Raw genomic sequence first — 57,671 nt, 5'->3', positions numbered from 1 at the left:
ACATTGTTTTTCTTGTGTTTTGCCAATATCAGCTACAACAGCTGAAAACTTATTTGTTAAATCAATGGAAACAAGTTCATCGAGGTTATTAATACATAGTACATCACAATCAAGATATAAAACACGAGAAGTCACTTTATTCAAGATCTGTGGAACAACAAATCTAAGACACGTCGAGGCAGAAACATGTAAAACTAGTGTATCAGGATTTATTGAAAATTCATTGCTAATTTCATAACAAAGTATTGAAGTATTTTCTTTATTTAATTGATTAAATCGCAAGATTTTTTCATTTGATACATTATTGGCAAACAAATGAAAAACCAGATTTTTATTTGGATTATTTAATATCACTGAGGACATTGCGATACCTGCAGGCATTGCATAATTATCATCAAAACAAAGTGCAACGTGTAAGGTATCTAAAGAGGTCAGAGAATTATTAAATAATGTTGTAGTCTTACTGATAAAGAGATTTTCTGCTAACATGTTAAAGTCATACCGAGAATTTAGAATTTGATTTATTGTAGCATAACCAATTATTATGAAAAAATTAACTATCAATTTTATATTTGTATAACTATTTTGTAATACATAAATAGCTATGCTATATTTGAAATATTGTATTAATGAGTATTTGAAATGAATAATAGTTTTATTAATATTGTATATTGTACTGATTCAAACTATCTTGAACATGTTGGGGTATCTATAACCTCAATACTACTTAATAATAAGCGCCATAATATTCATTTTCATGTTTTTTTGTATGATGTTTCAGAAGAAGAGAAAAACAAATTACAGGAAATCAGCAGTTCGATTACTCTTTATTCAGTTTCTATTGATGAGTTAAATAAATACTTCGATGTACAAAACGATAAAATAAAACATATCAATCGTTCAATGTATATTCGTTTATCCGTACCAAGATTATTGCCTAAGTATGTTGATAAATTTATTTATTTAGACGCAGATATTTTATGCTTTGGTGATATTTCTTCAATTTTGAATGTTAATATTGATTCCGTGGTATGTGCTGTAACAGCCGACTCTTTAGATGCTGATAATATGTTACAAAATAAAAAACGTTTAAATCTAGCATCTGAGAAATATTTTAATTCCGGTTTTTTATACATAAATATCCAGAATTGGAAAAAATTTGATACCGAAAATAAAGCGAATCAAATATTACTATCACCTCAAAATTATCACTTATTATATCCTGATCAGGATGCGTTAAACATTGTTTTACAAAATCAAGTTTCTTATATTGATGTGAAATGGAATTATTTATTTACTTGGATAAATAATCAAGAAAAAGAAACTTTTTTTGATAATAAGAAAAGATTACCTTGTTTTATTCACTTTACTGGTGCAAGAAAGATTTGGTATCAAGAGCATAAAGGTCTAGCGCAAAATCTTTACTGCTTTTATAGGCATTTTACACCTTGGAGTAACTGTAGGTTAAAAAGTTATAAATCGAAAATGCGAGTCAATGATTATCGGATTTATGCAAAATCTCATCTTAAAGATAAAAATTTGATGAGTAGCTTAAAGTATTATTTGCTTTATTTTCTCTACAAATTGAAAGGTAAATAGTTTTTTTCTAGATACATTTTTTTATCGATTCTACTAATTTTTCTGTTTCAATTGATTTAATGCTATTAGCAATAAAAACGATCTGCTTACCATTTACATCATTTGGAGCCCATAAATCCTTATTAATTTGCGCATCAAGGTTAGGCTTGTTTTTCTTTATATATTTTCCATCAAGGAATAAATCTTGTATTCGATATTTATAATTACTGAATTGTCTGCTATAGATAGCTTTCAAATTATTTGTATTTGGAGCTAAAGGTTCCATATATATAGAAATACACTTTGTTGAAAATGCAGAAGCTATATGAACAACTGACGTATCAACACTAATCACTAATTCTGCAGTTTTAATTAAAGGAATCACATCCATAATTGTTGTAGAATTGAATTTAATTGTATTGGGCAATAACAATTTTTCAAAGTTGTTACCCTTTCCGATAAGCACTATCTTATAATCAAGATAATTACTTTTAAATAAATCACATATTCCTTGCAGTTGAGAATTTGATAAACAACGATATTCGGAACCACCATAAGGATTAATGACAATTAATTTGCTGGAACCAATATAACGATTTAAAAAATCACTAATGTATTGACTTTTAGAAGGATTGATATAAATTTCATAATCAAATAAATGGTATTTAATATTAAGACTGTCTAAATAATATTTTAATTGATTTGTTACATGATCATTGATTTTATAATAAGGTAACGAGATATTGAACGATTTGATATTACTTTTATTATAACCCAATAATATATCTGTTTTAATTAAACAGCAAAAAAATAAGTGCTTTAAGTCTAATCTTCGGTGAAACCTTGCATCTATCGCTAAATCAAATTTTTGTTTTCTTATCATTCTAATTGATTTTATCAAATCAATTAGCTTTTTATCATAATATAAAAAACAACCAGCAATATTGGGATTTCCATCAAGAATATCTAAGCTACTTTTTCTAGAAGAAACATAAACTTCATATCCAGCGTTGGACAAATAACGAATAAATGGTGTAGTAACAATCATATCACCAATACCATCATTTCTTATAACAAGAACTCTTTTTATTGTATTGTCATTGATTATTTTTTTTCGTTTTTTCAAAAACAAGACAATAACTGAAATAAATTTTATATAAATCAGATATTTGATTTTTTTAGTCACCAGATTACGTTTCCAATTCAAATTTTGTATTTTTCTTTTCATTTTTATGAAATAAATTCCTTTTTTCAGTGAGTATTCTTATTATTTGTTAAGCTCTTTATTCAATTTTTTTAAAATAATATTAACATCAAGGTTTGATATTAAATCGCCAAGCCCTGTTTTTACGTTTTCATTTGTAAAAATTTGAATTGCATTAGCATAATTTGGTCCCCACACCATATTATTTATAAACTTGCTATCAATAATTCTATTATTGTATATACAAATCATTTTTTTATCATACGTTGATGCTACATGGACAATTGAGGTATCAACGGTAATAACAAAGTCTGAATATTTAACCAATGCCACCGTATTAAAAAAACAAGACATTTGGTTGATAATAATATTTTGAGGAACTTTTATTCGAGAAATTTTATCTGATTCACCCACTACAATTGTTATATAGTTCTCTAATTGTGCTAAAAAAGATAAAATTATTTCAATTTGGGAATTCGAAAAACTTCTTGCAGTATTGGATCCAAAAGGGTTAAAAATAATGATTTTCTTCCCTAATGTGAAAAGTGGGTTTAAATAATCTTTTACTTCTTGTTCAATATTGGCTGGAATATTAAGATGGTATTTAATGCTATCGGTTTTAATATTTATCAATTCAAGCACTTTCTGACTCCGCATGGTTATGTGCGAAGTATATTCATGATAATCGATAGAAGAATCGTACAATTTATATTTCTCTTGATTAAACCCTATTGTATGTAATGGATTGATGAGTTTGATTATTTGAGAACGCCTAACGCTATTTGGACCCTTATCTACAAGATCAACAACAACATCAATTTTAATATTATCGAGCTGTTCTTTTATCTTTGTGATGTTCTTATTCCTATCATAAAATAGGATACCATCAACAGTTATGAATTCATCAAATAAAAATGCAATTCTTTTCTCTACTACAACATAAACTTTAAAACTATTTTTTCTCAGAGACTCAATTAAATAAGATGTAACGATTGCATCACCAATACCTTGATCATTCATAAGAATAGCAACGCTAGAGTAATGCTCAAGTGTTAATAAAGATCGTTCTTTTTTTTTTCGGTTCAATAAGTATAGTTTAATTGCTGACTTTAATGGTTTTATCTTTAAATTTCTTTGTCTATTTAAATATTTAATACAACCCATTAACTTATTTATCATATTTCCTTTAATATCCTATAGTGCATAAATATTATTCATAAATAAAATATTATATATTAATCTGCTAAGTTACTTTTATATAATTTTGAATATAAGCCATTTTGGGATAATAATTCATGATGATTTCCTTGTTCAATAATTTCACCACTATCTATAACAAGAATTTTATCAGCTTTTTCAATAGTCGATAGTCGATGTGCTATAACAATTGAAGTTCGTCCTTTTTGCAATTCATTCAACGCTTCTTGAATTGCATTTTCAGACTCTGAATCTAATGCGGACGTAGCTTCATCCAAAATTAAAATTGGGTTATCACGCAATAAAGCTCTGGCTATGGCAATACGTTGACGTTGTCCTCCAGATAATAATACTCCATTTTCTCCAACAATTGTGTCAAATCCCTTTTCCAGTGCTTGTATAAAATCGTAGGCATAAGCTTTTTTAGCTGCTTCTTCAATCTGACTTTGTGAATACTCACCTATTCGCCCATAAGCAATATTATTGGCTATGGTATCATTGAATAAATGAACATTTTGAGAAACCAAACCAATTTGGTCTCGTAAACTGTATAAAGTTAAATCTTGTATATTATGGTTATCAATTAAGATCTCACCTTCACTTATATCATAAAAACGAGTAAGTAAACTTGCTATAGTGGTTTTTCCTGAACCTGAACGACCGACAAAGGCAATGGTTTTACCATGTTTTATTGTAAAATTGATATCTTTTAAAGCAGGTTTTTGTCGTGTTTCATAAGTAAAAGAAACATGTTTAAATTCTATATTACCTTTTGAACGTTCGATATTTATTTTGCCGCTATCTTTCTCAATAGGCTGGTCAAATATCGCAAATAAAGTCTGGCAAGCAGCCATCCCTTTTTGAAAGTCAGCATTGACACTTGTTAAACTTTTGATTGGTTGCATTAAAGCCACCAGAGAAGAAAACACAACGGTAAATTGTCCTGGGGTAATATTTAACTCTGGATTACTCGCCATTAATAACACAAAAGCAATGGCAAATGATATAATTAATTGAACAATTGGCGTAGATAAAGCAGAAATGGAAACTAATCGCATAGTATCCCTTCTAAATTTATTACTTACTTTTTCAAAATTAGTCGATTCTTCATCTTGAGCACCAAAAAGAATGATTTCTCTATGACCTTTTAGCATTTGTTCAACAGACATAGTGACATTACCCATTGAGTTCTGCATGTTTTTAGCCATTTTACGAAACTTTATTGATACAAATGTGATGAGTCCAATAACCACAGGCGTAATAAAAATTAATGATAGAGATAATTGCCAACTATTACTAAACATTGTATAGAATAATCCACAAATAAATGCAAATTCACGCACTATAGTAATCAAAGCATCAGAAGATGAAGAGGCAACTTGATCGGTATCATACGTTATACGCGATAATAACCGCCCAGCAGAATTTTTATCATAAAAACTCACTGGAGAATCAACAAAATGATTGAAAAGGCGTTGACGAATTTTAAGTACAATTTTGGATGATATTAAGGATAAAAAATAGGCATAACCGTAATTGGCTGCACCTCGAAGAAAAACTAGACCAAAAATATAAAATGGTGCCATAAATAAAAAGGTTTGATCATTTTCGACAAAACCTTTATCAAGTAAAGGTTGCAATATTGCAATAAGTGAAGTATCTGCAAATGCACTTAAAATTAATAATATTATTGAAAAAAAGAGCAAAATTTTATGCTTGGCAATATAGGGCCATAGCTTAGAAAACGTATGTAATGTTGAAAAATCTCGATCAATATCATTATTCATCGTTGAGCTATTGTATTTCATAATATAATTTTAATTAAGAGTTAAATTGTAGTTGATACATTGAAGCATAAATGCCATCTTGGGATAACAACGTTTGATGAGTACCTTCTTCTACAAGTTTTCCCCCATCAATAACTAAAATGCGATCAGCTTGTTCGATTGTCGATAGTCTATGTGCAATAATAATAGAAGTTCTATTTTTTCTTAAATGTTCAATTGCTTGTTGCACTAACCTTTCAGACTCATTATCTAAAGCAGATGTAGCTTCATCAAAGATAAGAATTGGATTATTACGCAAAAGAACTCTTGCAATAGCAATGCGTTGACGCTGACCTCCAGATAATAAAACACCATTATCGCCAATTTCAGTATGTATTCCATCTTCTAATTTATCAATAAATTCCATTGCATTTGCCTGCTTAGCTGCCTCAATAATATCTTGTATGCTATACTCTTTTTTGGCACCGTACGTTATATTTTCTGCAATGGTTCCATTAAATAAATGCACCTGCTGAGATACATATCCAATTTGGTCACGCAATGATCTTAGCGTATATTGTTTGATATTAATAGAATCAATTAATATCTCACCTTTAACAATATCATAAAATCTTGGTAATAAACTTGCTATTGTCGATTTTCCTGCTCCAGATCGACCCACTAATGCAACGGTTTCACCTTTCTTAATTGTAAAACTGATATTTTTTAATGCAGGGAAACTATTTGTTGGATAAGTGTATGTCACATGACGAAAAACAATATTACCTTTTACCCCTTTTAATTCAATTGTTCCATTATCTTCTTCTAAAGGAGTGGCTAAAAGAGCAAATAGCGATTCACAAGCAACAGAACCTTTTTGTAATTCAAGGTGAACACTGGTTAATTCTCTTAATGGTCTCATCATAGCCACCATTGCGGAAAAAACAACAGTAAATGAGCCGGGTGTGATATCTAAAGTTTGACTTGCAACAAGAAACAATATTAAACCTAAAGCGGCAGTAGCAACTAATTGGATAATAGGTGAGGACAATCCAGAAACTAAAACGATTTTTAATAGACCTCGCCTAAAAATTTTGTTAATAGTATAAAAGTTTTCTTTTTCATATTTTTGGGCATTATAAACCAGAATTTCTTTATGCCCTTTAATCATCTCATCAGCTGCAGTTGTTATGGTGCCAATGCCTTTTTGCATTGAAATTAGAGCTTTACGAAATTTCTTTGCAATAAATTGAGCAATAAAAATAACTACAGGTACAACAACAATTAATACAGAAGCTAATTTCCAATTGCCATAAAACATGACTACACATAAACCAATAGCATACGCGATTTCTCTGACGAGTATAATTAAAGCATCCGATGACGCCTTTGATAATAATTGCGTATTATAAGTGATTAGAGTAACGAGATCCCCAATTGAACTTTTATGGAGAAAACTTGTTGGGCTTTTGACTAGATGATTAAAAATTAATTGGCGAAATTTAGTTACCACTTTTCCTGATAACCAAGAGAGACAATAAGTAGAAAAATAATTTGATAACCCACGTAAAGCAATCAAGCCAATAATACCAATTGAAAAAAGAACCAAAAGTTCATAATTTTTATCCATTAATCCATTATCTAACAATGGTTTAGTTAGTGAAATTAATGTTGCGTCAGTTGCAGCATTTAATAAAAGTGCAATAACAGCAACTATTAAAGCTTTTTTATATGGAGAAATAAATGGCCACAATTGTTTAATTGTGTTTAATGAGCTATATTTATTTTTCATAAAAGAGAACAATTCATCAAAACATTAATTATACTACATAAACAGTATTGTTTGATATTTTATTTCAATTCTTTTTCAACTAGAAATAATTTGTATTATCTATATAATAACTAATGAATTAAATTTCATGTATAATTTAATTTATTTCATGTGATGTTTAATCAGTATGTTAAATGTTTACACCAACCGTACGCTTATTTTAATAGAATGCGTTTATTTGTAGATTATTACAAATAGGAAATCAGCAATGTATCTCGATGCTAATCATATTATTAAAAAAAAAATAACTTTTGATAGTAATAATAGTAGCAATACTAATCAGCTTGATATAGCTTATGGAATAGATGAGAATTTTTTCTTAGGTTGTGCTGTTTCGATTTCTTCCATTTTAATCTTTAACCCTAATCTCAATTTTTCTTTTCATATATTTACAAATCATTTAACGAATGAGTTTGAAAAAAATCTAAATTTGCTGACTGAACAATATAAAACAAATATCACTTTATATTTAGTTGATGATGTAAGCTTGTCGAAACTTCCAACCACAAAAAACTGGACCATAGCAACTTATTTTAGATTTATAGTAGCCGATTATTTTTATCAAAAAATTGATAAAATTCTTTATATTGATGCAGATATAATATGCAAAGGATCAATAGAAGAATTATTCACGTTACCCTTTGAAGAAAATATCGCTTATGTTGTTACAGACAAAGATGCTATCTGGTGGAATAAATGTGCAACTCGGCTTGATGAAGATAAATTGACAAAAAGTTATTTTAATGCCGGTTTTTTACTTATGAATTTAGATAAGTGGCATGAATTCAATATAAATGGTAAAGCATTAGAACTACTTTCTGATACCAATAAATCAAAAAAGTTTACCCATCTCGATCAGGATGTTTTGAATTTGTTGCTTCTGGATAAAGTGAAATATCTTGATAAAAAGTACAATCAACAAGTAAGCATTAATTATGAATTGAAATATAAAAATAGCACCTATTCACCTCATTTAGATCAAGCTATATTAATACATTATATTGGACCAACTAAACCTTGGCATGTATGGGCTAACTATTACAAATGTGCACAATACTTTATAAAAGCAAAACAACTATCACCATTGAGATCTTTACCACTACTACCTGCTAGTACTGCTACTCAAATGAGATATTGTTCGAAACATAAAATGCATCAGAAAAAATATTTTTCTGGAATAATTTGCAATATTATTTATTGCCTTAAAAAACTAATTAAACATTAATAAAATCAAACATACCGGATTAAATCATTTTTAATAGTCGTTAACATTGCATCAGCGCTATACTGATACAAAATATTCAATGAAACAGGTGTAAACCTTGTATGTAAAAAATTTATGATGTCTTGATCATTCTGATCATCAAGAATAAAAATCTGATTAGCATTATAAAAATCATATTTTTTAATTGATTTATTTGTAGTGATTAATTTTTTATTAAACAAAATCGCTTCGATGGCCCTTAAGGTTACCCCTGTTTGACCAATTTGTACTATTTCTAAAATAATATCACTTTGTTTTACCTTTTCTATATTGTCAAAATAACTTATTTTTTTTCCTAAAGTGTAATATTTTGATTGCTCAATAGTTGCATTCGCTTTATTAAGTGCTTCATAATTGATTAAATTAAAATCAGTTTCATAATTGTTAAGTTGCAATATAGGCGCAAGTTTATTAATCACCTCGACTCGATTTTTCCAATATTCACCAATAAAAAAACATTTTTTTACTGTGTTATTATCAAATGTATTTTCTCGAATTTTTTTCATCTCAGAGAGACTAAAAGGTAAAAACTGATTCAAATAGATAAAATGATATTTTTTACAATCGTCAAAATCAAAACTGTATATTTTATCAAAGTGAGGCGTAATTTTAGAGATAAAATCTTCATCCTGACGTAGCCATTTTTTTTTGTTTTTCATACTATTGTTTAATACATCAATAGTATCTCTTAAAACCAACACTCGATGGCAATTCACATCTTTAACTAAATCTATAAATCCTGATATGCCAAAACCACTGCATAATAAAATATCTTCAGGCTTTAACTTTCTTAACTTTATTAATTGATTTAATTTGATAAACCATTTTCGAGGAAAATTTTTTCTTTCTAATGAAAAATTGATAGTTCTAAAATGCTTCATTAATTTATTAAAAAGTACTACATCATACTCATGTTTGAGAGAGTTGATCATATACTTTTCATAATCCGCATTCCATTCTGCAAAATAAATAGTCATGAGATCATTGAATTTAATTATCAAAATGAATTTTAGAAATACTGTCAATTAACCCTTTATTCCAATCTGAGGCTGATAATCCGTGCTTACCTAATTTCTCAACACTCATTACCGAATATTTTGGTCTTGTGGCTTTTGTAGGAAAAGCTTCAGTTTTGATCGGGATGATTTCTGGAGATTGGGTTATTATTTTTTGGTTTAAAGCAATTTCAAAGATTCTTTTGGCAAACAAAAACCAAGATGTTGAACTATCACCACAAAAATGATAAATGCCTCCATCTATTTTTTTATGAAGCAATTGAAGAATTAGTTGAGCCAAATCGCCTGCGTAAGTTGGATTACCGAGTTGATCATCAATTATGGATAATTGTTTTTTTTCAGTAGCTAATCTCAACATCGTTTTAACAAAATTATTACCATAAGGGCTAAATACCCATGAAGTTCGAATAACAATAGCTGTTGGGTCATTATCTAAAACTGCTATTTCCCCCTTACGTTTTGTTTCACCATAGATATTAATAGGATTAGTAATATCTTCTTCAATATAAGGAATATTGTTAGTTCCATCAAAAACATAATCAGTAGAAACATGAAAAAATTTTGCATTATATTTTCTTGATGATATAGACAAGTTTTTAGGACCTATAACATTGACGTTATATGCCAGTTGAGGTTCATCTTCTGCTTTATCAACAGCGGTATATGCCGCAGCATTGATAATTGCATCAGGCTTATATTTAGCGATAAAACAATCGACCGCATATTCATCAGTAATATCAAGTTGTTCAGCATCAGTTTTAATTAGTTCCCATTTAGATGGGAAAATATCTACAAAACAATTACCTAATTGACCATTAGCTCCAGTTAACAAAACTTTCATATGATTTATTATAGCTCCTGTAATGTTTTACCTAATTTGTCTTTTTCAGATAAAATTGGCGTTGATATTGGCCAAGTAATATTTACTGTTGGATCATTCCAAAGTAGACATCCTTCGGAGTTAGGATCATAATAGTTGGTGCATTTATACTCAAAATCTGCGATATCAGACAAGACTAAAAAACCATGAGCAAGGCCAGGAGGAATCCACAATTGACTCTTATTCTCTTCAGAAAGAAGAACACCGACCCATTTACCATAAGTTGATGAATCTTTTCTGATATCTACAGCCACATCAAATACTTCACCTCTAACAACTCTAACAAGCTTGCCTTGTGGATTTTGTTTTTGAAAATGTAAACCTCTTAAAACATTTTTTTGTGACCGAGAATGATTATCTTGAACAAAAGTTAAATTGATTTTTAACTTTTCTTGATAACGCTTTTGTTCAAAAGTTTCTAAAAAAAAACCGCGTTGATCCCCAAAAACTTTAGGATTAATTATTTTCACATCAGGAATTTTTGTTTCAATTATTTGCATTTATTTACCTATTCTTTAATTAATTGAGATAAATATTGTCCATACAATGTTTTACCTAAATTAGCTGCTTCTTGTTTTACTTGCTCTAAAGTTAACCAACCATTACGATAGGCAATCTCTTCAAGACACGCTATTTTCAATCCTTGACGTTTTTCAATGATCTGAACAAAAGATGAAGCTTCAATTAAACTATCATGGGTTCCTGTATCGAGCCAAGAAAATCCTCTACCAAGTATTTCAACATTTAATAATCCTGCTTCTAAATACATTTGATTAAGTGTTGTTATTTCCAATTCTCCTCTATACGAAGGCTTAATCTCTTTGGCCATCTCAACAACATTTTCATCATAAAAATAAAGTCCTGTGACAGCCCAATTTGATTTTGGTTTTATTGGCTTTTCCTCTATTGATAATGCTTTAAAATTTTCATCGAAATCAACGACACCAAAACGTTCTGGATCTACAACTTGATATCCAAAAATGGTTGCTCCTTCAGTTTGTGTCATCACTTTTTGTAGTTTCTTACCAAAACTTTCACCAAAAAATAAATTATCTCCTAAAATCAAACTGCATTTTTGACCTTTAATAAACTCTTCACCAATCAAAAAAGCTTGAGCCAAGCCTTCTGGTCTTGGTTGTTCGGCAAAACTGAGCTTAATTCCAAATCGTGAACCATCACCTAATAGTCGTTTGAACATCGGTAAATCATCTGGAGTTGAAATAATTAATATGTCAGTAATACCAGCAATCATAAGAACAGATATTGGATAATAAATCATAGGCTTATCATATATGGGAAGTAATTGTTTTGAAATACCTCGTGTTATAGGATATAGCCGAGTTCCCGAACCGCCTGCAAGCACAATTCCTTTCATAAATTAACCTAACCTTTTAATTTAAAATGCCTTGTCTAGATCTGGCGTAAGAACCATCTTTTATATGGTCACACCAAGCTCGATTATGCAAATACCATTCAACTGTTTTACGCATACCGCTTTCAAATGTTTCTTGTGGCTTCCAACCTAAATCATGATGGATTTTTGAAGCATCAATCGCATACCTTTGATCATGACCTGGTCTATCAGTAACATTAGTAATGAGATCTTTATAATGTTTAATATTATAAGGCTTAGTTGGCACTAATTCTTCAAGTAATTCGCAGATAATATTGACCACATCAATATTTTTCTGCTCATTATGTCCACCTATGTTATAAGTTTCTCCATTTTTTGCCTGAGTGGCAACAAGATAAAGTGCTCTAGCATGATCCTCAACATATAACCAATCTCTAATTTGTTGTCCATTACCATAAACAGGCAAAGATTTACCTTCTAAAGCATTTAAAATCATCAGAGGAATTAATTTTTCGGGAAAATGATAAGGACCATAGTTATTTGAACAATTGGTTATAACTGTAGGTAAATTAAATGTTCTATGCCAAGCACGAACTAAATGATCACTCGATGCTTTAGATGCGGAATACGGACTACTTGGAGAATAAGGCGTTTTTTCAGTAAAAAGATTGTTTGTACCATGTAAATCACCATATACTTCATCGGTAGAAATATGATGAAAACGAAAATGTTTTTGCCTATCTGAATCTAATTTTTTCCAATAAGCTAATGCTTCTTCCAAAAGCGAAAAAGTACCAATTACATTGGTTTCTATAAAGGTAGACGGATTATCAATTGATCGATCAACATGACTTTCAGCAGCTAAATGCATAATAATATTAGGCTGAAATTCATTAATTGCTTTCGATAAAGAGTTTCTATCACAAATATCAATCTGTTTAAAATGAAATCGATTACTATTAAATACTTTATCTAAAGACTCTAAATTCCCTGCATAAGTTAATTTATCAATAACTAACACTTCATCGTCGGTTTGCTCTATGAGATAGCGAACAACTGCAGAACCAATAAAACCAGCACCGCCAGTAATTATTATTTTCATAATTTGAATCCGAAATAATTAGTTTAACTTAATATAATTAATGGATTAGTTTATCATGCTTTAGCATGAATTTAAATGAATTAATATTCATATGGTTAATTGAACTTAAATAAATAATATTACATGTTTAATTGAATCAAAAATAGCGTTATAATTTTAGAAATATGAATTATAAATGGTGAGGAAATAGATGTTAAAAAGAACTAAGTCAAAATCCGCAGTGAAAATAAAATGTTTAGGAATCACTATTTATAAAAGAAAACTTGACTCAAATGAGCAATTTTTTTTAAAAAAAATCTTAGTGATAAAACGCGAGAATGGCTTTAAAAAAATAAATTTTCTTGGTTTTAATATTTTATCAAAAAAGTTACCAGTTAAAAGTAATGTCTTAAATCCAGATAGTAGTAATTTGTTTAACCAATGCGAAATAAAATCTGAACTACAAAAAAAATTATGGTTTACACCATTTTCTCCTGAGGATCATTTATGGGATGAATTGCAACCTGCTAAATATTCTTCTAAAACACGATGTGTCGTCATCTTACCTATTTATAAAGGTTTAGATGAATCCTTATGTTCAATTTATCATGCACTAAAAAGTAGAACTACTGATGAGTATAGTTTATTAGTCATCAATGATGCAGGCCCTGATAAAGAATTAAATCTAAAACTTGAAGAGCTTTCTCAAAAAGGGCTATTTGATTATCATCTCAATAAAGAAAATCTTGGATTTGTTAAAACTATTAATTTTGCCATAAGCAATTTATCTCATAATCTGGATGTAATCTTATTAAATTCTGATGCCTTTGTATTTGAAGGTTGGTTTGAAAGAATGATTGCATATGCTGATAATGATAAATCGATAGCCACCATTACACCTATGTCTAATAATGCCACTATTTGTAGTTATCCATTTACCTGTCAAGATAATAATAAGGTTCTTGAAGTCACTCCTGCTGAATTGGATCAATTAGCCGCTAAGATAAACAAAGGGAGCTATGTTGAAACGCCAACTGGCGTAGGTTTTTGTTTTTATATGAGAAGAGAAGTTATTGATAAAATTGGTTTGTTAGATGATCATGCTTTCAAAGTTGGATACGGTGAAGAAAATGATTTTTGCATGAGGGCACTTCACGCCGGTTTCAAGAATATTATTATCGGAGATGTCTTTGTATTTCATGTTGGTTCTGTGTCTTTTTCTGCTATAAAAGCCGAAAATATGAAAAAAGGGGAAAATGCCTTAAAACTGAAGCATCCAAATTATTTAAACATGGTGCATCATTTTATCAATGTTGATCCGGTTTTAGTCCTTAGACGTAATTTAGATATTGCCAGATTAAAATTAAAACTTGAAAATCGAAAAACTGTTGTGATTGTCTCTCATGCATGGGATGGTGGTATCAATACTTATCTAAAACAAATAGTAAAACAGTTTAGAAATCAAAATATTGATTGCATTCTATTAAAAGTTCATGATAAAAAATGTTATTCAATTGAAATTCCAGAAAATTATCACTTAGAAATACCTAATTTAAAGAATTTATCTTTAAGTTGTGATTTTGCATTTTTAAACTTCTTTTTAAAAACTATTCAACCAACTTTAATACATATCAATAGTTTTGCTGGTCTTGATTGGCATCATCATGAAAAACTTCTGTACTATTTTGCATCATCAGATTGGATTTATAAGTTTATCGTCCATGACTACGCATGCATGTCGTATGATTATAAACTGTTGAGTCCAGAACATATTTATAAAGGTATACCAACTATTGCTCAAAGAAATATTTGGAACAACGGAAAATCGTTACCTGCTGATTATGAGATGAATATTTCCGATGCTATTGCAAAGCATAAGGCTTACAACCTGTTTTTTAATAAATGTTCTAAGATCGAAGCGCCATCTAATCGAGCTCGTGACATAATATTATTTGATTTTCCTGAAATAAATATTGATGTTATTCCACATGAAAATGTGTTCAATAATATTATTCCGGCACAACGAAATAAAAATAAAGATATAATAAAAATTGCATCTATAGGCGCATTAAGCATTGAAAAAGGATCACAATTATTAGCTACATTGGCCATCGATGCAAAAAACCGAGACTTGAAATTATCTTATTTTTTAGTTGGTTACAGTAATTCTGATGATCAACATGTAATGCAAACAAATAATGTCCAAGTGACTGGTAAATATCAAAATGATGAAGAATGTATTAACTTGCTCAGAGAGATTTCCCCTGATTTGATATTGTTACCTAGTATATGGGAAGAGACTTTCTCTTATACATTATCAATCGCTTTAGCTTTAAAAATACCGACATTGGTGTTTGATATTGGAGCGCAAGGAGAGAGAAGCAAAGACCACAGTTGGGTTGTAAAGTTAGATCCATTGTTGATGCATAATCCAAGAGGCATTTCGGATTTAATATTAAATTTAAACTTAGATAAACTATGGAAAGAAGCTTCAAAAATGTAACATGGTTAATTTTTGACGACTAATCAATGTAAAACAATCTTTTTATTATGTTTTTTATCACTGAATAACATATAAAAGATTGTTTTTCTTATAATAAACTTAATCAACATTTTTGTTATAAAGTCTTTTAATTTTTCGTGCTAATCTTTTAAAAAATGTATTTTTATATTTATAATATCGAGTTTCTAATTTATTGTATGAATTAAGTAATAGGTTATAGTTATCTAAAATGAGCTGATTTTTCGATAATTGATTATTATAGTCTTCAAGTAATTGGCTCAGTTTGTTTGAAATAGATTCTTTTTGCTCTATTAATACCTTATTAGTATCAGATATTTTTTGATGTTTTATTGAAAGTTCTTCATAATTATTTGAAAGATCGTGAATTTTTGTTGAAAATTCTTGATATTTCGACAAAAGCTCTTGATGCGTTGCTAAAAGTTCTTCGTATTTCGTTAAAAGTTCTTGATGTTTTAAATTTTGATCATCGACCTTTGAACACATCACACTTTTTTGAGATTGTAATTCAGCATTTTTAATGATTAATTCATTGTTATTATACAACAGTTGTTTATGCTCTAATAATAAACTATTGTATGCATTATAATATTGCTTAATAGATTTTACGATTTCTGATTCCAATCTTATCTTTTGACGTTCCCCCAAATTTAAAGTTTTTCTTAAAATATTTTCTTTAGAGTTAATGATTATAGTTCTAATATATTTATCTAAGCTGTATTTATCTAAAGTTTCACTCTTGATTTTTGATACATCACATTTAGCTTTTGGAAAATAAGTTATTATTTCCTCAACAATTTCACTCGAAGATATTCGCCTTAAACAACATCTTCCAGAATAATTAAACTGTTCTGCGATTTTATAATTTTCGAGCAATATCCACCCTACTCCACCAAAATGGTCATAGCAGTAAACAGGAGTGTTACTAACAATGGCATATTGTACTGTTTTTCCTATTGTAATAATAGCATCAGCTTCTTCAACCATTTTCGATGTCAATCTTACTACATTTCCTCTTACACCAATATTTATTATGTTTAATCCATGTTCATTTTTTAAAATTTCTAGTGCATCTAACATCTCTTGTGGTGGATGATTACTAACTAAAAGTATATTCTTTAATTGTTCATTATTAGAATCTTTTTCACAAAAAAACTCTGAGGGAGCGGCGTTATAAAAAACTTCACAAAGATTAGTAGGAATCCCAAATTTACTAAAATGATTATAAGTTTCTTCACTATTAAATAAAATTTTGTTAGCTAATAACCTTTCAGTATATAAACCAAAACTCTCTAAATGTTCATAAGGGGATAAATGCGCAAAAACAAAGAAAGTTTTACTATTAAAACTTTCAATATAATGATTTACAAGAATTGGTAATACCTGATGTTGAGACCAAACAATATCGTAATTAAAGGGATTTGGTAATTCATCGGTTGTGAATAAATTGATATCAGAATTTTTAGCGATCTCAATTATAGGAGAACCTATGTAATTCGCCACAATATCTACCAAATAGTTGTTTTTCTTGAAGGATTCTGCAACTTCTAATGCAACTATTTCAGAACCACCAATGCTTGCCATATGATTAGTACATATCAATACTTTTAACATAAACACTTAACCCTACTATTCAATTAATAAATTAACTTTTGACGTTAAAGCTAGTTTATTTTCAGTATGAGAAATAAAACAATGAGGGATAAAAATAATATTAATTATTAGAATCCAATTAATTATTGCTCATTACGTCATAAATGGCTTTGAAATATGCATAAGAATGATAGACCCTATTATTTTTTAATTTAGCGTGATTGATGTCATCCTTGAAGTAATTGGGTAAAATCTCTACCTTATAAAGTACAATAAAATAACCACTATTATCATAACAACTTTAAATAGCTTATTTGCTATTTTGTATATTTAATCATGGAGGCAACATAAGTAGTAAGTCCTATATTAATATAATCGGTTACTTTAAATGAATCTTGTAGGACTAGTTTTTCTTCTTTTCTGTTTCTCTTTAACATTGGTGAAGTCATTTTTGTTTCGATAATCAAATAGACAGAAGCCAATAATAATAAAGGCTAGATAAAACTCCTATAATTACCTTACTCATGATACAGTTTTTTTAATTTTTATATCATTTTAACATACTTTTTTTAAAAAACTTCAAGCACAGATAATAAATAGATTGATTTAATTGAAATAATTCAATTTGAATCAATCGCTAAGTGTATTTATCTACCTATTCCATAATCCCTAAGCTTATTAGCAATAGCAGTATGTGAAACCCCCAATCTTTTTGCAAGTTTTCTGGAACTTGGGTATTCAATATACAAGCTTTTTAAGATTTCTTTTTCAAACTGTTTCGTCATTTCATCAAGAGTTTTATTTTCCATATTATTAACCCATGATAATTGGGCACGATTTTCTGTTGGTAACACAATATCTTTGGCTGTTAATGTTGACGATTTCAGTTGTGCCAAAGCTGAATAGAGGACATTTTTAAGTTGTCTTACATTGCCAGGCCAAGGATAGCGTTTAAAACAATCAATCACACTAGCATCAATAGTAGGTGAAATAATGCCTTGTTTATGAGCAAATTCATCCACAAAAATTTGTGTAAGCGAGGCAATATCATCTTTACGTTCTTGCAATGACGGTAGATTAAGAGGTAAAACATTTATACGATAATAAAGATCTTTTCTAAATTTACCTTGTTCAACTAAACCAGCTAAATCACCTTTAGTTGCACAAATAATACGTACATCTACATAAACTTCATCATCATCACCAACACGTCGAAAATAGCCATCATTAATAAAACGTAGTAATTTAGTTTGCATTTGAAATGACATTTCATCAATACCATCTAGTAAAACTGAACCGCCGTTCGCTTGCTCAAAAAAACCTTTTTTGCTCTCAACAGCACCAAGATAAGCTCCCGCAGCATGACCGTATAACTCGCTTTCAACCACGTCATCTGGCATAGCGGCACAATTTAATGCTAAAAAGATTTGATCGCCACGTGAACTGTATTGATGACAAGCATGGGCAAGCAAGTCTTTGCCGGTTCCTGTTTCACCCGATATTAATAATGGTTCACGCTGCATTGAAAATGCTTTTGCCTGTGCAATAAGTTTTTGCATAATAGCGCTTTGTGTAGCAAAAATATCAAAAGCCTGTTGATCAACGACATTAATTTTCGATAACCGTTTTTTTAAGTACTCAATTGATTGTATGATAAATATTGTTCTTAACGATTCCACTACTTTTTGTAATAAATAGTATTGACTATTTATTACAATAATCGTGTCATCCTGCGTGTCCAAATTAACCGTGTTATCGAGAGAAAATACATTTTGATAATTAAAAGGTTGATTTAAATTTAACATATCAGACGAAATCAGTTGACCAGCTTGTTGATTATAGGTAACTAATTGTTGGTTATTATTGATTTCAATGATTGCTGCTTGCATAATCTGCCCATTTTTCATTTAATTTGGTTAATTTATCACGACGATGCCGCCACTCAAGGCTTTTAGTTAATTCATCAAAGGTTATTTTAGTCTCGGATAATAAAAGTTTTGCTTTATTTGTTGCTAGAGGCTGAATTTTATTTAAAAACATCAACTGATTCAAAATCGCTAATGAACCTTGTCGATTATTACAAGCTAAAAGCAGATCGCACCCTGCGGCTAATGCAGCCTGTGCTCGTTGAGCATGATTTCCCATTACTGATGCACCTTCCATTGATAAATCATCAGAAAAAATCACACCCTTAAAATGTAACTGTTTTCGAAGCACTGTTTTGAGCCAGTATGACGACCCACTGGCTGGTTTATCATCAAATGCAGGATAAATCACATGTGCGGGCATAATTGCATCAAGTTGATTATCCATAATAAGTTTTGAGAAAATTTGCATATCTTGTTCAATCAATAACTTTTTACGATCATCAATAGGTGTTTCTTTGTGTGAATCGGCAATAACATGACCATGACCAGGAAAATGTTTTCCTGTAGTTTTCATCCCTGCCACATGCATACCATCAATCATAGCTGAAGCAATTTGATAAGCAATATTAATATCAGAATGAAAGGATCGACTCCCTATCGCTAAACAGTCATGACCCAAATCTAACACCGGTGCGAAACTGAGATCAATATCAAAAGCAATCAGCTCCATAGCTAATACCCAACCCGCATCAAATGCTAATGATTTAGCATGTTCAATATCGTTAAGTGCAGCAAAAGCTTGTGCTGGTGGAATAAGAGTAAATCCCTGTTTAAAGCGTTGAACGCGCCCGCCTTCATGATCGACTGAAATTAATAATCGCTCACTAGATGCCGCACGGATCTGCTTTATCAATTCGCTCAACTGTTTTGGTTCTTGATAATTACGGCTAAATAGAATCACACCAGCAACCAATGGATTTTGAAGTAATCTTTTATCATCATCGGTAAGCGATATGCCATCAAGATCGATCAGTAATGGCCCCATTACTTACTTGCCTCACTAAAATGATTATCTATGGTACGTTGCTTAGGAAAATCTTTAGATGTTACCCGATTTAAGATTTCACCTGTTCGGGTTGAAATTAATTCCATAGAAAGATTAGCGTCGTCATTCTCAGTCGGTATTTTGTAAATAGTGGTAAAAAGAACATAACTAGCATTCATTGATTTGGCTAATCCAATCATTTTACCCCGAGAAACCAACTTATCATCAGGCGAAATGCCCAACGCTTGTTTAGCTTGATTGATAGATTGTCGACTGGCGACAGTAAATTTATTTTGTTTATTCATTAACTGATGTAACACTTCATCAATTTGGTTATTTACCAGATAATCACCACTTCGATTTTGAATATCACTAATTAACAAAATTTTGTTTTCATCATTTAAAGAAGATAAATCATTCATCAATTTATTTGTAAATGGTGATAAAATTGTATACCAATCCGTTTTCATAGTGATTAAAGGTGGGGTTTCAATCACATCTCCATCAGAAGGTTTTACAATAACTGGAGGCGTTACTGTTCCGCTCATATTATCTAAAAGATGACAACCCGTTAAAACAAAAGCTATTGCCGAAGTAACAACTATGCGTTTTATCTGTTTCATATATTAACCTATTAATCGACCTAATTTTTTTCCACCCAACAAATGCATGTGAATATGAAAGACTTCTTGTCCCGCATCTTTATTACAGTTCATAATTAAACGGTAACCACTTTCATCAATACCTTCCTTTTTGGCTATTTTTGCGGCAACAAGCACCATATGCCCAAGTACAATCTCATCTTCTTCTTGAATATCGTTAACGGTAGGAATAAGTTTATTTGGAATAATTAAAATATGTGTCGGAGCTTGAGGCGATATATCACGAAAAGCGGTCACTTTATCGTCTTGAAAAACAATATCAGAAGGAATTTCTTTCCGAATAATTTTACTAAAAATAGTTTCCCGAGCCATCACGTTTCTCCTTTTTATCGTATGTCTATAAGTAAAAAATTGTATTGGCTCAAGCATAACATATTTTGATATCAATAATGTATAGATATCGTTACATTTTAGCGTGTAGCCTTTTATTTAAATATAAAAAATATCAGAACCAGCCTACTAGCCATTTTATTAAATAGCTTATGTTTAATCAAAAGGCAACAAGATTTTTGTCAAGAATGATTTACAAAAACAAATTTAAAATCAAAAAAACGGACTTTTGTAAAAATTATTCAGGAGTCTATACCGATTCATTAGTATTATACCCAGACTTAAATTTCTAAATATAAATTTAAGTCTACGTGAAGACAATCTTAATATATTCATTTGTCAATTAAAATAAGTTGATATATAATGCCCCGTCGATTTCAACCGTTTATTTTCATGTTCCTTGCTTTCAATGGGTTACGGTTGCCCCGACAGAAAGCTGATTAATCCGTAGGGAGCGATAATGCGTCATTACGAAATAGTATTTATGGTTCACCCAGATCAAAGTGAACAAGTACCGGGTATGATTGAACGTTATACTGGTACATTAACCACTGATGGTGGTAAAATTCATCGCTTAGAAGATTGGGGTCGTCGTCAATTAGCCTATCCTATCGAAAAGCTGCACAAAGCACATTATGTGTTAATGAATGTTGAAGCAACTCAAGAAGCTGTTAATGAACTTGAAGATAACTTCCGTTTTAATGATGCAGTAATTCGCAGTTTAATTATGCGTACCAAAAATTCTGTAACTGAAACTTCACCTATGTTAAAAGCTAAAGATGAGCGTCGTAACTCTGAAGAAGATTTTAGCGAAGTAAACATGGACGATGATTCTGACGAATAATCGTTTAGTGTTATCGGGTATTGTAAAAAAAACACCGATGCGAAAAGTGAGTCCAAGTGGGATCTCGCATTGTCAGTTTTATTTAGAACATGTCTCTAAACAAATTGAAGCAGAACTTACCCGACAAGCATGGTGCATAGTACCTGTAATTGTCAGTGGACAACAAGAGTTAAGTTACATAAAAAAAGGCAGCAAAGTTTTAGTGAGTGGTTTTATAAGTACTCACACAAAACGTAATAAAACAAGCCAACTTGTTTTACATGCTGACCAAGTTAAACTATTAGGAGAATAGCCAAATGGCACGTTATTTCCGTCGTCGCAAATTCTGCCGTTTTACAGCAGAAGGCGTTAAAGAAATTGATTATAAAGATGTTTCTTTATTAAAAAGCTATATCACAGAAAGTGGTAAAATTGTACCAAGCCGTATTACTGGTACTAGCGCAAAATATCAACGTCAATTAGCTCGCGCTATTAAACGCGCTCGTTACTTGGCATTATTACCATATACTGACAACCATCAGTAATTAGCAACAGAGGGAACATATAATGCAAATTATTCTACTCGATAAAGTTGCTAATTTAGGCAGCTTAGGCGACCAAGTTAATGTTAAAGCGGGTTACGCACGTAACTTTTTAATTCCACAAGGTAAAGCAGTACCAGCTACTAAAAAGAATATTGAATTCTTTGAAGCGCGTCGTGCTGATTTAGAAGCAAAACTTGCTGAAACATTAAAAGCCGCTGAACAACGTGTAAACGAAATTAACGCACTTGAAAAAGTAACCATTGCTTCTAAAGCTGGTGACGAAGGTCGTTTATTTGGTTCTATCGGTACTCGTGATATCGCTGATGCAGTTAAAGCTCGTGGTGTTCAAGTATCAAAAAGCGAAGTTCGTTTACCAAATGGTGTGTTACGTACAACTGGTGAACACGAAGTGTTCTTCCAAGTACACAGCGAAGCTTTTGCTAAACTTATTATTGAAATTATTCCTGAATAATTATCATTCAATAAAGAAACCCGTCAAATTGGCGGGTTTTTTTTATTATCTGTTACTAGCAATTTATTCGATACAATCAAATAAATTACTATTATAAATGTTTTATTTTACAATTATTGCTTTACCCCGCCCACGGATATCTGATACTGCAATAGGTTCATTATTTCTAATTTTTATAACCTGAATATCCCCACTAAAATCTTGTTGATAAAAACTATATCCCATCTGCTCTAGCTCAGTCTTCAATGGTTCTGGAACACTATTTTGAAAACTTTCGATATAAATAATATTACTTGGTAATAATTGATGATGATAGCGTGGTGCCTGTACAGCTTGTTTAAGAGACATATGATTATCAAAAACATTAGCTACAACTTGAAAGATGGAGGTAAAAATTCTTGAGCCACCAGGCGTACCAATAACCATTACAACATTATTATCTTTTATGAAGATAGTTGGTGACATAGAGGATAAAGGTCGTTTATATGGTTCTATTGCATTTGCATCTTTACCTATAACGCCAAATTGGTTAGCAACGCCTGGTTTACTACTAAAATCATCCAACTCATTATTTAGTATAATACCCGTACCTTGTACAACGACAGCAGAACCAAACCAACCATTAAGTGTATAGGTGTTAGAAGCCGCATTACCCCATTTATCCACAATAGAAAAATGGGTTGTTTGTAATTTTTCACGACTATCCAAACCAGGTTTAACCTGTTCAGTTTTAGAAATGCTTTTTGGATTAACTTGTTTTGCTCTGTGAGCCATATAATGAGTATCAATTAATTGAGAGACGGGTACTGTTACAAAATCAGGATCTCCCATATATTCAGCTCGATCGGCAAAAACACGTTTTTCTATCTCTGCCAATAAGTGAATATACTGTGATGAATTAACTTTAATATTTTTAAAATCATTAGATAACTCTTGTTTCATAGATAATAATTGAATTAAACCTACTCCACCTGAGCTTGGTGGTGGTGCTGTAATGATCTGCATATCGTGCCAATCAGCTACTAAAGGATTGCGCCATTTTGCTTGATAATTAGCTAAATCACTTTCGGTGATTAAACCGTTATTATTTGACATTTGCCGCGCTATTAATTTAGCGGTTTTTCCTTTATAAAATCCATCACTACCCTGAATTGCAATACGTTGTAATACTTTACTTAGTTCAGGTTGTTTAAACATCTGCCCTGCTCGCATAGTACCAAAATAGTGTTTAAAGTGACCATTGGTAGGTGCCGTTTGTTCTATTTCTTGATAACGAGTCACTAATTGCTTATCAACCATAAATCCATCTTGAGCAAATCGAATTGCTGGCGCCATAACTTCTTTCCAAGTTAACCGACCAAAGCGTTGATGAACAGCCCACATACCTGCTACTGTACCTGGAACTCCGGACGCTTTATGAGAATATAAACTCAAATTATCGATGACATTTTTATTATCATCAAGAAACATATCTTTATTTGCTTTGGCAGGGGCCACTTCACGATAATCAAGAAAATATGGCTTACCATCGAACCAAAGTGTCATAAATCCGCCACCACCTATATTACCTGCTTCAGGATAAGTGACCGCTAATGTAAAAGCTGTAGCTACAGCCGCATCGACAGCATTACCATTTTTGGTTAACATCTCTTTGGCAGCGATGGCTCCATAATAATCAGGAGAGGCAACCGCTCCAGATTCAAATTTTGGTTGGATATTTTCAGTTGGAATTACTTGCCAACTTATCATTAAAAACACAACAAAACAGCTATACTTGATCAACCTATGTTTAAAATAGAACATTTTAGATCTCCTAAAATAAATGATTAATTTCTTCCCATAAATAAAAAATAAATAAACTTGAGATTGTGTATTTAATGAAAAGCTATTAATCAACGTACCATATAAAATCAAGGATGTGAGCAAATAATAATCAATAATAAAATCAGGATAATCTAACTTTGGGCTTTATTTACTTTTCAGGTAGAAACTCAGGAAAATAGAAAGAGCGTAATTAATCACATACAATTATCTACACTCTTTTCAATTCATCAGCAATTAAGCTCATTGTTCTTGATTTCCAATTTTGGCTTTTTCTTCTTTATAAAGCTTATTATCATAAATTTTTACAAATGGAAGATAAATTAGTAGAGCCAAGATTGCAGAAAGTATGGCCACAAATATAGCACGATAATCACCACCAGTCCCAATAAATGCACCTAATCCCATTGGAGAAGGCCAAGGTATTAACGCAATGATTGGATTCATAAAGCCATAATTGATAGCAAAATAGCCCAGAGTACCACATGCCATTGGTGCTAATAAAAATGGTAAAGCTAGATATGGGTTATATACAATAGGCATACCAAAAATAATTGGTTCATTAATATTAAATATCGCAGGAACGGCAGATGCACGACCTAAAATCTTTAATTGGCTTGATTTAGCACAAAAAGCAATAAAGAATGTCATAAGAAGTGTTGAACCTGAACCACCTAAAATTACTAAGGAGTTATTAAATTCTCCAGCAAACGGAATTGCTGCTCCGCCAACATTTTCATTCATATTGGTAAGCATTATCGGTGTAATAAATGCACCAATGATACTTGCGCCGTGAATACCAACAACCCAAAGAGCATGGATTAAAAATAGTATCACCATAATACCAAGCCAGCTTTTAGTTAAATTGGTTACGAAGATAAATGGAATACCGATGATATTAAAAATGTCGGTACCAAAATAAATCAAAATACCGTTTAAAATAATAATTGCAAATGCGATGACGAATGTTGGTATAAGTGCAGTAAATGATCGTGATACCCCCAATGGAACGGTTTCAGGCATTTTAACCACCCAATTACGACGTACACACATAAAATAAAGTTGTGTGGCTAAAATTGCCATAACAATTGCAATAAAAATACCTGAAGTTCCTAACCTAACAACAAAAGGGTTTAGACTTAATCCGTTATAGACGGCTTCATTTTGGTCATTATATAAAACTATCGTTCCATTTTGCATAACTAATTCTGGCAATGTCATAATGAAAGCGAAAACAGATAGCATTGCACCATTAAGGGCATTAACTTTTAAGCCTGTTTCTTCTTCCTCAATTTTAGTTAATTCATAACCAACAACAATGTTAAAATAAAGCGCTAATATGCCCATTGTTGCAGTGTTAGCTATCATATAAAGATCTCTTATTTTGAAAACAGAATTTTCAAAAGCGGTTTCTAATCCCATAAATGTCATCGGTAAGGTATTAAATACTAAAAACATCGATCCCACAATGCAAAAAGGAACTGATGCCATTCCCGCCGCCATTACTGCTCGAACAATTTTAAACTGCGATATTTTCGCCATCGGAGTCATTAAATATTTTTGTAACAACACAAATCCGTTATTCATTTTGTTTTCCTCATTTAATTAATGATTTCTTGATAAGCTTGAATTCTCTTAAAATGTTTGTCCTCATTACGCTCAATCTTTTTCAGTTTAATCAGTATAAAAATTGTAAAAACTAAACTTACTGCCAAAATACTTACTAATACTTTTAAAGCCTCTTGGGAATATTTTAAAAATGGAAAGAAAAAGTAAAATAATGGAGTATAAATTGAAACAATGAGCATAATGCCACTTATCAACATCATTCGATAGAAAAGACTAGCATATCGTAAATGGTTTTGATGACTCCGATAAAGTTTAATTTGCTCGACACTGGTTAAGGTAGCAAGAATAATGAGTATGAGTGGTAATAAGATAGCTATTGTTAAGCTTCCCATCAAAAAAATTGTCCAGTAAAGATTCAAAAATAGAAAAAATGCTGTGGTATAACGAACTGCTAAAAAGCGATTAAAATAGAGACTAGTCATACTGATTTGTTTATGCATCTTAAATTGGTTTTCTAGTGGAGTATTCATCACTAACCTCTTTATTGATTTGATAACTTGTATATATGTTGGTATAGATAAGACATCTCAATTGCAATTTCACGAAGAGTCATTGTGGTCATTAAATGATCTTGAGCATGAACCATAATAATTTCCATCTCAATTTTAGTCCCATTTGCATAAGACTGAAGTAACTCTGTTTGTGATTTATGGGCTTCTAAAATTTCTTCATTCGCCTCTTCTAAAAGCTGATTTGCCTTATCAAACTTAGAATTTCTCATTGATTCGAAAGAGGAATGGATTTTGGTTTTAGCATTACCACTATGCAAAATAATATTGAAAGCGGTAATTTGAATATCTTCTGAGCTCATATTGTCATTCATTGCTACGCTCCTTTTTTAATTAATTGGATAAAAAGTGATTTAAATTGATTAAAATCTGAAATTTCCAACATCGCTTGTTGCATGGATAAATCATCAATTAAGTTAATAATTGCTTTTGTCATCATAGCTAAGTTGGAATTTTGATAAATTGATGGAGAGATCATAAAAACAAACTTAATATCCTGATAATCTTCATCCCAAAACAAACCATCGGGTATTACGGCAATGGCTATTTTCGTTATTTTACCAACAGGTATAGCTGGATGCGGAACTACAATGGTTGGACTAAAAAGTATTTCGCCTATAGTCATACGTTTTTCCATTTGCTTTTTCATCTCATGCTTGAAGTTTTTTTCTTCATTAACTGATAATGAATCAAGTAAATGATTTAATAGCGTTTGTTTATCTGGCTTTTGTTGACACAAATGAAAATAATCGGCGACAATATCATCAAAAATCTGAGAAATATAATTCAAATGATTTTGTTTTTTGTGATCCGTTGTTCGTAATAAGGCATCTTTTAGTAATAAATTCGGCACTTGTCTATGAGAAAGATATCGACGAATTGCTTGAACGTCTTCTTCACAAAAGAATACCGATACATGAAATACGGGCACTTTAAATACTTTCGATGATAAGTCAACGGAAGAAATAATAAAGTCAATGTCATTTATCATTTCGGGTTCAATCTCATAATAACCACGTGTTGCAACTATTTTTACACGCTCATCAAATTCGCTTTCGACCCGATTTTTTAGTAATTGCGCACTGCCTAATCCTGTTGCACAGATGATCAAAACTTTAACTTTTTGTTCATTTTTTAACTTTTCAAGCGAAGCTAAAAAATGCAATGCCAAATACCCCCATTCATCATCATTAACCTCATATTTATGCAAATTTGGTAATTGGCTTAAATAATGTTTAACTAATACAAAAACGTCAAAATATTGACTCTTAATTTCATCAATTAGTGGGTTTTCCAATTTTATATTCTGCTCTAAACGCACTAACATGGGCTTTAAGTGTTGAATAAGTCCATTCTTCAATTGTTCATCATGCCAAAAAGGGTAAGTAGTCTCTTGTTGAATTTTTAGAAGTAAGTTAGTTAATGAAGAGCAGAGATCATCATCAAGAACATCTTGAATTAAATTGGATTTACTCATCAAATGCAAAGTAAGATACATTTGCTCTTGTTTTGGAAAGTGAAAACCAATTATTGATTCAATACGTGCAATGATTTTATAGGCGACATGATATTCAACTGTTGTATTGGTTGAAACGGGTAAGTTGAGATTTTGAATAGAAAGCCCTGATTGTAAACGCTTAATGCTCAGTGATAGATGCAAAACAATATTTTGAATCATAACATCAGATAATTTGATATGTGCTTCACGACACTCATCTAAAATAATGATGGTGAGTGTATCAAAACTAATGGCTTCACAAGATTGATTGAAATAAGATAAATGGTGTAAAAAATTAATTGAATCTTCATGAAAAAAGTAACTCATTATAAAATGGCGTTTGGCTTTTTCTTCGCCATCGACAAAAATTAAAGATCGATTTTTTTTAAGGGTTAATTCATAAGTCAGTAATTGAGATTTTATTTCAGCAATATCTTTGTTTAATTGTGATGAACTAATAAATAGCTGTTCCGATAAATCCTCAATATCAACTTTTTGGCTCTCAAGTAACAACAAATTGAGGATAAAATGCTTTCGCTCACTGGCTTCACGACATTGGGATTGTTCAATATTTTTTTCAAATAAATGATGTTCAATTAAAAATAAGTTAAACGAAGTTCTATCTAAAATCTTTAACTGAAAGCCATATCCTTGCTTACTAACTATATTCCCCCCATTACATTCAATCAAAGTTTTTAAATCTTTAAGATAAGTACGTACGGTACGATCAGATAACGATAATTCCGTAGCAAGTTCTTGACTACTTTTATATCCATTTTTAGAACGAACTAGTAAACTAATGAGTTCTCGTTGTTTATGTTTTATCATTATCTACTATACCTAAGTTATTAGCTAAATCTATCCAAAAGGAGTAAATTATTAATAAGGCGATTAAAGATTGGAACCATTTTTATGATGCGATCTTTTAATCAAACAATCGCATCATGTTAAAAAAGGTAAAATCGGATCTTTTATGTTTTAATTAATATTGTCCTCAACTAATTTAGCTAATTGCTCTACACCAGATTGAATAGGAATATAAGCTTGAAATGGAATACTGATGACTGGTTTACCTACTTCATCACCTAATGCTTTTAATTTATCAAACATCATCATGGTCTGAGGGCTAATTAAGAACAGTGAAAAATCACTATTTTTTATTTTATTACTACCTTCAGTTGCTGATACCGCATCAAGTTCAATTGGTATGTTCTTGCAGGCGAAATATTCAGTTACCTTTTTAGCCATAAGCGATGATGACATACCGGCTGCACAAATAATTAACGCTTTTCTCATAACTTCTCCTAATGAATTTAGATCGTTATAACGTTTCACCATTTGACTCAATGACTTTTTTATACCAAGCAAATGAATCTTTTCGACTTCGTTTTAAGGTTCCATTACCTTTATTGTCTTTATCAACATAGATAAAACCATAACGTTTTTCCATTTCACCCGTTCCAGCTGACACCAAATCAATACAACCCCAAGGTGTATATCCCATCAAATCAACACCATCTTCTTCAACCGCTAATTTCATTTGTTTAATATGTTCTTTAAGGTATTCAATACGATAACTATCATGAACACTCCCATCAGCTTCAACTTTGTCATACGCACCAAAACCATTTTCCACAATGAAAAGAGGTAAATGATACATATCAGTTAACCAATTTAAAGTGTAGCGCAAGCCTTCCGGATCAATCTGCCAACCCCAATCAGATTTTTTGACATATTGATTCCCAACTAAATCGGTTTTTTCGTTATAATCATAATAGTCATTACCTATATTGTGTCTAATCACATTCGACATGTAATAACTAAATCCAATATAATCAACCGCTCCTTTCCTTAACACTTCCAAATCTTGTTGAGTAATATCAAGTTTGATATGTTTACGTTGCCAATATTTTTTAATGTAATTTGGGTATTTGCCATACACATGGACATCAGTAAAGTAATATTTACGTTCCATGACTTTCTGAGCCATTAAAATATCGCATGGTTTGCACGTTTCAGGATAAATTGGTACTAACGCAATCATACAACCAATTTTAAAATCGGGGTTAATCGCATGACCTATTTGCACCGCTTTTGCACTAGCAACCAACTCATAGTGGGCCGCTTGATACATAATTTGTTCGCGATCATCACCAGCTTGATAGTAAATACCAGAATTAGTGAACGGCGCAAAATCTTCATTAAAATTAGCTTGGTTATTGATCTCATTAAAGGTCATCCAATATTTCACTTTATTTTTATAACGATCGAAACAAACCTCAGCAAATCGAACAAAGAAATCAATTAATTTACGATTCCGAAAGCCACCATATTCGGTAACTAAATGATAAGGTAACTCAAAATGTGAAAGGGTTATGACTGGCTCAATATTATATTTTAAACATTCATCAAAAAGATCATCATAAAACTTCAAGCCTTCTTCATTTGGAGCAGGCTCATCCCCTTTTGGAAAAATACGAGTCCAAGCAATCGAGGTTCGAAAACATTTAAAACCCATTTCAGCGAAGAGTTTAATATCATCTTTATAATGATGATAAAAGTCGATAGCTTCATGATTAGGATAATACTCACCTGGAATAATACCTTCAGTGATTTTTCGATAACTTTTAGGCGACCCAACTGTCATCACATCAGCAACACTAGGTCCCTTACCACCAGCCTGCCAAGCACCTTCTAATTGATGAGCGGCAACAGCGCCTCCCCATAAAAATTCTTTTGGTAAACCTTTGCTATTCATAATCAAGTACCTATTATTTATTGAGAATTCAAATTTAGTATAAAAGGAAAAAAATCAAATTACGAACCAATATTTTCCGTATTGATAAGGAAAAATAAAAAAAGAAAACATAATAAGGAATATTTATTTAACCTTAAAATAAAGAGATAGCGTCGAGATGTAAATCATAAATATTTCACATAGTTAAATATTTTTATGTTCAAATTTGGTAGGTAAATTTTTAGAAAAAACCAGCATATGTGTCAAATACAATTAAACCAATAATAAATTAATCATTAGTTTGACGACCATAATTTTTGAAAGGCTTATTCATCCCAATAACATGCTGATTTCATTAGCTATCCTCTTTTTTTACTTAAATTTTTCATCTCTAATAAATCACTTCATAATAGAATGATAGACTTGAATAAATTTAAAATAATTTTATTTAGTAGATAACATACATATATAGAACTTGAAAAAGCAAAAAAGCTCAAAGTTTTTATTAATTTTTTAAAATAGTGATATTAAAGGATGAATGGATTGATAATGACGTTATAAATAATCGATATGTTGCGGTAAGTATTTTTCTACTTCACTAAAGGGTTTGAGGTAGGTAATAAAAGAAATAAATATTTTAATTCCTTAACTTAAATATAAATAAGCCAACCTCCAGGTTGGCTTAAATCTTATACTTTTTTGTTATTCATCAATTCGATAGCATTATTATATGTTAAAAAGTATTTTTATCATTAAAGTAACTATTTCGCGACCCATTTGCCGTTTTCATCTTTATGATATAGCTTTTCAACCGCCGACCAAGCAACACGAAAAGCAACTTGCTCAGGCGAACTATTGTCTCGTCTTTTTTTAGGATCTTGATACTCTTTTATGGCACTATTAAATGCTTCTTTAAAAATATCCTGAGCATGGGCAGGTAAAACATGCCGAACAGATTCTGGTAGATCATCTCGGGTTTGATAAGGCATATCACATTCCCCCTTTTAAATAACTCATAAAATATTGACGATTTTAAAGGATCTTTGCGAACTTCATGTTCAAAATAGCTTATGTAAATTAAATTTAGTCTGATTTAACAAAAAATACAAGGTTTATTACTTAATTAATTTTTTTTAGGTTTATATTAAAATCGGCTATTTATTTAACTTGAATGAGCGGTAACTTTTCTATACCGCTGAATTATCGAAAATTTATGATGATATTTTTACGTTATCGATTAACATCAACCACAAAACGACCTTTAATTTGTCCAGCTATCAGTTTATTAGCTACGCTAGAACATTCATTTAACGTAATTGTTTTACCGATAAGAGAAAACAGTTTTTCGTCAAAGTTTTGTACTATTGATTGCCAAGCGGCAATTCGTGCATCATAATTTACCATCACACTATCAACACCAGCTAATGTTACTCCTCGTAAAATAAACGGTGCAACCGTTGCGGGGAAATCAATACCTTGTGCAAGACCACAACAGGTGACAATACCTCCGTATCGAGTCTGTGCACAAATGTTAGCTAACGTATAGGAACCAACGACATCGATTGCTGCTGACCATAACTCTTTTTGTAGTGGTCTATTTGGCTCTTTCAAAGATTGGCTATCAAGAATTTCGGCTGCGCCCAGTTTACGCAGATAATCTACATCCATCACTTTACTTGTAGAAGCAGTAACCCGATAACCTAATTTACTTAATAACGCGATTGCAACTGAACCCACACCACCTGTCGCTCCTGTTACTAAAACTTTACCATCTTCTGGCTTAACACCGAAATCAACTACACGCCCAACACATAAAGCAGCCGTATATCCTGCAGTACCAATAGTCATTGATTGATGAGGAGTAAGATTGCTTGGTAACGGGATTAACCAATCTGATTTCAAATGGGCATATTGAGCAAGACAACCCCAGTGTGTTTCACCGCATCCCCAACCATTTAGAATAACCAAATCACCGGATTGGTAACGACCGCTTTGACATTCAATTACCGTCCCTACACCATCAATACCCGGTACCATTGGCCATTGCCTAACAATAGGACTTTTATTAGTCAATGCTAATGCATCTTTATAATTAAGATTTGAATAGTGTATTTTTACTAAGGTATCGCCTTGTTGTTGCATTAATTGTTGTTTAGTTAAGATTTTTAAAGATTGGGAAAACCCAGTAACTTCATTGTTTTCTAGAATAATAGCATTGAATGACATACAGATTCCTTATTGTGTAATGAATGATAAACCAATGAATGAATAATTAACCGAAGAAATTTAGCACGTCAGTTAGGTAATTTAATCACCATTAATAGACGAACGGTCTAAAAATTATAGACCAACTGTCTAGTAAAAAGCAATAAATTGCACTATTACGAGGTGTAAAGAAACAATTTACAATAAATTATAATGTTACATTCTATTTGGTAATCATACTCAGGAAAGTAGTAATAAATGTATCCAACGGTTCTGATTTTTTTAGCAATTTGCTTCGCGTTACTGCACCTTCCCAACCTAACCAAAAAAATTCTGCTAATAATCTACAATCAATTCTTGAGCTAATTTCTCCTGAATTTTTTGCTAATTCTAGACATTTCTCTATTTTAATTTGCCAACTTTGCAATACCTGTTCAAGCAATAATGCATAACCTTGAGGTAAAAGCGATTCTTCTTGAATTAATTCACCAATTAAACAGCCTCGATGATAATCATACTTTGCCATACCTTGCTTTGCATCTTCGTAAAAAGCTTTAATTCGATCAATTGCTGATTCAATTGATGAATTGGTTAAATGCTTATCTAATTTGTGAGCAAAAAAACTGTCATAGCTAGAGATGATAGTTCTTCCAAAGTCTTCCTTACTTTTGAAGTAATAATAAAAGGAGCCTTTGGGAACACCTACTTGGTTTAAGATACTTTCAATATTTGATGAAATATACCCATAGGTAGTCATTAATTCAATTCCACTACGAATCAATGCAGATCTAGTCTCATTACCTTTTTTTGTATTACCTTTTCTCGTAGTCGTCGAGGCAGAAGTATTTTGATTAAATGGCATAAGGTTCCAACATTTTGCGTGAATATAAATGATTGAGCTTTAAATTATGATAAATAGTCATATCAATAAATGCAATAATTTGCCTATAAACTAAACTTGTTGTATTGTAAAAAAACCTGACAAATTATAATTTTGTCAGGCAATTAATATAAGTGAAACCCAATTGATAACTCTATATTTCTACAAACTATTTTGTTTTATTACGCTTTACTTTTTCTGATACTGCACCAATAAATACAACATCGCTTGATGAATTAAGCGCAGTTTCAACAGAATCTTGAATTACACCAATAGCTATACCAATACCAATGACTTTAGCTGAAATTTCGTTAGGTATACCAAACATACTGCAAGCTACAGGAATGAGCAGTAAAGACCCCCCCGCGATTCCTGATGCACCACACGCGCATATGCTCGTCACAATACAAAGTAATACCGCAGAAAGAATATCAACTTCTATATGCAAAGAATTTACGGTAGCTAAAGTTAAAATAGTGATAGTAATTGCTGCACCTGACATATTAATTGCTGCACCCAATGGTACGGCCACGGAATAAGTATCTTCATCCATTTTTAATTTTTTACAAATTTCGATATTAACAGGAATATTTGCCGCTGAACTGCGAGTAAAGAAAGCTGGAATAGCACTATCTTTTAATGAAGTTAAAACCAGTGGATAAGGATTTTTACGCATAACAATATAAGCTAATAAAGGATTCATAATTAATGCCACAACTAACATACAAGACACTAATACGATTAATAGATGGGCATATTTTAGTAATTCCCCAAAACCTGTTTCTGCAAGTGTTGAAGAAACCAAACCAAAAACCCCCAATGGAGCAAAGCGAATAATAATTCTCACAATGAATGAAATGGCTAAAGAAAGATCATTCATCATCGTCTTGGTTGTTTCACTTGAGTGCCTTAACGCAATCCCAATACCAACTCCCCAAATAATTAGTCCAATATAATTAGCATTAACAAGCGCATTAACTGGATTGTCTATCATTTTGTTAAACAAAGTTTTTAAAACTTCAACAATACTTCCTGGAGGAGTTAATTTAATTTGGTCAGCAGCATCACCTAAGGAAATATCAGAAGGAAAAATAAAACTAGCAACGGTTGCTAATAAAGCGGCCAACATCATACCAGAAAAATAAAGAGTAAGAAGTTCGCCCATATTAGCGCGTTTACCATGTTGGTGGTTGGATATTGATGCAATAACTAAAATAAGTACTAAAATTGGAGCGACTGATTTTAAAGCATTAATAAAAAGTGATCCAATAAAGGACATATCTAACGCAAGATCTTTCGAAAGAGCAGCTAAAGTGATACCTAAAATTAACCCTAATACAATTTGTGGTATCAGCCCTACTTTAAAATAAAAACGAATCAATCTATTGGTTGAATGAGACATAGTATTTCCCTATATAAGAATATAACGTCAAAACATTACCATAATTAAATAGTAAAACTATAAAAAAATTATCATGATAACTATTTTTAATATGATATTGTTTTATTATTAAGATTTGTTATTTCTTTTTTATTGATAAGGATAGTAAAAATCAGTGATCGGGTGTCATAATTTTATGAAGATTTAGAGAAAATAATATTAGCAAACCATCAGAAAAAATTGGATATTAACATGTGAAGTTTTTAATAATGCCATGTTAAAATATTCTAAGTATATTTAATTTAAATGAATTTAAAAAAATTTTCTAATAATTAATCTGAAACTCAAACTTTAGACAATATTTGTAAACTTCATAATATGAGGAACATTATTTTACTGATTCAGACTTTTTCACTTTACTAAATAATATTTATGATAAATAATCAAAAATTACAATAACATTTGGTGTTCTCAGTTTATTTTTTATAGCAGAGGTGATCATAATGACAAACATAAAATTAAATAATGGTATCGAAATGCCAACTTTAGGATTTGGTGTTTATCAAATTAATGAAAAATATTGTAAACAAGCAGTATTAGATGCAATTGAAGTTGGTTATCGCCTTATAGACACTGCTACAGCTTATCAAAATGAACGCCAAGTTGGAAATGCAATTAAAGTGAGCGGGATTAACCGTAAAGAACTATTTATTACCACCAAACTTTGGTTAAACCGAGCTAGTTATGAAGGGGCTAAAATCCAATTTGAACAATCATTAAATTTATTACAAGTTGATTATATTGATTTATACTTAATTCACCAACCTTTTGGTGATATTTATGGTGCTTGGCATGCAATGGAAGAGTTATATGAGCAAGGAAAAATAAAAGCCATTGGCGTCAGTAATTTTCACCCAGATCGCTTAGCTGACTTAATGGCTTTTAATAAAATTAAGCCTTCCGTAAATCAAATAGAAGTTAATCCATTCAACCAACAGTTACAAGCAGTACCTTGGATGCTAAGTAAAACTATTCAACCCGAAGCATGGGCACCCTTTGCTGAAGGAAAAAATGATATTTTTAATCATTCTGTGTTAACCACAATTGGTAATAAATATAATAAGTCGGTAGGTCAAGTTATTTTACGATGGTTAATACAACGTCAAATAGTTTGTTTAGCAAAATCCGTTCGAAAAGAACGTATGGCTGAAAATTTTAGTATATTTGATTTTGAACTTTCTAATCAAGACATGATCGATATTACTGCTATTGATACTGCAACCAGTGCTTTTTTCTCACATCGTGATCCGGCAATTGTAGAGTGGCTGACTAAACGCCGACCTAATATTTAAATTTGCCCTCTTTTTATAAACTTAATATTAATAGACATAACTAAACCACCTTTAAAAAAGGAGGCTTTTAAATTCATAAAGTGTTGCGTATGTAAACGGTTTTGATTACGATATTTTAAGTAATTCTTATGTGTGATATGGATAGCAATAATAACATGATCATGTATCGTTATTTTCAATCACGTTATTTAAATTAAATTTTGGGTAGTATTTTGAATGGCATTATTGAACATAATTGAGATAGTCAAATAAACCGGTATTCGCAATGTCATACCGGTTTTCAAATATTAATAAAACTTATTTAACTATTACCAATTCGCCCTAATACCAACAGATGCACTAATCGGTGCTTTGACTCTTGCAGCTCCACCATTTGTCCATGTATGGCCGATTTCTGTATAAGCGCTGAATTGATTATTCATTTCATAACTGCCACCGATTGCCATTTCAGAACTTAAATATTTAGCACCATTGCTAAATTCCGTAGCAGCATTTTTATTAGCAAATGTCACATGATCAGCACCACTTGGTGAGTAGAATAAGTTAACACGAGCATAAGGTCGTAATAATGCATCGTTCATTTTGAAATTCCCTTCAAAACGAGTACCAATTCTAAACAACCAAGCATTATTATCACGATGCTTTACTTTAGTATTGCCACTAATATGACTATCATGCATATCAAGCCATTGATGAATGATTTGAGCTTGCGGTTCAAACTTCCAGCCATTATCCGATAAGATAAATGGTTTACCTGTTTCGATTGATGCACTTAAGCCATAACTTTTTTGTTTGCTATTTTTATTACTATCAGGTTTGACATCTACACGATGACGAGCTCCTTGTAAAACAAGGTCAAGATAAGTACCATCGTCTTGCATATAGGTACTATAAACTCCTAAAAAGTAGGAATTTATGCCATTTTTACCTACTTGCCCATTTCGACCACTGGCAAATCCATCAACGGTTAAATTACCGTACAAATAACCAAAATAAGTACCTAATCGCCAGTTATCCTCTTGCCAAAGATCACTTCCTAATTGAAAACCAGTATAGTTTCCTTTGCTTCGAGGATTGGTAATACCATTTTGTTTCAAATCAATACGTTTGGTGATGATTCTTCCCCAACTTATTGGCGAATCTAATAATGGCATATTACCAATACGTTGATGTAAATTACTTTGCATAATATTTTCCGCTAATCGGAGTTGTTTTGCAATTGCGCCAAACATAGGAACTTCTTTACGATAAGTTTTTACTCCAGTTGGTGTAACAGGTTTTTCTGGCTCAGGATCAATAGCAGGATCGGTTGGCTCTAATGGATCGATTGGATGTGTTGGATTCGTTGGATTCGTTGGGTTCGTTGGGTTCGTTGGGTTCGTTGGGTTCGTTGGGTTCGTTGGATTCGTTGGGTCTGTTGGGTCTGTTGGGTCTGTTGGGTCTGTTGGGTCTGTTGGGTCTGTTGGGTCTTTAGGTAAATAGGAACGTAAATACCAGTTATTATTTTGGTTTTTAAGATCGCCTTTATGCAAATAATACTCATATGCACCAACATCTAAATGATCTTCTTGCATTTTAAATGCGTCATTACTACTTAATCCATTAACGTGGACTAATTCAATGCCATCAGTATAACTGGTATCAGCACCCAATCCGTTAATATTATTGATTTGTATGACTGTGTTCCCTGATACATTACCATTTACTAATAATCGATCTGTTGGACTATTACTATTTTGAACAACGGTATCAAGTACCAATTTTCCCTTGTTTCCAATATAATCACCAGCAATAATTAATCTGTCGCCTGCAAATGCATTACCAAGTGTAATAGTTCCTCCATTATAAACACTTCCACTAATTTGCGATTGATGTACACTCGATTGAAGATCAACAATTGAGCCTGAATCAAGAGTTAATTTATCAGTGTTTAAATCACCTGTTAATGTTAAACTACCAATCTGACTCAGATTAATATTTTCCCATCCAACAATTGATACATTACCAATCGACCCGCTAGATGTTGATGAGCCGATAAGATGAACATTAAGATTAAGAGTATCATTATCAGACGATCCATCTACACGTGTCAATTTATTACCGCTATCTATCACGGTTAGTTCTGATATATTTGCTCCTTCATTAATAAATAATGTATCGTTCCCATTCCCAAGTCTAATTTGACCACTGATTTTAGAACCGTCATTAAGAGAAATAATTGAATCTGTAATTTCATTTTTTATTGCGAGATCACTAGCTGATGAGACATCTGCACCCTTATTTAAATTTATATAGGTTTTTAAACCTTCTTTACCTGCGGTATAAATACCAGTTCCTGATTCATCATTTTGTCCGATTACCTTACCAAATATGTTAATCTGAGTGCTTCCGGTACCGTTATTGGTTACTTTAATACCATTATCATAACCATTAATGATGCCATTTGTTTGGTTTACTAGTAAATCTGAGGTTGAATCATCATTAGAGACTAAAATTGCTGAGCCGTTATAAGCAGTAATCTTACCTTCACTCAAAATACGGGTAAAACCATCTCCTTGATTAGTGAAATTAATGCCATTTTTAGCACCTTGGATTTCACTATCAGATTCTTGTCTAAATGTTAGATTATTAGCATCAGTATCATTAAAAGCAATTATGGCATCTAAAGTTTGGCTAACTATTTTACCTGCTACTTTAAGCCCCGTTGAACCTTGTCCATGATTAGCAAGATTAACACTATTAAGGTTACCAATTATTTCACTGTCTTTTGTTTGTCCAAACAATAAGTTATTCGTTGATGATTGGCTTATGGCTATAATAGCATCATCATGGTTGCCAATAACTTTTCCAGCTATACTAATTATGGTGGATCTTTGACCATTGTTAACTAGATTAATGCCATGATTGTTACCCTTAATTTCACCACCGGATTGAATTATATTGAGATCCTTAGCGTTAGTATTATTCGTTGCAACTATTCCATCCCCTTCATCACCCATTATCTTACCTAAAGTAGTAATAGATGTTAAACCTTGCCCATTATTTTCAAGAGTCATACCATTATGTTTACCGTTGATTTCACCCTCTAATTGGCTAATTTTAAAATCTGTACTACTGACGTTATTAAACGCATAAATAGCATCATTAAGTTTGCCAATAACATTTCCTGATGTATTAATAGATGTGGCACCTTTACCATTATTAATCATATTAATACCATATTGTAAACCTTGAATATTACCACTTAACTGAGAAACAGCTAGATCTCGGGTATTTTGTTCATTAACAGCAGTTATACCATTGTTTTTTGTTCCAATAACTTCATCTGAAGTTGTTATTGCTGTAGAACCCTTTCCTTCATTGCTAATATTAATTCCATTCAAATTACCTTTTATACTACCAGCGGTTTGCATTAAATTAACATCCAGACTATGAGTTTCGTTATTAACAAGTATTCCTTCATTTTCGTTACCTATAACATGTCCAGCAGTGTTGATGAAAGTTGAACCATTTCCTAGATTATTAAAGTAAATACCATTTTTTTTACCAACAATATAACCAGATGATTGTTTAGCTGTTAAATTTTTAGTGTTAATTTGAGTGATGGCATAGATTCCATTTTCTTGTTCGCCAATCACTTGTCCGGAAGTGGCGATAGTTGTTGCACCTGCGCCTTTATGTTCTACATTAATACCATCAAGCTTGCCATGAATATTACCTGCTGGTTGACGAATATTAAGGTCTTTAGTATTAGTTTCATTAACAGCTCTAATCCCATAATTATTTTCGCCTGTAATATCGCCAGATGTGCTAACAATCGTTGAACCATTACCTTTGTTGTTAATATTTATACCATTTGATAGGCCATTAATATTGCCAGCAGATTGATTAATTGTCAGTTCATGAGTATTCACTTCATTAACAGCATATATCCCATCATTTTGATGACCTGTCACTTCACCATTAGTCGTAATTAAGGTTGAACCGTTTCCCTGGTTAGTCATATTAATACCGTTGAGCTCGCCTTTTATACTACCTGTAGATTGACTGACGTTTAAATCGCTCGTATTTATACCACCAATACCAAATATACCATCTTTTTGTTGTCCTTCGACATTACCATAACTATTAATAGATGTTAATCCATTACCATTATTTACAATATTGATACCATATTGTTTACCCGTAATACTGCCTTTTAATTGGTTGAAAGTTAATTTTTTAGTATTGGCATAATTGTTAATACTCACACCATTTTGCTCACTAGCAGTAACCGTTCCTGAAGTGGTTACAATAGTTACTCCATTACCACTATTGTTGGCATTGATTCCGTTTAACTCTCCATTAATTGAACCATTAGTTTGGGTGACCGATAAATCTTTCGTATTACTGTTATTATTAACAAATATCCCATCATTATTTTCCCCAATAACCTTGGCTGAAGTAGTAATAGCAGTCGACCCATTACCCAAGTTATTAGCTTTGATCCCATTTAAATAACCACTAATAGAACCACTATTTTGTTCAATAGTCATATTATCTGCATTTTGTTCATTGAGAGCATTTATCCCTTCATTTTCATCGCCAATAACTTTCCCTACTGTTGAGATATTTGTATCTTCTTTACCTCTATTGATGATATTGATACCATTTTTTTTACCATGTATGCTTCCTGCTGATTGGGTAACTTTAATACTTTTAGAATCATCGTTATTTACTACAACAATACCATCATTTTCTTCTCCAACAACAGAATCAGAAGTTGTTATTGTTGTTATTCCTCTCCCATTATTAGCAACATTAACTCCATTTAATTTACCATGAATATCGGCTCCAACAATCTCTATAATATTTAAGTCTTGAGCATTAATTGAGTTTGAAGCATAAATACCATCATTTTGTTTACCTGTTACATCACCTCCAATTGAAATATTGGTCGAACCGGTACCATTATGATTAATATTAATACCATTTTTTTCTCCGATAATATCACCAGCAGGTTGATTTATAATTAAGTTATCAACATTAGCATCACTTGTATAAGAATAACCGTCGTCATTAGATTCAACATGGTGTGGAATCGATATCTCAACAGAGTTCTTACGCTGTGTAGCACTCAACAAATGATTTAGATAATCACTACGTTGTGAACTTAATAAAGTTTGATTTGAATAGTGTTGAGTAATTTTTGGGATGCAACGATTATTGTTAAGAGAAGAGTCTGTACATTGCGCATTACTAATGGGTATCATTGCCATAGTTAAACTGGCTACAGATAATAAATTAACTAAAAATAATCGACCTTTTGATTGCGCCTTTTCTGATGTAACAATGAAAGCTTTACGTCTAGCATTCCAAACTAATTTGTATACTTTATTCATTATTTCCTCCCATTCAAATAGACAATTAATTTATGCTGGATTTAACCAGTTTTTATTTGCAAACTTGTACTGAATGAAAATTACTAATTCAGATAAATCACTTTATTAATTAATAAATCAATTAGTGTATTAACGAACAACCATTTATAGATACATGACTTGGAAAAGATTTATGACTTCTTTAATTTTTGACAAAATTCAAGCTTAAAAAGACGTAAAAAATTAGTTGATTTGTTTCATCAAATTACAAATCAATTGCTATACCTCCTAACAATGACTTAAAAATACATAGTTTGAAAAATTTAACCTAAAAAAGACGCACGAAATGAGTTAATTTGTTTTATTGAGTTACAAAACAATTATCATATCGACTTAAGACAATTTACAAATATATAGGACATGGAAAATTTTTTAAGACTTCTTTAGATATTTAAAACACTTTATTCTTTCTAAACTAAGTTATGGGGGATATCTATATAAACAGCAACAGGAAAAGACTAGATAGAGAAATTATCTCTGAATATCCATATATAAAAAGATAATAAAGGATAATTTATATACATTTGTAACATATCGCGCATAAATAGGCAATGAAAATAATAAAAAAACTTAATCAATAGATTATAGTTAACAAAATATCAACTACATTTAAGTCAATTTGTATTGTTGATGAAACTGTAGAGATTTTAGAAAATGATTTACTATAGCTTAATAAAAATGAAAAACTCTTATCAATTTTATTAAATAATAAGACAAATACTATGAATTGATTTCTGCAACTTTTTTTACCTTTATTGAAAATTACCGGATTCACTGCTTAACCTCAGGATTTCTTTGCGATGAATTGAAATTTGAACCGCCATCTTTATCCTTTCCAAAGTTTAGAAAATAGTGACGATAGGAATAGACTGTTATTATCGAATTTTCATTGATTAAAAAAGAACAAGATTTGGAAGGAATTTAACTCCCTCTAGCTATTGTTTTAACTAAGAGGGATAGAATTGATATTAGAGTTTATTCACTTTAAAATAACTATTCAAAATCTATATCTAAATTAATACTTTAAAGAAAGTTAAAGAAGTCAAGATATAACCACCTGTAATTGCAACACCATAAGGTAATGTAATACCACCCTCTATTTTTTTTAACCATTTATATATAATTGCAATGATTACCAGAGGTAACCCTAAAAATGTAGTCACTGCTAAGAAAAACATTATGCTACTTGTAGGAACAGTTATCAAAAGTACAGTAATTAATTTTATGTCTCCAGCACCTGCAATTTGGCAATAAAACATCAATAAACCACAAACTAAAAATATTCCAGACGCACCATAATTTAGTGCTCCAAGACCAAAAGCATAATTTAACATCGCCAAAGCAAATATAACTATGACAATATAGTTTGAAATTATTCGATATTTTATATCCGTATAACAAGAAATCAACAAACACAACCAAACAGTTAAAATAATAGTGTCATTAAATAATTCTTGATTAATCATTACTGTACTTGTCCTAAAACATGATCTTTACCGTAAACATCGTGCATAGCATTCATCAAAAATTCCACTCTTGGCGCAGTCCAATCTCGGTCAAGGACACTAGATTGGTCTAATTTATAATACCAGCCATTACCTACACCATAAACATCACCATCTTCATTCCAATAAAATAAAAATTCCATGCCCCCATCAAATTTAGTCAATATTCCATTAAGTTTTCTTTGCACTACCGAACCAATTAACTTTTTACCATAAAGTATCTCATTTAAACGACTGCAACCTTTTATACCCCATGTTAGTAAACTTTTATGTTTTGTAATAGCAACACATCCACGATAACGACAATAAATTGAGTGTGCAGCCGCTTTTTCACTTGCTGCACTTTTACCTAGGATAGGTATAGGACTTTCAGTTATGTTGATTGGATCTTTTCTATCATCCTCAGCATCTTTCTCATCTTCATCTTCATTTTCTATGTGTTCAGTTTCACCATTATCATTCCATTCTTCATCATCATCCTCTTCATTAATATTTTCATTTAATTTGCCATCGGGTAAATATAAAGTGTTCCCCATTCCAAAAACTTCACCTTCATAGGTTAAATAAGTCAAAAAACCATAACCACCTGTAATTTGTTTTATAGATTGACCAGAAGAAATACCTGAATTAGATTGTACTAAAGCATTATTAATCCTTACTGGTTTAATGGAATAAACACAAGATCTCTGATTTTCTGGACAGAATTTATTGCTTACAGTAACGCCCCAAGCAAATATAGTTCCAGAACGAGTAATAGCATAAGCACTTCGATAACCAACACCCATAGTTCTCACTCGGCTGTCGTTAAAAAAACTTGATGGAATCTGTTGGAGTTTTTGTTTAAATTGTAAATTGTTAAGTCCTGTTTCACCAAGATTTCCTCTTCCCCAAACCCAAACATCGCCCGAAGCAGTTAAAGCATAAGATGTATATTCGTTACAAAAGATATCGATAACCCTTTTACCAGATAAAACTTTGACAGGTGTGGCCACAAAAATGGAATCGGTTCCCACTCCACCTGTTGCTTGTCTGTTATAATTACGGCCCCAACCCCATACGTCACCATTTTCATCAAGTGCAATAATATGATATCTTCCTGCTGCAACTTGCATTATAGTAAGCCCTTCATCAACGAATTTTTGTACTCTCGCCGGCACACTCCTCCAGTGAACGAACGAAACACCATTACCTTGCAGCCCCTGATTTCTATAACCCCAAACCCAAACATCACCATTTTCAACAGTAACCCCTGTATGTATCAGGTTTAGGCGTGTAGTTGCTTTCACGCCTGTTTGGGTTGATAATATTACAGCATCAGTTTCTGAATGGGCTATAGCAGGAAGACAAAAGTAAGTCAAAAACATCACTATTATTCTTATTGATTTCATTTCATTATTACTCCTATTTTAGCCCTATTAATATTCATTCTGATTTTTTTTGATGAATTTTCCAGTTTCAATTCCAATGACTTTACTTATTACAGCGGTCAAAGACTTCCTATCTTTTGCTTCCATTAAGAATATTGGGTTACCGTTCATGCATTTAGTAAACCACTTACCGAACTCAGCTTCATATTGAGCATCAGTTGTTAAATTACTCGCATTAGGATTTAATTTTATATAGTAAATAATTGCACTTTTAGCCTGATTTGTAAGATAACCTTTATCAAAATTCTTCTTATCTCTTAATCCTGATGTTATTGCCTGACAAACACCCTTATCTAAAAAATCATCTCTAAGAACACCTGCACCGGTATCATCTTTACCATCACTAATAATAATCATAACTTTATTGTTGCCATTACCTTTAGCCATTACAGGAACGGTTCTCAATAATGCTGTTATGGTGTCAGTACCTCCCCCTGGCATCCAATTTGTCTTTTTTATACTTGTTAAAATATTATTATTATGATCTCTATCATCACTGAAAGGGATTAAATGAGGGGCAGATTCAAAGTTCTTAACATATTTTCCTTCTGCTATTTCTTTATACATATCATCCGTTACCGTTCTTTCACGAATCATCTTTTTATTCATAAGATTATTACTGTATAACGGTGATTGACACATGCCCATAAAAGGTGAAAATTCCGCAAGTACAGGTGAAATAGGACGCTCAAATGTTATAATATTTTTCTTTGTATCGCTGAATAAAGTATCAATAGTACCTTCTACATCTACTGTTTTAGTGTTAGCAAATGAATAATGTACATCTTTATAATTTCCTGAGAACATGTAATCAAACATTTGAACCACTGCAGCATATTGAGTATTTATGAGGACTCTATTTTTTTCTGGATGATCTTTTCTGTCTGTGCCACAAGCATATTCATGTAAACCATTTTCAATTCGATCTTGATAATCAGTTCTCAAACTACATAAACCAGCATCAACTAATGCTTGATTATTACCATATTCTAAACCTAATGCAGGTCCAATTATTTGTGCATAATAGTTATAATAAGAACTATCCATATAGTAAGTTAACAATTTTCTATGCTTAGGAAAATAATTATTTTTATCCAAATAATCTGTAATAACTTTATCTTTTTTCAGTTTACTCCATTTTGTAAACCCAATATTTTTGTTTGCCCAAAAATTATAATCGATAGAATTATAAGGTTGGTTCAGTTTATACATAACAGAACAATCATAACTTTGCCCCCCAGCTGCATTCTTAGTTTGGCTTTCTACTGGGACACCAATATCATAGGGCACTAATGCAAATTGGTATTCTGGATAATCTTTATATTTTTCAATAATGTCTGTTATTGCCTCTTTCATATAGTCAAGACGTCGCTGAGCATTATTATTTGAAGAATAATTATTACAGTTTACATTACTATATTGACATGTTGATGAAGAAGAAAAATCGCTGATAAAAGCGAAATCAAATGAATCTCGAATTAGATATTTTCTAGTATTCCCATAGCTTTCTGTTTTATTACCCACAACAATTGGCTGAGGTTGTTGACCATCATGAAGTTTAATCTCAGTAAATTCGTTAAACGCTTGGTTATAGGCGATATAATATTCCTCTTTATCTCCATTATAATCTATTTTAATTTTGGACCCCGGTTCTAATAAATTTGCATCTGACACAGAGTGATCACCAATTTTTTTAGAAATGAAATAATTAATATAATTCAATGCGATTTTTCGATTTTGTTTTTTTGCTTTATCATCAACATTTCTGTTATCTATAGCTATCACCGCTAATGATGCTTCATTAGTAGCCTCAGATATCTTAGCCCGATTGCGCATAGTGTATGCTTGATTAATTGAAAATGCCACACAAGTAAAGATAGCAGGGAGCATAATTGCCATAGATATTGCTACTGCTCCAGAAGTACACTTGAAAAAAGAATCTTTATGATTTCTTATAATTAATTGGCTATTATTGTTCATATTATCGTCTCAAAAGTGTATTTAATAATAAGTAGGACAAATTCTTGAATTGTTACAACGTGACAACACAACAACGTTACTACATAGATTTGGTACGATACCATCTGAGCTTTGTCCAGTATGATTTACCAAATTTAAAAAAAGGCTGTCTTCATTGACAATACACATTGAAACCCGATATAAAGGAATCCAACGCCCACTCAACATATTTGATGAATCTACAAATTTTTGGGCATAAGGAGCAAGTTGTTGGTAATTATTTGAAGGATCGTCCATGGCTGGTAAAGAATTAAAATAGCTTTTAATTGAATTATTACCACATGTACCTTTAGAACAAGATAGAATTTTTTTTCCATAAGTTACTAATTTGGCTTTTTCCAAATCTTCAATATTATCGGGATCTTGTAAAATAAACAGAGCCTCTATTTGTAAAGCAACTTCACGATTATTCAATAATGAGCTTGCTAATTTACTCATCTCATTGACTTGTTGTGAATCAAATAATTCACTAGAAATATAACAAGCATTTCTATTGGCACATAAACCTGCGGAAAGGACCTCCCCAGCTCGTTTGACTTTATCTTTATACAAAGTTGATCTTTCACGAAAAACTGATGCTACAGTATAATTTGCGCGTTCTATTTTATTTTGTAACATAATAGTTGTGTACACATCATAAATAATGAAAACTATGAGTGAAAACAATATGAAACAAAATGCAAACTCAATTGACAATGCTCCATCTTTATTATGGAAAAAGTTTTTAGAATCTTTCATTATTACCAATTTCCTTTGTTTTCCATTTCACTTTTAATAAACTCACGGTAAACGACAGTTTTTCTGGCCAATGCGGTGTCAAGAAAACTAAAAAACTCAGAAAATATAACTGAATATTGATATTTCAAATCAAATAGCAATAAGTTGGTTTCATCAGAAAGTGTTGTTTGACAATTGTTACTGATGATGTCGTTTATTTTTTTACAATACTTTACAGAAACTTCAAAATGATCAGGATTAGCGACATAAGGCCATAAAGGAACTTCAGATTGAATTAAATCTTCGATTTTCTCAGCATAATCGTCTTCTTCTGTGATGGCTACCTGCCTTGTTATTTCAGTAGTCATTAAATCTAAAGCCGAGCCAATAATCATAACTCGGCTAAATTCAAACGCCAACAAAAAAAGAATAAGTAAAAAAGGAAAAATAATGGCAAATTGTATTGAAACAACTCCATTTTTTTGTCTAAAAAAAAATTCCCAATATTTCAACATATTTTTACTCTATTTTGTCTTAAAAATGATTTTTCTTTTTTCTTAATAAAGAAAAAAAAGCTTTCTGTTGATCATCATTCATTACTTTATTGCCAATAATAGCAGCGGCTATTTCTTTTATTTCTGCACTATCACTTGCTTTCTTAAATTTATCAATACTTGGTATAAATTTACGAGTAAAGTCAATTTTCCGTTCTAAAAAATCTTCAATATCTGAATCACGCAAAGCATTTTTTTTATCATAAGGAATATCATCATTGAGACAAATTAAAAAACGCTTGTTGAGTAAATCAAAATTTGTGGCACTGGCGCGCGTGATTTCTGTTAGCATCTTCTTAGCCACTTTAATAGAATAGGGATCTCTATTTATTACAATAAAAATAATGTTAGAAAACGTTATTATTTCTTCAAAATGTTTGAATGATGAAGATAATCCCATATTCTGATCAATAATAGTAATGTTGAATTCACCAGAATGGAGGTCTTTATAGTTCCATGCTTTTTCATTAGTTTCTACTTTAACCTGCAAAGAATTTCCAACATCAATTAATGAACCATCATCAGGTATTGGCATTTCAAACAAAAAATCCGCATTAGAGCTTGTTGTTGCACCTTGTATATAAAGAAGTGGGTAATTGGTTAAATCACTAATTTTCTTGAGTGTATGAACTACCAATGATGAAGTTCCAATTCCGCCTTTACAACCTAAGAAGGTAATAACACTTCCTACTCTTTGACTTGAACCTGGAGGTGTCATGCTTCTTTTATGTAAAATATCTGGAATTTTTTCTAATTGACTATTTTCCAATAAGAAATATATTCCTTTTTTTAATAAAAATTCAGAGAACTGAATTGAATCATAACTACCTATAAGTACTGTTGTCGCTTGAATAGGAATACAACGATTGATATTTTCTGTTATTTGTTCAGCATCATCAGCATTTTGAATGTCTATAATAACTGCATCAAACTGATTCCAATTTGGCGTTTCTTTTAACTCAGATAATGTTAATGAAATAATCTCCATACCCAATATGTTATATAGAAATAGTACAGAACGAACTTTTTCAATTAATTCAGTTCTTTTACTTACAATAGCTACTTTATAGCCAGATATTCTTCCAACAACGAATTCTTGTGAAGGAGAATTTGTTGATGTATCTGTATCTTTTATATTTCCAAATAATTGCATAAGAATCCCAATAACCTTTTATTCAATAAAGCCCATGTCATTAATAAATTTTTCACTTTCGTTAGAAGCTGGTACTGTCTTATTTCTTTGCTTATTAATATTGTTTTTAATATTAAAGAAACTATTGATTACATCAGTCCGCTCTATAGTTGGTAATTCAATACTATCAAAACTATTTTTTGGTGTTACTAAATTCACTGTTGCAAAAACTACCATCTCGGATTTAGAACGACTCGTTGTTGAACTTCGCGCTAGTGCACCCAAAATTGGAATATCACTAATAAAAGGAAGACGAGATAATTGCTCCTGATCATTTTCATTAATTAATCCCGCAATGACAAAACTATCACCATCAGATAAATCAATAGTGGATCTTGTTCTTCGAGATGACAACGTAGGAATATTATAGTTATTAAAAGCGTACGAACCAGAAACTGAGCTCACTTCATTTTCCATGAATAATCTTATACGTTTATCATTATTTACTTTTGTACTAATGTTTAACTTAATACCATATTCTTTATAAGTCACATTAGCATCGCCATCTTTGTTTTTAGTTACAATAGGAATCTCACCTCCGACCAAAAACGATGCAGTTTCACCAGAGAGCACAGATAAATTAGGCTGAGCTAATACTTTAGCCAAACGATCATTTTTTACGGCACGGATCATGGTGGTTATATTATGTATGTTTAATCCTTTTTTTATGCCTAATAGTGAAAACTCACCAATAGAGTTGACAACAGATTCATTATTTATCATGCTGTCGAGGGTCAAACTTTGCCATTCAATACCTAGGGAATCTGTGAAATCCTTGCTAACTTCAACGAACGTTAATTGCACGTTAACCTGATATTCTTGTATTACTCTGATATTATCGATTATATTGCTGTAAGTATAATAATCTTGGAATGTAATAGGAATCCCTCCAGAGCTCCCTTCACTATTGTATTCCGCTCTAATCCGTTCTGCATTTTGCCCAATTGAAGACCCTATAAGGGCCAAAATTTTACCTTTTGTTGTAGTATCTGGTACAGTACCTGATAATATATACACAAATTTACTATTTAACTCCCCACTATCATAACGATCGATTGTTACATTACTATTTGGAAAATTTTGCGCTAATCGATTTGTAATTTGATATAAAAGCGGATCGACATTAATAGTGTCATTAATAATGATATTATTATCGCTATCATAAACAATTAAACTTGCCCTTCCGTTTGATTTTCCATATATAATCAGTGATTTACCACCAACAACCTCATAATTTGCTATACTGTCTTGGCTAATAAAAACGGTCCCGACATTTTCTGGCAACACTAGTGTTTTACTTTGTCCGATTTGTAAATTGTGAATATTAGCAAAAGCCAATGAAGAAAAACCAATAGATAATAAACAGATTAGAGGTTTGAGCACTTTAATAATTGATTTAGTTCTTATTAGCATTCTTAGTTACCTTTTAACAAATTAATTCGTGTTCCTGAAAAAATATCTTTTTCAGATAGAGGCCAATTTTTTTCTTTATCATTTAAGAGACGTAATCCATCTTCAACATTTTTTTTGAAAGTACTTGGGTACATAATAATTGTTGAGTTCGCCATTAATGTTCTTAATAACTTAATTTCCTGATTAGAAAGTTCTAGTTGAATTTTAGGAACATCATTTTTGTTATAAATTTTGTCTAAACCTTCTTCGTGATCAAAGAATAAAATTTTCTTGCCAACAATAATTGGTTTTATGCGATTTTTAATGAAATCACGACCAGGGGAAACAAATTTATTCTCTCTGATATTTGATCCTTTTTCTGTTTCATCAGCATAAAAAACATAAAGATCAACCAGATCGCCTTCTTTAAGATTTTTTACTAAATAAGAATCAAGTGGATCTAATGCAAATGGAAACATATAATTGCCATCTTTTAATGCTAACATCACATAATCTTTTGAAGTTGGGGATACAATAAGACTTTCTTCAAATATAGTATCTTTAGCAATATGGTTTTTTACAACATGAGCATCAATTTCAGCCGCATTAGTTATAAACTTAGGTCTTTCTTTATCAATAGCAACTTCAATTGATTTAAAATAGTAGTCATTTTTCGTCAAGATTGTTTTTTTATCGATATTATGCTTTGCCACAGCAACATTAATGAACTCAGTTTTAGGCTCTTCTTTTTTAGGCGGTTCAATCACCACTATTGGATCTGGTGGCTCAACAGTTGAAGGGGCTGACTTAGTAAAAAGTAAGGCCAGACCCACAACTATCATGGCTAAATATAAAACAATTAATTTTTTATCTTTCATGCAAACTCCACTCCGTACTATATTATTTTTTTACTTTTCCTTTGCACTTATTTCTTTTCTAAATAAAAATCAAACGCGAAACAATGAGCTTTCCCTTTAGAATTAGGTCCAGCATAAAAATCTTTTACTATTGATTTTTGTTTAGTTTTTATTTTAAGAATTAATGTTTTTTCAGCGGTTAAGGTTCCTGTAACTGTTGCAAAATCGCGATCACTACTTGAAATATGTTTGATAATTTGATTAATTCCCTCAGCAGGAAGCGTCACGCCATAAAATGACAATTTAAATTCTGTAGGAGAAATTTTTTCAACTGAATAATTTTTTTTACTTAATTTATTTTCAGTTTCAAAAGTTATCCTACTAAACTTTCCATGTTCCCCAGAACGAACCACTAAGATAGCCAATTGAGTAGATGTTTTTTGAACGGTTTGTTTATTTTGTTTCAGGGAAACAGGTGGAACATTAGTCGATGAGCTAGTCATCTTTGAAGAATCCGTCGCATCTAATTTGGTCATATTTGTTAATTTAGCATTGAAGTCTGACTTAACGGGAGTGACTGACTTAGCTGATTTTATTGATTTAGTTGTATTTTTATCTATAGGGATAATTTTTGCATTTGTATTAGACGCTAACTGTTCTGCTGCTTTCTCAATTGTGTATTGTTTTTGATTATCATTTTGTGAAGATTTAACTTCATTAAACTTAATAGCCTCTATTGGCTCAATTTGTCTTAACTCTTGAACTAAGATATCTGGTTCATTAGATAGTCTATGTGCAACGCAAAATGACTTAGCTAATTGCATTTTATCCAACTTTACTAATGTAAAAAGTAAATTGTGAAGAATGGTTTGATCTCGATATCCTTTAGTATATAAAATATTGAGCTGTTTATAAGCTTCGCTGTATTCTTTATTTAAGATCGATAGCATTGCTAAATTATTAGTAACTTTATTTTCATCATAAAAGTTATCTCTAGCTTCATGAAATGCAAATCTTGCAGCATCATATTGTTTTTTTTTCAGCAATACGATACCTTTTACATTGTATGCTTCACCATTTTTACTATTGATTTCTATTGCCCTATTTAAATATTTTAATGCCGCATCATTGTGACCTAATCTAGATTCAACATGACCGTATAAAATAAGAATACCATCATTTTCGGTATTTTTTATAATAGGATCCAAAACTCTTTTCACAGCATTAAAATCATTAGAAAGATAATAAACTTTAGCAAGTTTATGTCTTGTATCTTCTGTATCTTCACGTTTCAAGCGCTGTTTATACAATTCAATTAAACCACCATAATTTTTTGTTGTTTCGTTAATATAAATTTTTTGTTGTTCATTCATATCATATTTTAATGTACTATTTTGACACCCAACAATAAAAAGTATCACTGAACATACAACCATAAATTTTGGTTCTAATAGCCTACTTGATTTACAGCATCTGGAAAAATAATTCATTATCTCTACATCCTATTAAACGTTGACACAATATTCATAAAAACAGGCCCAGCAATGATCACAAGAACTGGCGCTAGAAAAAATACCATCGTTGGTATAGTCAGCTTAGCAGCAAGCGCAGAAATCTGTTCTTCTATCGTTAACCTCTGCATCTCTCTTATCTCTGCTGATAAATCTAACAGAGCATCATAAATTGAGTTACCATAACTAATACTTCTTTTTAATGTTGCACAAAACATTCTCATTTCTTTGCTAGGCACTTCTCGTTGAATTAGATCAATTGAAAGTTCAATACCATTAACATCCATCATTAAACAAGCTCTTTCTAAAATGGCTGCGATATCTTTATTGATCGGCTTCACTCTTGTACTTAAATATCTAAAACTACTTTCGACTGTCATACCCGATCTAACCATAATCGCCATCATATCAATAACCAAAGGTAAATCTCGTGAAACAATTTTAATCTGTCTTTGTGTTTGTCTTTTAACAAGTATATCCGGAACGATGATGACAAAAATGACAATCAATAACAAAATAATCAATAATACATTTGGATTAATTTCAATAAGTTTGGAGATTTCATTTATCAAATAAAAAATCGAAAATACAATAATAATGGCATAAACTTTCCAGCTATTTTTATCCTGAAAACTTCTTAAAAAGCTTATAGATACACTGTTTTTTGCAACAATTTTTTCAAAAGCAACATTTTTCTCATTCACGCGTTTTTTAGAAGACTTTCTTTCTTGACTTTCATTATTGAGTAGTAAAGCAACCCTTTCTCGATTGCGATAAAGCAAATAGATATTAAACAACTGTCTACAGCCAACAACGATAAGAAAGAACGAGATTGTTATATTTAATAATATATTCATAATTTAAATAATTTTATTAATCCAGTTTTTGATAATTAGAAAACCAATAACAACACTGCCTATAACATAGTAAATAATATAATGACCCCCATCAGTGTTTACTAAAAAGTTATAATTTTCTTTTGAGACAAGCCTGAGTAGTCCAATAAAAAGAAAAGGCATAGCACCTAAAATCCACATGGTCATTCTTAATTCAGCCGTTTTACCATCTCTAGTTTTAGCCATAATTCGATTGTCTGTTAACATTTTACTTAATCGGCTAAAAATCTCTTTTAGTTCGCCACCACTATCAAGATTAACCATTACCGTTAAAACAAAAAAATAATATTCAGGAAAAGGAAGCTGTAGATAAGAATTGATCAATACATTTTCGACGCTATCCCCTACTTCCAATCTATCACTAACCTCTTTCAACGTTTTGCCAACTACTCCTTCAATATTAGCCCCACAAGTTTTGAAGGTTGTAGCAATTGCATAACCAGAAGCAACAAGACCTGTAATAATATTTAATGCTTCTGGAAAATTATTATAAAACTCTGTTTTAAGCCTTTTTTTTCTATAAATACAAATTACTGCTATAGTAAAAATAAGGCTTAAAGGGATTACTACGTAGTTGTCATAACCTACATATTTCTTATTTAAAATAATACCTGCAACTGTTCCTATTAAAATGTAAATTATCGTTCTAGATTTTGATTGTCCCGTCATTAATAGACGAAGATTAAATTTGATCCAAGCGTTAATACCAAAGACAACTTGATCTGAAAAAGATTGTTCTCGACCAGGGACTTGATTTTCAATCAAGTTCGATAATGATATACTTTTAGGTTCAATATTATTGAAAACCTGTAAACGTTCCCTACGACGACGCAATGAAAAAAGGTTCATAAGAGCAGCGAAAATAAGAGCTATCGAAAGTATAATAATCATTATTCAATTCCCATGGCACTAAACATCAGTTTTTCTAAAATATTTGACATTTCATAATATTGAGCACTTTCATAAAGAGCTGAACGTTTAACTAATCCATTACAAACAAATTCGCCTTGAATTTTCCCATGAGGATCCCTTTCGTCATTAACGCGAAATTCAAATACGTCTTGAGTAACAATATTACCCGATTCTAATCCAATAACCTCTGTAATACTCATCACTTTCCGTTGACCATCGGGTAGACGTGAGACTTGGATAATAAAATTTATAGATGAACTAATGTAACGCTTAATTGCAGCAATAGGTAATTCAGACTGAGCCATAATAATCATACTTTCCAAACGCGCTAATGCATCTTTAGCCGTATTAGCATGAAGTGTTGACATTGAACCACTATGACCGGTGTTCATGGCTTGTAGCATTTCAAATGCTTCTTCACCACGACACTCCCCTAAAATAATCCTATCTGGTCTCATACGCAGGGCATTAATTAAGAGATCACGCATGGTTACTTTGCCACGCCCATCTTCACCACCACTTTTAGTTTCCATTCTAACTACATGTTCTTGTTGAAGTCTTAATTCTGCGGCGTCTTCAAGTGTGATGGTACGTTCATGTTCACCAATAAATCCAGAGAGGGCATTAAGCATTGTTGTTTTACCTGACCCCGTTCCACCCGATATAATAATATTCATACGACAACGAGCAGCAATCACTAAAAAATTAGCCATATGTTCGTTCAATGAACCGAATTTAATTAAATCATGAAATGTTCGGTGACCATTACCGAATTTACGAATTGACATTGATGTACCATCAATGGCTATTGGAGGAATAACAACATTAAGACGACTGCCATCAGGCATCCTTGAATCGACTAAAGGGTGCGATTCATCAATATTTTTTCCTACTTTATTTACGAGTCGTCTTGCAATATCTAGTAATTGTCGTTCGCTAATAAAAAATTTATCAGTTTTACTAAGAATTCCGCCTCGCTCAATATAAATACTATCAGGACCATTAACTAAAATATCATTAACCGTTTCATCTTTCATTAAAGAGTCAATTGGTCCATAACCCACGATCTCATCACAGATCATACCGGCTAATACATTTGATTCATCTGCTGTAATATAAGCACTACCTGAATTGATGATATCTCGGATTATAGTTTGTATTTCACGTAAAACTCGGTTAGGTTCTTTTTTAAATTGATCAATTAAATCAAGATCTAGGACTTGAAATACTAAATCACGAACCTTTCCCCACTCGTTAGAAAACTTAAATTGTTCATTAGCCATAGCGTTTTTGTTCGAGCCCCTAACTAACAAAAGCTACTTGCAATATATTGTATCAGCAACTTTTATCTTATAAATTGAAATGATATTAAACTATTCAACATCAATATCTTTTGTATAAAGAAAGAGATACTAGAATAGTAATTAAGCAATGATCCCATTTAACTCAAATGAATCAAATGCTTTCCCTAAAACATCATGAACCGTATAGAATTTTTATCGAAAGTACTAAAAACATTGCTGAAATATTTAAAACAATGATTGTATATATATATTCGCAGTTATATTGCGTTTATTTTTTGGTAAATCCACTTGTAAATTCAGCAACTTCACACAATCAGCTAACTGATAAACATAGTAATTCTTTTTAAATTTACGGTTTCTTTATAATTATTTTACTTTATTATTGTAAACTTTTCACATTATATGCGAAATAGTATAAATTTGCTAGTACTAAATGTAAATTTTATTTAAATTTTTACAAAAATTAAATCGATATAAAACATTAGCTTAATTGTAAAAATAATAGAATCCTTGTTATTTAGTAAAAATAATAGCGATTATATGAAATTTTATTGAAAATTTATTGGGTGGTCATCTGGTTGTTAGGATAATTAAGCTATTTACAATATTAAAATTATTAAGAAATTTAGATATATCTCTAAGTTATTATGAGTTGAAAATAGGCAATGTAAAATGTGAGCTATCAATTAGTAAATTTGAGTATAAATAAATTAAAAGAAATGCAATTTTCACAATAATAAACTTAGGACTTAAGCTTATTATGCTAACCGTTAATAATACTTATTTTATTTTTCGACAGTTTATTTTTCATCTTGAAGCAAGCATAAATTACCTTAAAATAATAAACCACCCCTTATAAAGGCGTGGCTTATATCACTATAACAATAAGTATTGCTAATTAAGAAATGATATTAGACAACTTA

Annotated in this window: 47 protein-coding genes (1 of these 47 running past the window's edge); 8 read left to right on the top strand and 39 right to left on the bottom strand. The window is 31.3% G+C overall.

What is annotated here, in order from left to right; all coding sequences use genetic code 11:
* Window positions 1–489, bottom strand: partial view of a glycosyltransferase family 8 protein gene (locus tag J3U19_RS05065; RefSeq protein ID WP_267345584.1) — the start only. It extends 492 nt beyond the left edge of the window; 489 of the gene's 981 nt are visible here — the first part of the coding sequence; its start codon is at window positions 487–489; its stop codon lies off the left edge, out of view.
* A gap of 153 nt (window positions 490–642) precedes the next feature.
* On the opposite strand from J3U19_RS05065, the gene J3U19_RS05060 reads away from it, so the two are divergent.
* A complete protein-coding gene (locus tag J3U19_RS05060) occupies window positions 643–1,599 on the top strand; it encodes a glycosyltransferase family 8 protein (protein WP_267340558.1) in 957 nt (318 codons plus the stop codon).
* 7 nt (window positions 1,600–1,606) lie between these two features.
* On the opposite strand, the gene J3U19_RS05055 is transcribed toward J3U19_RS05060, so the two are convergent.
* The 4 genes from J3U19_RS05055 to msbA (J3U19_RS05040) are packed head-to-tail and all read right to left on the bottom strand — an operon-like array spanning window position 1,607 to window position 7,537.
* On the bottom strand, window positions 1,607–2,806 hold the full coding sequence (locus tag J3U19_RS05055) for a glycosyltransferase family 9 protein (RefSeq protein WP_267345582.1): 1,200 nt from the start codon (window positions 2,804–2,806) through the stop codon (window positions 1,607–1,609).
* Between the two features lie 39 nt (window positions 2,807–2,845).
* Window positions 2,846–3,961 carry a glycosyltransferase family 9 protein gene (locus J3U19_RS05050; protein WP_267345580.1) on the bottom strand — a complete coding sequence of 372 codons (1,116 nt, stop codon included), beginning with the start codon at window positions 3,959–3,961 and terminating at the stop codon, window positions 2,846–2,848.
* A gap of 56 nt (window positions 3,962–4,017) precedes the next feature.
* Window positions 4,018–5,766 (bottom strand): lipid A ABC transporter ATP-binding protein/permease MsbA, encoded by a 1,749-nt coding sequence (msbA, locus tag J3U19_RS05045; protein WP_416380310.1) that lies wholly within the window; start codon window positions 5,764–5,766, stop codon window positions 4,018–4,020.
* A gap of 34 nt (window positions 5,767–5,800) precedes the next feature.
* Window positions 5,801–7,537, bottom strand: coding sequence for a lipid A export permease/ATP-binding protein MsbA (gene msbA / locus J3U19_RS05040; protein ID WP_267340562.1), 1,737 nt, complete (start codon window positions 7,535–7,537; stop codon window positions 5,801–5,803).
* Window positions 7,538–7,784: 247 nt separating this feature from the next.
* Between msbA (J3U19_RS05040) and J3U19_RS05035 the strand changes: the two genes are divergently transcribed.
* Window positions 7,785–8,801: a glycosyltransferase gene (locus tag J3U19_RS05035; protein WP_267345579.1), complete on the top strand. Its 1,017-nt coding sequence runs from the start codon at window positions 7,785–7,787 to the stop codon at window positions 8,799–8,801.
* Between the two features lie 5 nt (window positions 8,802–8,806).
* On the opposite strand, the gene J3U19_RS05030 is transcribed toward J3U19_RS05035, so the two are convergent.
* The 5 genes from J3U19_RS05030 to rfbB are packed head-to-tail and all read right to left on the bottom strand — an operon-like array spanning window position 8,807 to window position 13,195.
* On the bottom strand, window positions 8,807–9,817 hold the full coding sequence (locus J3U19_RS05030; RefSeq protein WP_267345578.1) for a hypothetical protein: 1,011 nt from the start codon (window positions 9,815–9,817) through the stop codon (window positions 8,807–8,809).
* Window positions 9,818–9,830: 13 nt separating this feature from the next.
* Window positions 9,831–10,697: a dTDP-4-dehydrorhamnose reductase gene (gene rfbD / locus J3U19_RS05025; protein ID WP_267345577.1), complete on the bottom strand. Its 867-nt coding sequence runs from the start codon at window positions 10,695–10,697 to the stop codon at window positions 9,831–9,833.
* Window positions 10,698–10,705: 8 nt separating this feature from the next.
* Window positions 10,706–11,236 carry a dTDP-4-dehydrorhamnose 3,5-epimerase gene (gene rfbC, locus J3U19_RS05020; RefSeq protein ID WP_267340567.1) on the bottom strand — a complete coding sequence of 177 codons (531 nt, stop codon included), beginning with the start codon at window positions 11,234–11,236 and terminating at the stop codon, window positions 10,706–10,708.
* An 8-nt stretch (window positions 11,237–11,244) separates the two neighbouring features.
* Window positions 11,245–12,111, bottom strand: coding sequence for a glucose-1-phosphate thymidylyltransferase RfbA (gene rfbA, locus J3U19_RS05015; RefSeq protein WP_267340569.1), 867 nt, complete (start codon window positions 12,109–12,111; stop codon window positions 11,245–11,247).
* 16 nt (window positions 12,112–12,127) lie between these two features.
* Complete coding sequence (gene rfbB, locus J3U19_RS05010; RefSeq protein WP_416380309.1) at window positions 12,128–13,195, bottom strand: dTDP-glucose 4,6-dehydratase; 1,068 nt, start codon at window positions 13,193–13,195, stop codon at window positions 12,128–12,130.
* 187 nt (window positions 13,196–13,382) lie between these two features.
* On the opposite strand from rfbB, the gene J3U19_RS05005 reads away from it, so the two are divergent.
* Window positions 13,383–15,674 (top strand): glycosyltransferase, encoded by a 2,292-nt coding sequence (locus J3U19_RS05005; RefSeq protein WP_267340572.1) that lies wholly within the window; start codon window positions 13,383–13,385, stop codon window positions 15,672–15,674.
* A 99-nt stretch (window positions 15,675–15,773) separates the two neighbouring features.
* Here the strand turns inward: J3U19_RS05005 and J3U19_RS05000 are convergent, their stop codons facing one another.
* From J3U19_RS05000 to J3U19_RS04980, 5 genes are all read right to left on the bottom strand, one after another.
* A complete protein-coding gene (locus J3U19_RS05000; RefSeq protein WP_267340573.1) occupies window positions 15,774–17,306 on the bottom strand; it encodes a hypothetical protein in 1,533 nt (510 codons plus the stop codon).
* A gap of 626 nt (window positions 17,307–17,932) precedes the next feature.
* Complete coding sequence (locus tag J3U19_RS04995) at window positions 17,933–19,174, bottom strand: sigma 54-interacting transcriptional regulator (protein ID WP_267340574.1); 1,242 nt, start codon at window positions 19,172–19,174, stop codon at window positions 17,933–17,935.
* Entirely contained in the window at window positions 19,155–20,198 is a 1,044-nt protein-coding gene (nagZ, locus tag J3U19_RS04990) for a beta-N-acetylhexosaminidase (RefSeq protein ID WP_267345574.1), read from the bottom strand. Before nagZ ends, J3U19_RS04995 begins: the two co-directional genes overlap by 20 nt.
* Window positions 20,198–20,821, bottom strand: a complete 624-nt coding sequence (locus J3U19_RS04985; RefSeq protein WP_267340576.1) for a penicillin-binding protein activator LpoB — start codon at window positions 20,819–20,821, stop codon at window positions 20,198–20,200. The genes nagZ and J3U19_RS04985 overlap by 1 nt, the downstream gene beginning before the upstream one ends.
* Window positions 20,822–20,824: 3 nt before the next feature.
* Window positions 20,825–21,172, bottom strand: a complete 348-nt coding sequence (locus tag J3U19_RS04980; RefSeq protein ID WP_267345572.1) for an HIT domain-containing protein — start codon at window positions 21,170–21,172, stop codon at window positions 20,825–20,827.
* Between the two features lie 478 nt (window positions 21,173–21,650).
* On the opposite strand from J3U19_RS04980, the gene rpsF reads away from it, so the two are divergent.
* From rpsF to rplI, 4 genes are read left to right on the top strand one after another with little or no spacing between them, the layout of a single operon-like run.
* Window positions 21,651–22,034 carry a 30S ribosomal protein S6 gene (gene rpsF / locus J3U19_RS04975; protein WP_267340580.1) on the top strand — a complete coding sequence of 128 codons (384 nt, stop codon included), beginning with the start codon at window positions 21,651–21,653 and terminating at the stop codon, window positions 22,032–22,034.
* Window positions 22,021–22,326, top strand: a complete 306-nt coding sequence (gene priB, locus J3U19_RS04970) for a primosomal replication protein N (protein ID WP_416380308.1) — start codon at window positions 22,021–22,023, stop codon at window positions 22,324–22,326. The genes rpsF and priB overlap by 14 nt, the downstream gene beginning before the upstream one ends.
* Window positions 22,327–22,330: 4 nt before the next feature.
* Window positions 22,331–22,558, top strand: coding sequence for a 30S ribosomal protein S18 (gene rpsR / locus J3U19_RS04965; RefSeq protein ID WP_025314965.1), 228 nt, complete (start codon window positions 22,331–22,333; stop codon window positions 22,556–22,558).
* A gap of 22 nt (window positions 22,559–22,580) precedes the next feature.
* Window positions 22,581–23,030 carry a 50S ribosomal protein L9 gene (gene rplI, locus J3U19_RS04960; RefSeq protein ID WP_039129438.1) on the top strand — a complete coding sequence of 150 codons (450 nt, stop codon included), beginning with the start codon at window positions 22,581–22,583 and terminating at the stop codon, window positions 23,028–23,030.
* Between the two features lie 102 nt (window positions 23,031–23,132).
* Here rplI and ggt read toward each other — a convergent pair whose 3' ends face one another.
* The 11 genes from ggt to sstT all read right to left on the bottom strand — a co-directional run bounded on the left by ggt (window position 23,133) and on the right by sstT (window position 35,711).
* Window positions 23,133–24,779 (bottom strand): gamma-glutamyltransferase, encoded by a 1,647-nt coding sequence (gene ggt, locus J3U19_RS04955; RefSeq protein WP_267345569.1) that lies wholly within the window; start codon window positions 24,777–24,779, stop codon window positions 23,133–23,135.
* A 315-nt stretch (window positions 24,780–25,094) separates the two neighbouring features.
* Window positions 25,095–26,438 carry a PTS cellobiose transporter subunit IIC gene (gene celB / locus J3U19_RS04950; RefSeq protein ID WP_267340583.1) on the bottom strand — a complete coding sequence of 448 codons (1,344 nt, stop codon included), beginning with the start codon at window positions 26,436–26,438 and terminating at the stop codon, window positions 25,095–25,097.
* Between the two features lie 14 nt (window positions 26,439–26,452).
* Window positions 26,453–26,950 (bottom strand): hypothetical protein, encoded by a 498-nt coding sequence (locus J3U19_RS04945; protein WP_267345568.1) that lies wholly within the window; start codon window positions 26,948–26,950, stop codon window positions 26,453–26,455.
* 11 nt (window positions 26,951–26,961) lie between these two features.
* The gene (locus tag J3U19_RS04940) at window positions 26,962–27,303 is read right to left on the bottom strand and encodes a PTS cellobiose transporter subunit IIA (protein WP_267340587.1); all 342 of its coding nucleotides are present in this window, start codon (window positions 27,301–27,303) and stop codon (window positions 26,962–26,964) included.
* A 2-nt stretch (window positions 27,304–27,305) separates the two neighbouring features.
* Complete coding sequence (locus J3U19_RS04935) at window positions 27,306–29,315, bottom strand: BglG family transcription antiterminator (RefSeq protein WP_267340589.1); 2,010 nt, start codon at window positions 29,313–29,315, stop codon at window positions 27,306–27,308.
* Window positions 29,316–29,465: 150 nt separating this feature from the next.
* Window positions 29,466–29,783, bottom strand: a complete 318-nt coding sequence (locus tag J3U19_RS04930; protein ID WP_267340590.1) for a PTS cellobiose transporter subunit IIB — start codon at window positions 29,781–29,783, stop codon at window positions 29,466–29,468.
* A 25-nt stretch (window positions 29,784–29,808) separates the two neighbouring features.
* The gene (locus J3U19_RS04925) at window positions 29,809–31,245 is read right to left on the bottom strand and encodes a 6-phospho-beta-glucosidase (protein ID WP_267340592.1); all 1,437 of its coding nucleotides are present in this window, start codon (window positions 31,243–31,245) and stop codon (window positions 29,809–29,811) included.
* Between the two features lie 740 nt (window positions 31,246–31,985).
* The gene (locus J3U19_RS04920) at window positions 31,986–32,213 is read right to left on the bottom strand and encodes a ChaB family protein (protein WP_086308919.1); all 228 of its coding nucleotides are present in this window, start codon (window positions 32,211–32,213) and stop codon (window positions 31,986–31,988) included.
* Window positions 32,214–32,454: 241 nt separating this feature from the next.
* On the bottom strand, window positions 32,455–33,450 hold the full coding sequence (locus J3U19_RS04915; protein WP_267345566.1) for an MDR family oxidoreductase: 996 nt from the start codon (window positions 33,448–33,450) through the stop codon (window positions 32,455–32,457).
* A 202-nt stretch (window positions 33,451–33,652) separates the two neighbouring features.
* Window positions 33,653–34,291, bottom strand: coding sequence for a TetR/AcrR family transcriptional regulator (locus tag J3U19_RS04910; RefSeq protein WP_267345565.1), 639 nt, complete (start codon window positions 34,289–34,291; stop codon window positions 33,653–33,655).
* 187 nt (window positions 34,292–34,478) lie between these two features.
* On the bottom strand, window positions 34,479–35,711 hold the full coding sequence (gene sstT / locus J3U19_RS04905; protein ID WP_267340595.1) for a serine/threonine transporter SstT: 1,233 nt from the start codon (window positions 35,709–35,711) through the stop codon (window positions 34,479–34,481).
* 482 nt (window positions 35,712–36,193) lie between these two features.
* On the opposite strand from sstT, the gene J3U19_RS04900 reads away from it, so the two are divergent.
* A complete protein-coding gene (locus tag J3U19_RS04900) occupies window positions 36,194–37,042 on the top strand; it encodes an aldo/keto reductase (RefSeq protein ID WP_267345564.1) in 849 nt (282 codons plus the stop codon).
* Window positions 37,043–37,350: 308 nt separating this feature from the next.
* Here J3U19_RS04900 and J3U19_RS04895 read toward each other — a convergent pair whose 3' ends face one another.
* The 13 genes from J3U19_RS04895 to J3U19_RS04835 form a co-directional block, all read right to left on the bottom strand.
* Window positions 37,351–42,423, bottom strand: coding sequence for an autotransporter outer membrane beta-barrel domain-containing protein (locus J3U19_RS04895; protein WP_267345563.1), 5,073 nt, complete (start codon window positions 42,421–42,423; stop codon window positions 37,351–37,353).
* Window positions 42,424–43,472: 1,049 nt separating this feature from the next.
* Window positions 43,473–43,928: a prepilin peptidase gene (locus J3U19_RS04890; RefSeq protein WP_267340598.1), complete on the bottom strand. Its 456-nt coding sequence runs from the start codon at window positions 43,926–43,928 to the stop codon at window positions 43,473–43,475.
* Window positions 43,928–45,355, bottom strand: a complete 1,428-nt coding sequence (locus tag J3U19_RS04885) for an RCC1 domain-containing protein (protein ID WP_267345561.1) — start codon at window positions 45,353–45,355, stop codon at window positions 43,928–43,930. The genes J3U19_RS04890 and J3U19_RS04885 overlap by 1 nt, the downstream gene beginning before the upstream one ends.
* Window positions 45,356–45,382: 27 nt before the next feature.
* Window positions 45,383–47,374 (bottom strand): TadE/TadG family type IV pilus assembly protein, encoded by a 1,992-nt coding sequence (locus tag J3U19_RS04880; RefSeq protein WP_267345560.1) that lies wholly within the window; start codon window positions 47,372–47,374, stop codon window positions 45,383–45,385.
* A 21-nt stretch (window positions 47,375–47,395) separates the two neighbouring features.
* On the bottom strand, window positions 47,396–48,151 hold the full coding sequence (gene tadF, locus J3U19_RS04875) for a tight adherence pilus pseudopilin TadF (RefSeq protein WP_267340603.1): 756 nt from the start codon (window positions 48,149–48,151) through the stop codon (window positions 47,396–47,398).
* Between the two features lie 2 nt (window positions 48,152–48,153).
* Window positions 48,154–48,645, bottom strand: coding sequence for a TadE/TadG family type IV pilus assembly protein (locus tag J3U19_RS04870; protein ID WP_267340604.1), 492 nt, complete (start codon window positions 48,643–48,645; stop codon window positions 48,154–48,156).
* A 19-nt stretch (window positions 48,646–48,664) separates the two neighbouring features.
* Entirely contained in the window at window positions 48,665–49,837 is a 1,173-nt protein-coding gene (locus J3U19_RS04865; protein WP_267340605.1) for a hypothetical protein, read from the bottom strand.
* A gap of 18 nt (window positions 49,838–49,855) precedes the next feature.
* Entirely contained in the window at window positions 49,856–51,289 is a 1,434-nt protein-coding gene (locus J3U19_RS04860) for a type II and III secretion system protein family protein (RefSeq protein ID WP_267345559.1), read from the bottom strand.
* 2 nt (window positions 51,290–51,291) lie between these two features.
* The gene (locus J3U19_RS04855) at window positions 51,292–52,146 is read right to left on the bottom strand and encodes a hypothetical protein (protein ID WP_267345558.1); all 855 of its coding nucleotides are present in this window, start codon (window positions 52,144–52,146) and stop codon (window positions 51,292–51,294) included.
* 47 nt (window positions 52,147–52,193) lie between these two features.
* Entirely contained in the window at window positions 52,194–53,498 is a 1,305-nt protein-coding gene (locus J3U19_RS04850; protein WP_267340610.1) for a tetratricopeptide repeat protein, read from the bottom strand.
* A 122-nt stretch (window positions 53,499–53,620) separates the two neighbouring features.
* On the bottom strand, window positions 53,621–54,493 hold the full coding sequence (locus J3U19_RS04845; protein WP_267340611.1) for a type II secretion system F family protein: 873 nt from the start codon (window positions 54,491–54,493) through the stop codon (window positions 53,621–53,623).
* Window positions 54,494–54,496: 3 nt separating this feature from the next.
* A complete protein-coding gene (locus J3U19_RS04840; RefSeq protein WP_267345557.1) occupies window positions 54,497–55,423 on the bottom strand; it encodes a type II secretion system F family protein in 927 nt (308 codons plus the stop codon).
* Window positions 55,423–56,727, bottom strand: coding sequence for a CpaF family protein (locus tag J3U19_RS04835; protein ID WP_267340613.1), 1,305 nt, complete (start codon window positions 56,725–56,727; stop codon window positions 55,423–55,425). The genes J3U19_RS04840 and J3U19_RS04835 overlap by 1 nt, the downstream gene beginning before the upstream one ends.
* Window positions 56,728–57,671: the final 944 nt, after the last annotated feature.

The sequence above is a fragment of the Gilliamella sp. B2828 genome (assembly GCF_026537125.1).
Lineage (GTDB): Bacteria > Pseudomonadota > Gammaproteobacteria > Enterobacterales > Orbaceae > Gilliamella.
The sequence above is the reverse complement of the archived record's forward strand: the minus strand, read 5'-3'. Positions and strand labels throughout refer to the sequence as shown.

Bases quoted from the DNA above. Each gene is read 5' to 3' on its own strand.
- J3U19_RS04865 (WP_267340605.1), bottom strand. From the start codon at position 49,837: ATGCAATTATTTGGAAATATAAAAGATACAGATACATCAACAAATTCT.
- J3U19_RS05055 (WP_267345582.1), bottom strand. From the start codon at position 2,806: ATGAAAAGAAAAATACAAAATTTGAATTGGAAACGTAATCTGGTGACT.
- rfbC (WP_267340567.1), bottom strand. From the start codon at position 11,236: ATGCAAATAATTGAAACAAAAATTCCTGATGTGAAAATAATTAATCCT.
- J3U19_RS04855 (WP_267345558.1), bottom strand. From the start codon at position 52,146: ATGAAAGATAAAAAATTAATTGTTTTATATTTAGCCATGATAGTTGTG.
- J3U19_RS04840 (WP_267345557.1), bottom strand. From the start codon at position 55,423: ATGATTATTATACTTTCGATAGCTCTTATTTTCGCTGCTCTTATGAAC.
- rpsR (WP_025314965.1), top strand. From the start codon at position 22,331: ATGGCACGTTATTTCCGTCGTCGCAAATTCTGCCGTTTTACAGCAGAA.
- J3U19_RS04860 (WP_267345559.1), bottom strand. From the start codon at position 51,289: ATGCTAATAAGAACTAAATCAATTATTAAAGTGCTCAAACCTCTAATC.
- J3U19_RS04925 (WP_267340592.1), bottom strand. From the start codon at position 31,245: ATGAATAGCAAAGGTTTACCAAAAGAATTTTTATGGGGAGGCGCTGTT.
- J3U19_RS04945 (WP_267345568.1), bottom strand. From the start codon at position 26,950: ATGAATACTCCACTAGAAAACCAATTTAAGATGCATAAACAAATCAGT.
- rplI (WP_039129438.1), top strand. From the start codon at position 22,581: ATGCAAATTATTCTACTCGATAAAGTTGCTAATTTAGGCAGCTTAGGC.
- J3U19_RS04940 (WP_267340587.1), bottom strand. From the start codon at position 27,303: ATGAATGACAATATGAGCTCAGAAGATATTCAAATTACCGCTTTCAAT.
- J3U19_RS04900 (WP_267345564.1), top strand. From the start codon at position 36,194: ATGACAAACATAAAATTAAATAATGGTATCGAAATGCCAACTTTAGGA.
- J3U19_RS04915 (WP_267345566.1), bottom strand. From the start codon at position 33,450: ATGTCATTCAATGCTATTATTCTAGAAAACAATGAAGTTACTGGGTTT.
- celB (WP_267340583.1), bottom strand. From the start codon at position 26,438: ATGAATAACGGATTTGTGTTGTTACAAAAATATTTAATGACTCCGATG.
- J3U19_RS04845 (WP_267340611.1), bottom strand. From the start codon at position 54,493: ATGAATATATTATTAAATATAACAATCTCGTTCTTTCTTATCGTTGTT.
- J3U19_RS05000 (WP_267340573.1), bottom strand. From the start codon at position 17,306: ATGTTAAAAGTATTGATATGTACTAATCATATGGCAAGCATTGGTGGT.
- J3U19_RS05035 (WP_267345579.1), top strand. From the start codon at position 7,785: ATGTATCTCGATGCTAATCATATTATTAAAAAAAAAATAACTTTTGAT.
- J3U19_RS04880 (WP_267345560.1), bottom strand. From the start codon at position 47,374: ATGAACAATAATAGCCAATTAATTATAAGAAATCATAAAGATTCTTTT.
- J3U19_RS04870 (WP_267340604.1), bottom strand. From the start codon at position 48,645: ATGTTGAAATATTGGGAATTTTTTTTTAGACAAAAAAATGGAGTTGTT.
- msbA (WP_416380310.1), bottom strand. From the start codon at position 5,766: ATGAATAATGATATTGATCGAGATTTTTCAACATTACATACGTTTTCT.
- nagZ (WP_267345574.1), bottom strand. From the start codon at position 20,198: ATGGGGCCATTACTGATCGATCTTGATGGCATATCGCTTACCGATGAT.
- J3U19_RS04895 (WP_267345563.1), bottom strand. From the start codon at position 42,423: ATGAATAAAGTATACAAATTAGTTTGGAATGCTAGACGTAAAGCTTTC.
- rfbA (WP_267340569.1), bottom strand. From the start codon at position 12,111: ATGAAAGGAATTGTGCTTGCAGGCGGTTCGGGAACTCGGCTATATCCT.
- J3U19_RS05005 (WP_267340572.1), top strand. From the start codon at position 13,383: ATGTTAAAAAGAACTAAGTCAAAATCCGCAGTGAAAATAAAATGTTTA.
- J3U19_RS04910 (WP_267345565.1), bottom strand. From the start codon at position 34,291: ATGCCATTTAATCAAAATACTTCTGCCTCGACGACTACGAGAAAAGGT.
- J3U19_RS04850 (WP_267340610.1), bottom strand. From the start codon at position 53,498: ATGAATGAACAACAAAAAATTTATATTAACGAAACAACAAAAAATTAT.
- J3U19_RS04835 (WP_267340613.1), bottom strand. From the start codon at position 56,727: ATGGCTAATGAACAATTTAAGTTTTCTAACGAGTGGGGAAAGGTTCGT.
- J3U19_RS05030 (WP_267345578.1), bottom strand. From the start codon at position 9,817: ATGACTATTTATTTTGCAGAATGGAATGCGGATTATGAAAAGTATATG.
- J3U19_RS04920 (WP_086308919.1), bottom strand. From the start codon at position 32,213: ATGCCTTATCAAACCCGAGATGATCTACCAGAATCTGTTCGGCATGTT.
- J3U19_RS04930 (WP_267340590.1), bottom strand. From the start codon at position 29,783: ATGAGAAAAGCGTTAATTATTTGTGCAGCCGGTATGTCATCATCGCTT.
- rpsF (WP_267340580.1), top strand. From the start codon at position 21,651: ATGCGTCATTACGAAATAGTATTTATGGTTCACCCAGATCAAAGTGAA.
- J3U19_RS04980 (WP_267345572.1), bottom strand. From the start codon at position 21,172: ATGGCTCGGGAAACTATTTTTAGTAAAATTATTCGGAAAGAAATTCCT.
- tadF (WP_267340603.1), bottom strand. From the start codon at position 48,151: ATGAAAGATTCTAAAAACTTTTTCCATAATAAAGATGGAGCATTGTCA.
- J3U19_RS05060 (WP_267340558.1), top strand. From the start codon at position 643: ATGAATAATAGTTTTATTAATATTGTATATTGTACTGATTCAAACTAT.
- J3U19_RS04935 (WP_267340589.1), bottom strand. From the start codon at position 29,315: ATGATAAAACATAAACAACGAGAACTCATTAGTTTACTAGTTCGTTCT.
- J3U19_RS04885 (WP_267345561.1), bottom strand. From the start codon at position 45,355: ATGAAATCAATAAGAATAATAGTGATGTTTTTGACTTACTTTTGTCTT.
- msbA (WP_267340562.1), bottom strand. From the start codon at position 7,537: ATGAAAAATAAATATAGCTCATTAAACACAATTAAACAATTGTGGCCA.
- J3U19_RS04890 (WP_267340598.1), bottom strand. From the start codon at position 43,928: ATGATTAATCAAGAATTATTTAATGACACTATTATTTTAACTGTTTGG.
- ggt (WP_267345569.1), bottom strand. From the start codon at position 24,779: ATGATAAGTTGGCAAGTAATTCCAACTGAAAATATCCAACCAAAATTT.
- sstT (WP_267340595.1), bottom strand. From the start codon at position 35,711: ATGTCTCATTCAACCAATAGATTGATTCGTTTTTATTTTAAAGTAGGG.
- J3U19_RS04985 (WP_267340576.1), bottom strand. From the start codon at position 20,821: ATGAAACAGATAAAACGCATAGTTGTTACTTCGGCAATAGCTTTTGTT.
- J3U19_RS05050 (WP_267345580.1), bottom strand. From the start codon at position 3,961: ATGATAAATAAGTTAATGGGTTGTATTAAATATTTAAATAGACAAAGA.
- J3U19_RS04995 (WP_267340574.1), bottom strand. From the start codon at position 19,174: ATGCAAGCAGCAATCATTGAAATCAATAATAACCAACAATTAGTTACC.
- rfbD (WP_267345577.1), bottom strand. From the start codon at position 10,697: ATGAAAGTTTTGTTAACTGGAGCTAATGGTCAATTAGGTAATTGTTTT.